The following is a 55,968-nucleotide window of genomic DNA, read 5'->3' on the forward strand; positions in this document are numbered from 1 at the left end:
CTCGCCACCCCCGCTCCTCCTCCTTCTGTCTTTGTTTTAACCTCTCAACCACCCCCGCCTTACCACTCACGACGGCTCAGCCCAGTTCCTTCAGTTCCTGTTCCACCGCCGCCAGTTCCGCCGCGGAACCCTGGACCTTGGGGCCCTTGAACCACTTCCGGGCCGACACCACCCACCAGAGCGCCGCGCCGCCGAGCACCACCAGGAACGCGATCGGCGTGTAGTTGAAGGAATCCACCGTCACCGGAGACGCCGGCGGCAGCATGAACAGCACGAAGATGAACGCGACCCAGACGGACGCGACGATGCCGATCGGCTTCCCCCACCTGCCGAGGTTCCACGGACCCGCTTCGAACGAGTCACCTCGCCGGACCCGGAGGAACACGGGAATTACGTAGGCGACGTAGAGCCCCACGACCGCGATGGAAGTGACCGCGTAGTACGCCGTCGTGCTCCAGAGGTACGGCAGGGCCAGCACCAGGGCGCCACCCGCGGCGAGCCACACGGCGTTGGTCGGCGTCTGGGTGCGCTTGTTGATCCGGTGCCAGATCCCCGAGCCCGGAATTGCGCCGTCGCGGGCGAAGGCGTAGATCATCCGCGAGTTCGCCGTGACGGACGACATCCCGCAGAACAGCTGCGCGCCGATGCAGATCAGCAGCAGGAACTTGCCGGTGGTGGCCCCGGTGGCGTCGATGAAGATCTGGGCGGGCGGCACGCCGGTCGCGGAACCGACCGCCCCGTCGTAGTCCTGGATCGCGAAGGTCAGGCCGATGAGCAGGATCCACCCGGCGACCAAGGAGACGAGGATCGAGGTGACGATTCCGCGCGGTCCGGCCTTGGCGGCGTTCTTCGTCTCTTCCGTCATGTGCGCCGAAGCGTCGTACCCCGTCAGCGTGTACTGCGCGAGCAGGAGACCCAGTGCGAACACGTAGATCGGCGAAGTCCAGCCGGTCTGGTTCACGAACTGCCCGAAGACGAAGCCGGCGTCCTGGTGCTTGGCGGGAACGAAGGTCAGCACCCCCACGATGACCAGCACGCCGACGAGGTGCCACCACACGCTGACGTTGTTGAGGATCGCGACCAGGCGGACGCCGAAGGTGTTCAGCAGGCCGTGCACCACGAGGATGATCGCCAGCAGCAGGATCGTGTGCCCCGGCGTGGCGGCCAAGCCCCATTGCAGGTCCAGGAACGCGTTGAGGAACAGGGCGGCGCCGAAGTCGATGCCCGCCGTGACGGCGATCTGGCCGATCAGGTTGAACCAGCCGGTGAACCACGACCAGGCCGCGCCGTTGCGAGGGGCCAGTTTGGCCGCCCAGTAGTACAGCCCACCAGCGGTCGGGTAGCTGGAGCACACCTCCGCCATGCCGAGGCCGACGAGGATCACGAAGAAGCCGACCAGCACCCAGCCCCAGATCATCGCGGCCGGTCCACCGGTCTTCATCCCCGTGCCGTAGAGCGTGAGGCAGCCGGAGAGGATCGAGATGATCGTGAAGGAGACGGCGAAGTTCGAGAACGCCGACATCGTGCGTTTCAGTTCCTGCGCGTACCCCAGCTGGTGCAGGCGCGCGCTGTCCTCGTCGGCGTGGTCGGGGGTGGTCTGCTGGTCGGAAACGTCCATCGGGCACCTCTTGAAAGGTATGCGGCCAGACCATTGAATTCGCCGAAGGTAGCCCTGGTGCCGGAGGGTGTCAAGCCTTCGTCAAGAACTCGTCCAGCCGCCGCAGCCGGGGCCCGCCACCTCGGTGGTCGTTCGAGATCAGGGTCGCGACGAGCCCGGTCGACGGCTCGTGCGTGCTCCGGAACGCGACGCCGTGGTCGCCGCCCACCAGCCGGACCACGCCGGGCCGGGGCAGCCAGAAGCCGAGGCCGTAACGGCCGGTGTGCGGGCGCAGCATCCGCGCGACCCACTCCGGCGGCACGATCCGGCCGGCCAGGAAGGCGGGCCAGAACCGGCGGAAATCCGGGGCGGAACTGTAGATCCCGCCGTCGCCGTGGCCGACGACCGGGAGGCTGAACACGTTGGTGCGGCCGTCTTCCAGGTAGCCGGTGGCGGTCCGGGGCGGTAGCGCGTCCGAGCGGAGGAACGCCGTGTCGGCCAACCCGGCGGGAGTGCACACGCGGTCGTGGACGAGGTCGGTGAAAGGTATGCCCGCGATCCGTTCGGCGATCAGGCCGAGGACGGCGAAGGCACCGTTGTTGTAGTGGAACCGTTCGCCGGGCGGGAACTGCTGCGGATACCCGTCGAGGGCGGCGAGGTAGTCGGCCGACGTGACGAGGCCGGGCGGCGTCTCGGGCGGGTTTTCGTCGTCGCAGTAGTCGCCGATGCCGGAGGTGTGCGTCAGCAGGTGTTCGACGGTGACCCGGTCGTCGATGAGCGGCAGGTCCTCGCCGAGGATGTCCCGCGCCCTCATCGACAGCTCGAGGCGCCCTTCGGCGACGAGCCCGACGACGACCAGCGCGGTGAACCCCTTGGTGCCGCTGGCGATGGCGAACCGCGTGTCGATCGTGTTCTCGACGCCGTGGGCGACGTGCGCGTACCCGGACGCTTCGGCGAGCAGCGTCTCGTCACCGCGGCTGACCAGCACAACACCGGAAAAGGGCGCTTCCACGGACCCAGCGTCCACGGAAGCGCCCTTCGCGAAAAGCGATTAACGGCCCAGGAAGGCGTGCAGCGACTCCAGCGCGGTGTCCGGCTGGTCGGCGAAGAAGCCGTCGACGCCGGCCTTGAAGAAGGCCGCCTCTTCGGTGAAGACGTCACCGTAGGCGTCCGGCGCGGCCGACGAACGCAGGTTCGCGGGCAGGAACGGGTTCTCGTTCCGGAAGGTGTACGGCTGCACCTTCAGGCCGGCCTTGTGCGCGTCCGCGACGAGCGCGGTCGGCGTGCCCAGGTTGTCGTTCTTGTCCCGCGGGATGACCTGCGCCTTGTCCGGCCCGAGGTACTTCGCGTACTTCGCGACTTCGCGCAGCCCCTGCGGCGTGACGAGGTCCGCGTACGTCCGCTTGTCGCCGTTCGCGACGAAGTCCGCCGGGGCGCCGGTGGCCGACGTCAGCTGCAGCAGCGGCGTCCGGAGCTGCTTGTGCAGCGCGATCAGGTTCGACACCTCGAAGGACTGGATGATCGCGGGCGCGTCCGGCCGGTCGAGGCCGTTGCGCTTGAGGATCGACACCAGCTTCGGCTCGGTCGGGTTGCCGATGGACTGGAAGAACGTCGAGTGCTTGACCTCGGGGTAGGTGCCCAGCGTCCGGTGCAGCTCGCGGCCGAGGCGCCGGGTCAGGTCGAGCACCTCCTGGTAGGAGGCGATCTGGTACCGGCCGTTGTACAGCGTGTTGTGCGGCCGGTTCTGCGGGATCCGCTCGACCGCACGCAGCGTCTTCAGCTCGGCGAGGGTGAGGTCCTGCGTGAACCACCCGGTGGTGGTGACGCCATCGAGCACGACGGTCTTCTTCCGGCCCGCGAACTCGGGGTGCTTCGCGACGTCGGTGGTGCCGCCGATCTCGGGTTCGTGCCGGGCAACGAGCTGGCCGTCCTTGGTGGGCACGAGGTCGACGTCGACCCAGTCGGCCCCCATCCGGAAGGCGAGCTCGTAGGAGGCGAGGGTGTGCTCCGGCCGGTACCCGGGCGCACCGCGGTGTCCGATGATCACGGGGTCATCGTGGCCCCGCCCGTGCGCGGCCGCATCGCCGGACCCGCTCTCGGCAGCGGACGCCGACCCAACGGCAAACCCGGTGACGCTCAGCAACGCCAACCCGGCGAGTGTCAGTACGCCGACACGTTTGCGCTTCATGTGGTGACCTCTTTTCACACAGGGTGTGCCCTGGATGTACCCGCGCCACCCTCGATGTCGCAAGCGTCCGAAGTACGTACCTGGGCGGTCGACGCGGTAAACGGCGCGTGGACTCCTGTTCGTGGGGGGTGCGGGGGTTTGCGTGGATTGTGCTGCTCGCGGGTGTGCGGGTGCGCGGGTTTGTAGGTCCGCCGGTGCGCGGGCCCGCCGGTGCGCGGGGATGCGGGGATGCGGCGCCGGTGGCGGGGCATGGCGATGGAGGCTGGGCGGCGGAGGCCCGGCAGCGACGGCCCGCCCTCCCTGGGGGCTGCCCCCGCTTCCAGCGTATCGGCGGGGTCCGACGAAACCGCCGGATCGCGGAGCCTGCGGCCGCGGTTGTCCACATCAGCGCGAACCTGTGGACAGGCCCCGCGGAGGGCGGGGCGAGGGCCCTCAGCGGAGGCGCGGAGGCGATGGCCCGGCGGCCATGGCGCGGTGGCGATGGCCCGGCAGCGATGGCCCGGCAGCGATGGCCCGGCAGCGATGGCCCGGCAGCGATGGCCCGGCAGCGATGGCCCGGCAGCGACAGCCCGCCCTCCCTGGGGGCTGCCCCCGCTTCCAGCCTATCGCCGAGGCCCGACAAAACCCCGTGCTCCCGGCCCCACCGGCCGAGGTTGTCCACATCAGCGAGAACCTGTGGACACGCCCCCCGGAGGACGGCGCAATGTCCCCCTCGAACCCGGCCGGATACGCTGTGCGGCGTGCGCGTACTGGTAATCGGCTCCGGCGCCCGTGAGCACGCCCTCGTCCTCGCGGCCTCCGGTGATCCCGCCGTCACCGCTCTGGCCTGCGCTCCCGGCAACGCCGGGACCGCCGCCGTCGCCGAGCAGCTCGGTGTCGATGCCGCCGATCCCGAGGCCGTTGCCGGGCTCGCCAAGAGCTGGCAGGCCGACCTCGTCGTCGTCGGGCCGGAGGTGCCGCTCGTCGCCGGGGTTGCCGACGCCGTCCGCAAGGCCGGCATCGCCTGCTTCGGCCCGTCGGCCGCCGCCGCCCGGATCGAAGGGTCGAAAGCCTTCGCGAAGGACGTCATGGCCGCCGCGAACGTGCCGACCGCCCGGTGCGAGGTCGTCGACAACCCCGCTCGCCTCGATGCCGCGCTCGCGCGCTTCGGGCCGACCTGGGTGGTCAAGGACGACGGGCTCGCCGCCGGCAAGGGCGTTGTCGTCACCACCGACTACGACGTCGCGCGCAAGCACGCCATCATGCTGCTCGACGGCGGGCACCCGGTGCTCCTGGAGTCCTTTTTGGACGGTCCGGAGGCCTCGCTCTTCTGCTTCGTCGACGGCAACACCGTCGTGCCGCTGCTGCCCGCGCAGGACTTCAAGCGCGTCGGCGACGGCGACGCGGGCCCGAACACCGGCGGCATGGGTGCGTACGCGCCGCTGCCGTGGGCGCCCGAAAACCTGGTCGACGAGCTGGTCGAGCGGGTCGTCCAGCCGGTCGCCGACGAGCTGGTGAACCGCGGCGCGTCGTTCTCCGGCCTGCTCTACGCCGGGCTCGCGCTGACCTCCGACGGCCCCCAGGTCATCGAGTTCAACTGCCGCTTCGGCGACCCCGAGACGCAGGTCGTGCTGGCGCTGCTGCGCAGCCCGATCGCCGGGCTGATGCACGCCACCGCCACCGGCAAGCTCGCCGAGCACCCGCCGCTGGAGTGGTCCGGCGGGGCCGCGGTCACCGTCGTGATCGCCGCCGACGGCTACCCCGGCAAGCCGCGCACCGGCGACGTCATCACCGGCGCCGAACTCGAAGGCGTGCTGCACGCCGGCACGCGCCGCCGTGACGACGGCGCCGTCGTCTCCTCCGGCGGCCGCGTGCTTTCGGTCGTCGGCACCGGTAAGACCCTGAAGTCCGCGCGCAAGCACGCGTACGAAACCGTCGAAAAGGTCCACCTCGCCGGCTCGCACCACCGCACCGACATCGCCCTGAAGGCGGCGAACGGCGAGGTCGGCGCTCCGACGGCGAAGCAGCGCGCCTGATTTCAACGGATCGGGGGAACCGGCCGGGCCCGCTCTTCGTCCAAACTCAGGCTGCCGCCACACGCGGATTGGTAGCCTCGACGGGAACCGGCCGGTCACTGTCCGTATGACGTCAGGGGAGCGCATGTCAGGACCCTCGTACGACCTCAGCACGGCCGTCCCGGTGGCGCCGGCGGCCGCGGACGTCCTGGTCCACCCGGACAAGCTGCTCGACGTCGCCCGGATCGTCGAAGAGCAGGCCAACGCCCTCGAAGACCAGCTCGTCACCCGGCTGGACCAGCTGCGGATCGACGCCCCTTCGGCGGACGTGATCAGCACCCAGTCGGTCGAGGCGTGGAACTCCCTCATCGCCGACGGCGACCGCTCCTACGCCGGCCAGGTCCGCGAGTACGTCGCGGGCCTCAAGCGCCTGGTCTCGCAGCTGCGAGACGCCGCGAAGGACTACAAGGTCGGCGAAGAGGAGAAGGCGGCGGTGTTCGGTGACCGCGGCAGGCACGGTGCGTAACCACGCGCTGCGGATCACCGGAGGCGTGCTCGCGACGGCGGCGCTCGCCGGCTGCTCGGCGGGCACCGACGGCACCCCGTACCCGGTCGAGACGGCGGCCACCGCGGCGTCGCAGAGCGCGAAGGCCGCCCAGCTGCCGCAGCGCCCGGCCGACCTGCCGCTGCAGGGCGTCGACCTGTGCGAGCTGTTCCCGCAGGTCGAGCTCGACGCGCTGAAGATCAGCAGCGTGCCACGGCAGGCCGACGGCGCGGACGGGCCGGTCTGCGTGTTCGACGCCGACAAGGCGGAACCGTTCCACGGCTACGAGGTCGGCGCGGTCGCCGCGGACCTCGGCCAGTGGATCACCGGGGCCCGGCGCAAGAACAGCATGACCACCGAACCGAAGGCCGTCGGCGGCTACCCGGCGCTGACCAGCTACCGCGCGGCCGCCGACCCGGCCGACTGCACCACCCTCGTCGGCGTCGCCACCGGCAAGACGCTGACCGTCCGGACGTTCCCCATCACCCGCGGCGGGTTCACCCAGCCGCAGCTGTGCGAGATGTCGGCGCACGCCGCCGACGTGGCGCTGCAAACCCTGAAAGCACGCAACTGAGGGAGGGCGCGTGGAATTCTCCGAGCTCGCGGCCGGGATCCAGAACCACCGGTTCGACGGCTGGACCAACACCGCGATCGCCACGCAGATCACGCGGATGGTCAACGGCGACGGCACCGGCAGCATCGGCACCGCCGTCGACGCGCTGAAGGCCGTCGCGACCGCGCTCGCCCACACCGACCAGACGCTGCGCGCGCAGCTGCTGAAGCTCGGCGTCGAATGGCAGAGCCAGGCCGGCGGCGCGGCGAGCCAGGTGCTCACCGAGCAGGCCGGGTTCTCCCAGGACGCCACCACGAAGGTCGCGCACGCCGCGGAAATGGTGTTCGAGCAGGGCGAGGCGTTCAACCGGACCAAGTACAAGCTGCCGGACGCCGAGACGGTCCGGAAGGGCGCCGGCGGCTTCACCCTCACCGACGGCGTGCTGCTGAGCCTGATCGGCTTCGAAACCGACCACGCCCGGCAGGTCGAGGCCGCGAACGACGCCAAGGCGCAGGCGCAGCAGGCGCTGAACGAGTACGCGCAGCAGAGCGGCACGAACCTCCTGTCGACGCAGTCGCTGTCGGACCCGGAGTCGCTGAAGCTGGCCGTCCCCGGTGTCACGCCGGGGGTGCTCGACGTCGCCGGCGCCGCGGTCCAGGTGACGCCGGACGGCGGCGTGAAACCGGCGTCCGACAAGGTCCGCTCGGTGCACGTCGACCCGCCGGTGGTGCAGCCGGTGTCCCACACCGTGCACGCCGACCCGCCGACCCCGGCCTACGGCGTCGCGGCGCAGCAGCAGCCGTCCCGGCCGGTGCAGCAGCAGCCGCGGCAGACCGGCTCGGCGGGCGCCGCGCCCGGCCAGCACACGTCGACGAGCTCGTCGACGACGCCGGCGGGCGTGAAGCCGCCGACGTCGGCGCCCGGCCCCGGCTGGGTCCCGGCCCCGGGCCGCGGCTCGTCGGGCGACCCCGCCGGCCGCTTCACCCCGGGCCCGCTGACCGCGGGGCAGGGCGAAGGCTTCGTCCCGCCGGGCGCGCCCGGCGCGGTGCCGCCCGGCGCGGTGCCGCCCGGCTCGGCTCCGGCGACGGCGCCGATCAAGTCCCTCGGCGGTGGCGGGGGCACGGCCGGCGGCTCGGCCGGCCTCGACACCTCGGCCGGCCGCGGCCCGGACGGGCTGCTGGCGAAGGGCCGCACGGTCGGCGCGATGCCGCAGGCCCCGCTGCCGCCCGGCCAGTACACGGCCGAACGCGGCATCACGGCCAGGCCCGGTGCGACGCCGGGAGAGCTGGGCGCGGGCGCGGCGGCGATCGGCGCGGGCGCGGCCGGCGGCGCGCTGAGCGGCGACAAGGAGCGGCTGCGGCGCGAGAAGAGCGGGCCGAAGGGCCCGGTGCGGCCGTTGCCGGTCGGCGAGCTGCCCGAAGAGGAGGCCGTCGCGCTGCGGAAGTCGGAGCAGATCAGCCCGAAGCAGCGGCCAGGCGAGGCGAAGTTCCTGTCGGAGGCGGCTCCGCAGGAGGACGACGCCGAGCACGTCCGCCGCTTCGGCGTCGACGACCAGGACCTGTTCGCCGACCAGCGGATGGTTTCGCCCGACGTGATCGGCGACCACGGCGGGGATGTGCGCTGACCGTGTCGCTCGTGCTGTCGGCCCTCGAGTTCGACGTGCTCTGGGAGTCCTTCGAACTGCCCCGGCGGCACGTCGCGCTCGACGTGCCGAGCGCCGGAACCACCCGCAGCGAACGGCGTGAGCTGGTGGAGTCGGCGTGGGCGTCGCTGAGCGAGCGGCGCCTGGCCCGCAACGGGCGCCCGTCCGGCGAGCTGGCCGACATGCTGCACCTGCTGGCGCGCCCGGGCTTCGGGATCGACGTCTGGGTGTGGGCGGAACGGGAGATCCGCGGCCGCGCGGTCAGCCTGCGCAGCCAGGCGGTGCTGGCCGTGGTGGACAGCGGCGAGGTCTGGCTGATCCCGGCCACGGAGGACGGCCTGGCGGACGCGGCGGTCTCGGTGGCGGGCGACCTGGGCCCGGGCATCGGCCAGACGGTCAGCCTCCCGTACGACGTCGTGAAGTCGGCCGACGCGGCGGCGAAGGGCGACGCGAAGGCGCTGGTGACGGCGTTGGAGGACCGCGGCGTGCCGTTGTTCCAGGCGCAGGAGCTGTCGGGCATGCTGCTGGGCCAGGAGGCCCGCGGCCAGTTCGGCGCGGAACGGACGTCGCGTGACGGTGTGGTGCACCGGGCGGCCCGGGTGGTGGCGTTCTTCGACACGGACGCGGGCCGGTACCTGTTCCAGGTGGGCCGTGACCGCGACGCCCGCGAGTGGGCGACGGTGACTCCGGCGGACAACGCCCTGCTGGCCACCCGGATCCGCGAGCTGATGGCGGAGGCCTGACCCCGCTGGGGTGGAAGTTGCCGGAGATCCGTACCCGCGTCCCGGGTGAAGTCATAAAGTAAGCGCGGGAACCGTCCTGGTCATGGCGACGTCTGACCGGGCGGAGACAAGTTTCGCGAAGGGGATGACGAACCGTGCCTGTCTACGACCCGGACTCGATGGCCATCGCGGCCGGCCAGGTGGAGAAGCTGAAGGACGAGTTCGAAAAGTCCAAGCACAAGGTCACCGGGCTGGACCACGAGAAGGAAAGCCCCTTCGGCGGGATGGACGAAACGGGCGACGCGCACGGCGCGGTCGGCAAGTTCAAGGACGGCGTGCACAGCCAGTTCGACGCCGCGGGCAAGCACATGGAGGCGCTGGGGTACGCCATGCGCAGGGCCGCCGGCCTGATCGCCGAAACCGACCAGGTCGGGGCGAGCGACCTGAAGCTGCACGTCGACAAGTAAGCAGGGGGCACGAGAGTGGGACTGAACCCGGGCGGCGCGGGCACGCCGGACAATTGGGACGCCTTCCTGAAGAAGGTCGACCAGGTCGAAAAGGTCGACCTGGAAAAGATTTCGGCGGCGGCAACGCAGTTCCGCGAAGCGGGCAAGAACGCCGGCGACCACAATGCGTCCCTGAAGAATTCGACCGACGCGCTCAACGACAGCGTGTGGGTGGGCCCGGCGGCCGACCAGTTCTTCCAGTACGTCCGCCAGGTCCGCGACGCCGGCACCAAGGTGCAGACCCACCTCGAGGACGTCGCCAAGGACCTCGACGACCTGCAGTCGAGCCTGGCGCAGATCAAGAAGACGGTCCAGGACAAGCAACTGGCCGCGGAGAAGGCGGTCAACGAGCGCAACGCGACGGCCGAAACCCAGATCAACAACGCGCTGGCCGCGGCGCAGAAGGCCCACGACGAAGGCAAGCCGGGGCCGAGCCCCAGCGCCGACGAAATCCTGGCCACGGCGAAGACCGACGTCCACAACATCACGGCCGGCTTCGACGGCGACGTGACCGGCCTCCAAACCCAGGCCGACACGGCGATCAAGGCCTCGCAGAAGCTGATGTCCCAGCAGATCGAGGGCGGCTACGACCAGGTCCCGCTGCCGAGCAGCTCCGCGGCGCCGCCCCAGAGCACGGGCGGCATCCACAGCAACGGCGCGTCCCACCACGGCGGAGGCGGCGGTGGTGGCGGCGGCGGAGGCGGGGGCGGTGGTGGCGGCCTCGGGCCCAGCGGTGGCCCGCCTTCCTCACCGCCGCCGGGGAACGTCCAGCAGTGGATCCAGGAAGCCATGAAGGCGCTGCAGGCGGCCGGAATTCCGGTGACGGATGCGGATATCCCGAAGATCTGGGCGATCATCCAGCACGAATCCGGCGGAAATCCGAACGCCATCAACAACTGGGATTCGAACGCCGCCGCGGGGCATCCGTCCAAGGGGCTCATGCAGTGCATCGACTCCACGTTCAACGCGCACAAGCTTCCCGGGCACGACAACATCTACAACCCGGTCGACAACATCATCGCCGGTGTGCGGTACTCCTTCGACCGGTACGGGGGGCTCGACAACGTGCCCGGCATCAAGGCCATGGCCCACGGCGGTGCCTACCGCGGGTACTGAACCCGGAAGGCAACTAGCCTGGCCGCATGGTCGATCTCGGAGCCTTCGCCGGGCCCGCGCTGCGGGCCGGTGTGCCGCCCTTCCACGTCATGGACGTCCTCTCCGCGGCCGGGGCCCGGCAGCGCAGTCACGGCGATCTCGTGTCGCTCGCTGCCGGGCAGCCCTCCGCGCCCGCGCCGGGGCCCGTGCTCGAGGCCGCCCAGGAGGCGCTGCGGAAGAGCACCCTCGGGTACACCGAACAGCTCGGCATCCCCGAACTGCGCGAGGCCGTGGCCGGGCACTACCGGATGCGGTACGACGTCGACGTCCAGGCGCACGACGTCGTCCTGACCACCGGCTCCTCCGGTGGGTTCCTGCTCGCCTTCCTCAGCGCCTTCGACCCCGGCGCCAAGGTCGCCATGGCGCGGCCCGGCTACCCCGCCTACCGCAACCTGCTCGCCGTGCTCGGCTGCGAGGTCGTCGAGTTCGCCACCACCGCCGAGACGAACTTCCAGCCGACCGTCGCCCTCCTCGACGAGCTCGGCCCGATCGACGGCCTCATCGTCGCCAGCCCGAGCAACCCGACCGGGACCGTGCTGCCGCCCGGGGAGCTCGCCGCCATCACCGGCTGGTGCGCTTCGCACGGTGTGCAGCTGATCAGCGACGAGATCTACCACGGCATCTCCTACGGCGCCGAGCTCGACTGCGCGTGGCAGTACGGGCGTGAGCCGATCGTCCTGGGCAGCTTCTCGAAGTACTTCGCGATGACCGGCTGGCGGCTCGGCTGGATGCTCGCCCCGCAGCGGCTGCACCGCGCCATCGACGTCCTGACCGGCAACTTCACCATCTGCCCGCCCGCCGTTTCGCAGTACGCGGCCCTCGCCGCCTTCACGCCCGAGTCGTACGCCGAAGCCGACGCGCACGTCGAGCGGTACCGCGAGAACCGCGATCGTCTCTTCGCCGGCCTGCGGCGCATCGGGCTCGGCAAACTGGCCCCCGCGGACGGCGCCTTCTACGCGTACGCCGACGTCAGCGCGTACACGAACGACAGCCTGAGCTGGTGCCAGCGGCTGCTCGCCGACACCGGGCTCGCCATCACCCCCGGCGTCGACTTCGACCCGGTGGACGGCGGCAAGTTCGTCCGGTTCTCCTTCGCCGGCAGCGCCGAGGACGTCGACGAAGGCGTCCGGCGGCTCGGTGCGTGGCTCGGCCAGGGGGAACCCTGATTTAACCCCGAACGTTGACCGTCCGAGGGGAGTTTCCCGGCGGCAGGTGGCAGTGTGGAGTCATCGGGCCGGTGGGGCCACGGGGAAGAGTCGGAGGAGCCATGTTCTGGAAGATCGTCGGCGGCCTGATCGTCGCCTGGGTGGCGTTCATGGTGCTGGGCGCCGTGATCGGCTTCGTGTTCAAGGCCGTCCTGTGGATCGCCATCATCGGCGGCATCGCCTTCCTGGGCGCCGCCGGCTACAAGGCGATCACCGGTGGCCGCAAGGACCCGCGGCGCATCAACCGCTACTGAGCCACGGCTAGGGAATCCGCGCCACGCCGGCCAGCGCCGTCCAGTTGACCGGCGTCAGCGGCGCCAGGCGCGGGCCGTCCGGCCACCACAGGTGCGGTGCGGTCAGCCCGGGCTCCAGCAGGTCGAGGCCGTCGAAGAACGACGTGATCTCGGCCCGGGTGCGGTAGAGCGTGCCGAGGCCGGTGCGGCCGAAGCGGTCCTGCAGGGAGGCCGCGACGGCCGCCGCTTCGGAGCCGTCGGCGGGGTTGTGGCGGTGCAGCAGGAGCAGGTACGAACCCGGTGCCAGCGCGCCGACGTAGGACTTGACCACCTGCTGCGCCTGCTGGAGGTCGGCGATGTGGTCGACGACCCCGCACAGCACCAGCCCGGTGGGCCGGTCGAAGTCGACGAACCGCGTGACCCCGGCGAGCGTCTCGCCGGGGTTCAGCGGGTCGGTGCCGCAGATGTGCGTGTAGTCGTTGTCGACGAGCAGCGCGCGGCGGTGGGCCTCCACCACCGGGTCGTCGCCGACGTAGACGACGTGGGCTTCCGGGTTGTACTTCTGCGCCACCTGGTGGGTGTTCTCCGCCGTCGGGAAGCCCGAGCCGAGGTCGACGAACTGGTCGACGGCGAGCCGCTCGGTGAGGTAGCGGACGGCGCGGACCAGCCACTGCCGCACTTCCTGCGCCATCGCCGGGGCCTCCGGCGCGATGGCCAGGATCTGCCGCAGCACCGCGCGGTCGGCCTCGTAGTGGTCCTGCCCGCCCAGCAGCGCGTCGGAGACGCGGGCGATGCTCGGCCGTTCGAAGTCGACGCGCGCCGACGGTCGTTCGCTCTCCGCCATGGGCACCTTTACCGGGGGAAGTCGGGGGACGCCCAGCCTAGGTCATCGGGATCACGCCCGGTAGGCGGCCGTGCGGTGCGGGTGAACCCCTCAGTCCAGCCAGGCGCGCGCGGCGTCGGCGCCGTTCCAGACGTGGGCCCGGAGCCCGACCGCCCGCGCACCCTCCACATTGGACTCACGGTCGTCGAAGAACAGGCAGTCGGCCGGTTCGGCGCCGAGTTCGTCGAGCAGCAGGCGGAAGATCTTCGCGTCCGGCTTGACGCAGCGGACGTCGCCCGAGAACAGCGTGACGCGGAAGTGCCGCGCCCAGTCCTGCGCGCGGACCCACTCGCCGAACGCGATCGGCGCGTTGGACAGCAGCGCGAGGTTCGCGCCGGCCTCGGCGAGCGCTTCGAGCAGCGCCAGCGAAGACGGTTCCAGGTGCCCCCAGCCTTCGACGTCGATGCGGGTCAGCTCGGCCGACAGCGTGTCGTCGACCGGCACGCCCGCGGCGTCGCCGACGGCCTGCCAGTACTCCAGCGGCGTGCTGCCGGCGTCGTACGGGATCCGGTACTCCCAGTACGCCTTCAGGAACTCCGGCAGCGGCGCGCCCATCGCCGCGGCCAGGTCCGGCAGCGCCGCGCTCGGCTTGCTGAGCACGTCGCCGTAGTCGAACACGATCCAGTTCACGAGGTCCCCCGCGGGTTTCAGGCGCCGGTCTTGATGCGGCGCAGGGCTTCTTCGACGTCGGTCGCGCTCAGGTCCCGATGGGTGACGAAGCGGACCTTGCCCGCCATCGGCACCGCGCGGATGCCGAGCGAGTCGAGCCACGACAGCGCGGTCGGGATGTCGGGCACCTCGGCGAGCACGATGTTGGTGTCGGGGTCGTTCGTCGGCCAGCCGTGTTCGCGCAGGCCCTCGGCGAGCCGCCCGGCGTTCTCGTGCGACTCGGCCAGCTCCGGGACGCGGTCCAGGGCGACCAGGCAGGCCGCGGCCAGGATGCCGCCCTGCCGGACGCCGCCGCCGAGCATCTGGCGCATCCGGCGGGCGCGTTCGACGAAGGTCCTGCTCCCCGCGACGACCGAGCCGACCGGCGCGCCGAGGCCCTTGCTGAAGCAGGCCGACACGGTGTCGACGCCGACGGTCAGCGCGGCGGGCGGCACCTCGAGCGCGACCGCGGCCTGCCACAGCCGGGCGCCGTCGAGGTGCACGGTCAGGCCGGCTTCCTTCGCGACGGACAGCAGCTGGGCGTGCTCGTCCGGCGGGGTCACCGCGCCGCCGGCCGCGTTGTGGGTGTTCTCGAGGCAGAGCAGTGATGTCCGTAACGTGAAGTACGGCCCGGGTTGTCCGATCGCGGCCGCGAGGGCGTCGGGAGAAGGACGGCCCGGGCCGCCGTCGTGCTCCAGGATGTCCGGCATGCCGCCCGCCAGCCAGGCGGCCGAGCCCAGCTCGTTGGTCAGCACGTGCGCGCCCCGGGTGGCCAGGAACCGGTCGCCGCGCTGCAGGTGCAGGCTCAGCGCGATCAGGTTGGCCATCGTCCCGCTCGGCACCCACAGGGCGGCCGGCATCCCCAGGACGTGCGCGGCCCGCTCCTCCAGGGCGGCGACTGTCGGGTCGTGCTCGAGGACGTTGTCCCCGACCTCGGCGGAGGCCATTGCCGCCCGCATCGTTTCGTCCGGCCGGGTGACGGTGTCGGAGCGGAAGTCCAGTACGGGCGGGCTGAAGGTCACGGACCGATCACATCACACCCACGTCGTGGGGATCAATCAGCCCTTGAGTGGTCGAACCCACTCCGTCCGTGCAACCGTGGACGCCCCTGATTCCGTCTTACCGGCCGGACGACCACAGAGCGGAGCACGACTGCGCGTGGACCAGCGCGACGAGCAGGAGTTCGCGGCGTACTTCGCCGCCAGGCGGGACGCCGTGCGCCGGACCGCGTACATGCTCTGCGGTGACTGGCACCGGGCGGACGACCTCGCGCAGACGGCGTTCGTCGCACTGCACCGGAGGTGGAAGAAGATCAGGGATCGCGCGGCGACCGACGCGTACGTGCGCACGACGCTCGTCCGGGCGTCGATCGACGAATCGCGGCGCCCGTGGCGGCGCGAGTGGCAGACCGAGACGCTGCCGGAGCCGGCCGACGACACGCCCGGCCTCGACGACCTCGTCGCGACCAGGGAAGACCTGCTCGCGGCGTTGAAGGAAGTGCCGCCCAAGCAGCGGGCGGTGCTGGTCATGCGGTTCTTCGAAGGACTCGACGTGACCAGCGCGGCGCAGGCGCTGGGCTGCAGCGAAGGCAACGTGAAGAGCCAGACCGCCCGCGGTCTGGCGAACCTGAGGCAGGTCCTCGAACGGGAGGTGGAGACCAATGGATGAGCAGGAGCTGCGCTCGTTGTTCTCCGCCGCGCCGCCGGACGCGCCGCCGCCGTCGTTCACCCGCGACGACGTCGTCCGCGAATCGCGCCGGCAGACCGTGCGCCGCCGGAACCGGATCACCGCCGGGCTGGGCGCCGTCGTGCTGGTCGTCGCCGGGTTCGGGGTATACGGCGTGGTCTCCGGGGGTACCCCGGGCTCGCTGACCGCCGCGAAGAGCGACTCCGCCGCCCAATCGGACGCCTCCGGGCAACCGGGAGACAACCCGATGCGTCCTCAGGTCGGTGGGGAGTCACCGAACTTCTCGTCCCAGGTACCCCAGCAGGGGGGTCCCGGGGAGGGGAAGACCGGCCAGCTGGCCGAAGGCGCCTCCGGGTGCGAACAGGTGGACGGGGAGCTCGCCACTGCCCTCGCTGGCGAGCTCCCCGGCCACGTCGACACCACCCAGGCCGTCCCGGGCGGCGCCTGTTCGACGGTGTCGAGGTCCGCCGGGTTCCCGGTGCCGGGCGGCGAAGTCGCCGCGGCGGCGTACCCGAAGGGCATCCCGGAGGTCTTCAAGTCCCAGCCCGCCGGCACGGTCACGTCCCGGGTGGGCACCGCGTCCGGCGGGGTGTTGGTGCTGGTCAGCGTGCCTCAGGCCGGTGGTGCGGCGCCGTACGCGGGGCAGCTGGACCAGTTCGCGCACGCTCTCGCGCCCCGCTTCTGAGCCCGGTTACGCCCGGTTGGCAGAATGACCGGCCATGACCGCTGCGACCACCCCCAAGGGGGAACGACGGCGCGCCGCGCTCGTCGAGGCCGCCGCGAAGCTGCTCATCGAGGGCGGGTTCGACGCCGTGCGGCACCGGGCGGTCGCCGAGCGGGCGGGCCTGCCCCTGGCGTCGACGACGTACTACTTCGACTCGCTGGAAGACCTGGTCACGGCGGCCGTCGAGCACCACTCGAACGCCGAGCTGGCCACCGGCCGCCGCCGGCTGGAGGAGCTCGCGACCCGCAACCGCGGGGTGCAGGCGACCGTCGACCTGGTGCTGGACATGCTGCTCGGCCCGGAGAGCGGTGACCCGGCGGCCGACGCCGAAGCGGTCCTCCTGCGGTACGAGCGGCTGGTCGCGACCGGCCGCCGCCCCTACCTGCGGCCGTTGATGCGGACGCTGTCGGCCCAGCTCAACGAGCTGCTGACGGAGATCTTCGCCCGCTCGGGCACGCCGGTCTCCGAGACCGAGCTGGAACGCCTGGTCGCCCTGGTCGACGGCGCGGTCGTCAACGCCCTGATCGCGATCGACCCGGCACCCCGCGCGGCCGCGGCCCGCATGCTCCAAGCCGCCCTCGCCTGACCCCCCCTGCCGCAGCTCGTCGTGAGTGGTAAGGCCGGTTAGAACCCGCCTTACCACTCACGAGCGGGTGCGCTGGGCCTTCTCCAGGTCGTCGCGGGACTTGGTGACCAGGGCGAGCATCGCCTGCTCGGCCGCGGCCGGGTCGCCCGCGACGATCGCGTCGAACACCTTCCGGTGGTTCGGCACCGGGTCCTCCGCGCCCGCCGAGCCGTGCACCAGCTTGTCCCGCTCGGCCAGCCCGATCGCGATGACCCGTTCCATCCGCATCAGGAAGTTGTTGTGGGTGGCGGTCATCAGCCGCCGGTGGAAGGCGAGGTCGGCCTGGACGCTCGCCTCCGGGTCGTCGCCGGCGGCGGCCATGTCGGCCAGCGCATCCCGCAGCCCTTCGACGTCCTCCTCGGTCGCGCGCCCGGCGGCGATCCGGGCGGCGGCGGGTTCGACGACCGCACGCACCTCGGTGAGCTCGTCGAGCAGGGCCGGGTCGTCGGCGGCCGCGGTCTGCCAGCGCATGACGTCGGCGTCGAGCATGTTCCACTTCTCGCGCGGCTGGACGAAGGTGCCCCGCTTCTGCCGCGCGTCGATCATGCCCTTGGCGGCCAGCACCTTCAGCGCCTCGCGCAGCGCGGTCAGGCTGATGTCGAGCTCTTCGCGCAGCGCGGGCAGGTCCAGGACGGTGCCCTCGCCCCACTCGTCGGAGAGGATCCGGCTGGCCAGGGTTTCGACGGTCTGGCCGTGCAACCCGCGTGGCCGGTGTTCGCTCACTGGAGGTCCTCCCAGCTGGCCGGTCGTGACCGCTGCATCCTACGTAGTCAGGGCAGGGAAACCGGCAGCACGAACGTCGGCGACCCCGTCGGGTGGTACCGCAGCTCGGCCTCGCCGGACGCGGTCAGCGTGAACGCCGTGATCGCGTCCTCCGACTGGGCCGCCACGTAGCAGGTGCCGTCCACCAGCGCGAAGTGCCGCGGGTTCGCGCCGCACGGCTGGTCCGCCACCGCCGCCGCGTCGTCCAGCGCGAACTCCGTCACGCAGTCCGGCCCGCGGTTCGACACGTACAGGCGCGCGTCGGCCAGCTCCAGGTGCGCCACCAGGTTCGGGCCGGACGGCGCGGCGAGCGTCGAGGAGGTGGAGGCGACGACGTCGAACGCGCCCGGCGAAGTCTCGCGGACCGTCACCAGCGTCCCCGCCAGCTCGCCGACGACGTACGCCAGGTCGGTGCCGGGACGCCGCACCAGCTGACGCGGTCCCGTGCCCGGCGGCAGCGACGACACGGCCAGCGGCTCGAGGGAACCCGACGCCGTCAGCGTGTAGCTGCGGATCTCGTCCGTGCCCAGGTCGACCGCGCTCACCACGGAACCGTCCGCCGACGGGACCACCATGTGCACGTGGGCCGCTTCCTGGCGGTCGGTCACCGGGCCGCTGCCGCGGTGCTGCACCAGCGCCGTCCGGGACACCGGCTCGCCCGACGCCGACAGCGAGAACACCGCCACGCTGCCGCCGGTGTAGTTGGCGCACAACAGGAACCGGCCGTCCGGTGTCACCGCCAGGTGGCACGGGTGCGCGCCACCCGTCTCCGCCGTGCCCAGCACCGACAGCTTGCCGGACGGCGAGATGGCCACCGCCGTCACGCCGCCGGCCTCGGTTTCGTTCGCCGCGTACAGCACCGGCAACGACGGGTGCCGCGTCAGCCACGACGGCGATTCCAGTGGCAGGGAACCGATTTCGGCGAGCTCGCCCGAGGGCGACCGCTCGAACGCCGTGATCCCGGTGCCATTCCCGGCGTCCCCCGTGTAGCACCCGACGAAGACCAGTTCAGCCATGCGCGCTCCTCACCAGCGTCCCGACCCGGGCGGCGATCTCCGCCGCGGTGCCGCGGGTCAGCGCCGAGCCGATCCCGCAGGCCACCGCGCCCGCCGACAGCCAGCCTGGCACGTCTTCGGGCGCGATGCCGCCGGTGGGTACCAGCGGCGCCTGCGGCAGCGCCGCCCGCACGTCCGCCACCCACGACGGCCCCAGCGCCGACGCCGGGAACACCTTCACCGCGTCCGCGCCTTCTTCCAGCGCGCGCACGATCTCGGTCACCGAACCGGCGCCCGGGAAGGCGGCCGCGCCGTACCGGTGAGCGGTGCGGATCACCGCGCTGTCCACCGACGGCGACACCAGGAACCGCGCACCGGCGCGGATCGCCAGCACCGCGGACGTCTCGTCGAGCACCGTCCCCGCCCCGATCGTCGCGTCCGGGTAGGCGGCGGCGAGCCCGGAAATCGCGTCCAGCGCGCCGGGGTTCGTCAGCGGCAGTTCGATCGAACGCAGCCCGGCTTCCAGGGCCGCGCGGGCCGCTTCGACGGCGGATTCCGCGTCGCGCGTGCGCACGATCCCGACGACGCCTTGGCGCAGGGCGGCCGCGGTGATCTCCCAGCGATACGTCATGGCCGTAGTCTACCTTGTGAAATCGTATTTTAGGATTTATTCTTGCTCTGCTGTTCGAGAAGGGAGTCGGCGATGCCCACAGCGGTGGTGACCGGAGCGGCGTCCGGGATCGGCAAGGCGACCGCCCGCAAGCTCCTCGACGACGGCTACCGCGTGCTCGGCGTGGACGTCGCCGAGCTGCCCGACGGCGTCACGCCGATCCGGGGTTCGGTGGCCGACGAGGCGACCTGGGCCGGGATCGGCGAGGTGGACGCCCTGGTCAGCAACGCCTACGTGCCCAGCACCGGACCCCTGCACGAGATCGATCGCGCCGAGTGGCAGCGGCAGCTCGACGTCAACCTGACCGGAACGTACCTCGCCGTGAAGGCGTGCCTGCCGTCGTTGCGGGAACGGCGGGGCGCGATCGTGCTGGTCTCGTCGGTGCACGCGCACTTCGGGCTGCCGGGCCATCCCGCGTACGCCGCCAGCAAGGGCGCGCTCGTCGCGCTGGCCCGGCAGCTGGCCGTCGAATACGCACCGGACGTGCGCGTCAACTCCGTGCTGCCGGGGCCGGTGCTCACCGAGGCGTGGGCCCGCATCCCGCCCGAGGACCGTGAACGCAGCGCGCGGGCGACGCCGGCGGGCCGGCTCGGCCGCCCCGACGAGGTCGCGGACGTGATCGCTTTCCTGCTGTCGGCCGCCGCGTCGTTCGTGACCGGGGCCGAACTGACCGTCGACGGCGGCTGGTCCGCCGCCAAGGATTCCGCTTAGCTGGGAGACCCGTGAAGATCACCGCCGTCGAAACGTTCCTGGTCGCGCCGCGCTGGCTGTTCCTCAAGGTCAGCACCGACGAAGGGATCAGCGGCTGGGGCGAGCCCGTGGTCGAGGGCCGCGCGGGGACCGTGCGCGCGGCCGTGCACGAGCTCTCGGAGCTGCTGATCGGCCAGGACCCGCTGCGCATCGAGGACCACTGGCAGGTGCTGCGCCGCGGCGGGTTCTACCGCGGCGGCCCGGTCCTCTCCAGCGCGCTCGCCGGGTTCGACCACGCGCTGTGGGACATCGCGGGCAAGGTCCGCGACGCGCCGGTGCACGAGCTGCTCGGCGGCCCGGTCCGCGACCGCGTCCGGGTGTACAGCTGGGTCGGCGGCGACCGGCCGTCCGGCATCCGCGAAGCCGTGTCCGCGCAGGTCGAGGCCGGGTTCACCGCGGTGAAGATGAACGTCGCCGGCCCGCTGGCGGCGATCGCGTCGCCCGCCGAAGCCGACGCCGCGGTGGCCCGCGCGTGGGAAGCGCGGGAGGTCCTCGGCCCGCACCGCAACCTGGCGATCGACTTCCACGGCCGGGTTTCGCCCGCGATGGCACGGCGGCTGGTCAAGCTGCTCGAGGACGTCCAGCCGATGTTCGTCGAGGAGCCGGTGCTGCCGGAGACCCAGGGCGACGCGCTGCGGTCGGTCGTCGAGGCGTCCACCGTGCCGGTCGCGGTCGGCGAGCGGCTGTACTCGCGCTGGGAGTTCAAGCCGGTGCTCGACGCGGGCGTCGCGGTGGTCCAGCCCGATCCCTCGCACGCCGGCGGCATTTCCGAGCTGCGGCGGATCGGCGCGCTCGCCGAGATGTACGGCGCTTCGCTCGCGCCGCACTGCCCCCTTGGGCCGATTTCGCTGGCGGCGTCGCTGCAGATCGCCTTCGCGACCCCCAACTTCCTGATCCAGGAACAAAGTGCGGGCATGCACTACCACGAGGGCCGCGAGCACGCGTACCTCGTGGATCCGTCGGTCTTCGCCTTCCGGGACGGCTACGCGGCCCGCCCCCTGGGCCCCGGCCTCGGCATCCAGGTGGACGAAGACGCGGTGCGCCGCGCGGACGAACTCGGGCACGCCTGGCGTTCCCCGGTGTGGCGCCACGACGACGGTGGCTTCGCCGAGTGGTGAACGCTCCCGGCGGTTCTGGGAACATGACATGTGACCTTCACCGTCAGAAGCCTGACTGCCGCGGTGTTCGCGCTGGTGATCTCCGCCGCCGTGCCCGTGACCGCGTCCGCACAGGACACCCCGTCGCCCGAATGCCCGGCCGATCTGGACTGCCGGTTCGTGCCGGCCGCCTACGACTGGTCGAGCGCCGGCCACACCGACCCCAACAACTACGGCAACTACGACCCCGCGAACCGGCCGGCCGACGGCCAGCAGATCAGGTACATCGTCATCCACGACACCGAAAGCCTGCCCAGCAGCACGGTGAGCCCGTACGACCAGGCCATCGCCACCTTCCAGAACCCGGCGATCCAGTCGAGCGCGCACTACGTGATCCGCTCGTCCGACGGCCAGGTGACGCAGATGGTGCGCACCAAGGACATCGCCTACCACGCCGCCAACTGGACGATGAACGAGCACTCGATCGGCATCGAGCACGAAGGCATCGCGGCGCAGGGCGGCACCTGGTACACCGAGCAGATGTACCGCGCTTCGGCGAACCTGGTGAAGTACCTGGCGGCGAAGTACCACATCCCGCTGGACCGGCAGCACATCCTCGGCCACGAGGACGTTTCCCGCGAGCGCACCAAGAACTTCGGTGCCGCGCACTGGGACCCGGGTCCCTACTGGGACTGGAACCACTACATGGACCTGCTCGGCGCACCGATCCGGCCCACCGGCGGCCCGGCGAGCCAGGCCGTCACGATCAAACCGGACTACGCGACGAACCAGCCGCCGATGACCACCTGCACCGGCACCAGCTGCACGCCGCTGCCGGCGCACGGCGCGAACTTCGTCTACCTGCACACTGCACCGGACGCCACCTCGCCGTTGGTCACCGACCCGGTCGTGCACCCGGACGGCTCGCCCGGCACCACCGCGATCGACGACTGGAGCGACAAGGCGGTCGCCGGGCGCACCTACGTCCTCGCCGGTGAACAGGGCGACTGGACGGCGATCTGGTACGGCGGCCGGCAGGCGTGGTTCGAAAACCCGGGGCACCGGGCGACCGTGCCGGCGCGCGGCCAGCGGGTCACCGCGGCCACGTCGGTGCCGTTGTACGGGCGGGCCTTCCCGGAGCAGTCCGAGTACCCGGCGGACATCCCGTTCGACCCGGTCTGGACCGTCGGCGCCATCCCGTGGACGCTGCCGGCGGGCCAGAGCTACGTCGTCACCGGCGAGTTCCAGGCGGAGAACTACTACGCGCGCTTCGACCCGGCCGGCGTGCCGGACAACCACACGCTGGTCACCGGCGCGACGAAGTACCTCCAGCTCTCCTACAACCACCGGGTCGTCTACGTGAAGGCGTCCGACGTCCAGGTGCAACCCTGCTGACCTGCGCAGGTACTGTGAGGGCGTGACGGACAAGCCCCGCATTCCGAACGTGCTCGCCGCCCGCTACGCCTCGCCGGAGCTGGTCCGGCTCTGGTCGCCCGAGCAGAAGGTCGTGCTCGAGCGGCAGCTCTGGATCGCGGTCCTCGAGGCGCAGCGGGACCTCGGCGTCGAGGTGCCCGACGGTGTCGTCGAGGCGTACCGGCGGGTGCTGGAGCAGGTCGACCTCGACTCGATCGCGGCTCGCGAGCGCGTCACGCGGCACGACGTCAAGGCGCGGATCGAGGAGTTCAGCGACCTCGCCGGGCAGGAGCACATCCACAAGGGCATGACCTCGCGCGACCTCACGGAGAACGTCGAGCAGCTGCAGCTGCTGCGCTCCCTCGAGCTCGTGCGCACCCGCGTCGCCGCCGTGCTGGCCCGGCTGGCCGCCCTCGCCGTCGAGCACACCGACACCGTCATGGCCGGGCGCTCGCACAACGTCGCCGCGCAGGCCACCACCCTCGGCAAGCGGTTCGCCACGGCGGCCGACGAGCTGCTGGTCGCCTTCGAGCGGCTCGACAACCTCATCGAGCGCTACCCGCTGCGCGGCATCAAGGGCCCGGTCGGCACCGCGCAGGACATGCTCGACCTGCTCGGCGACGAGTCCACTTTGGACCAGCTCGAGGACCGCGTGATGGCGCACCTCGGCTTCAACCGGCGGTTCGTCAGCGTCGGCCAGGTGTACCCGCGCTCGCTCGACTTCGACGTGCTGTCCACTGTGGTCCAGCTCGCCGCGGCGCCGTCCAGCCTGGCCAAGACGATCCGGCTGATGGCGGGCCACGAGCTCGTCACCGAAGGCTTCAAGCCCGGCCAGGTGGGCTCGTCCGCCATGCCGCACAAGATGAACACCCGCTCCTGCGAGCGCGTCAACGGCCTCGCCGTCGTGCTGCGCGGCTACCTGTCGATGATCGGCGAGCTGGCCGGCGACCAGTGGAACGAGGGTGACGTCTCCGACTCGGTCGTCCGCCGGGTCGCGTTGCCGGACGCGTTCTTCGCGCTCGACGGCCTGCTGGAGACGTTCCTCACGGTGCTCGCCGAGTTCGGCGCCTTCCCGGCGGTGATCGAGCGTGAGCTCGATCGCTATCTGCCGTTCCTCACCACGACGAAGGTGCTGATGGCGTCGGTGCGCGCGGGCGTCGGGCGTGAGGCGGCCCACGAAGCCATCAAGGAGCACGCGGTCGCCGTCGCGCTCGAAATGCGCGAAGGCCGCGCCGAAAACGACCTGCTCGACCGGTTCGCCGCCGACGCCCGCATCCCGCTCGACCGCGGTGAGCTGGACAAACTCCTCGCGGACCGGATCTCGTTCACCGGGACGGCCGGGCGGCAGGTGGCGCAGGTGGCCGAGCGCGTGACGTCGGTCCTCGAGCGGTTCCCCGAGGCCGCGGGCTACGCGCCGCAGCCGATCCTGTGAGCTGACGCACCCGTCCACGGAGTGGAACAAATCCACTCGAACGGGCGAAATCCCTAATCTCGATCGCTGACCACGGAGCGCTGCGAAGCGCCAGTTCTCACCATGGAAGAAGCGATGAGATCCACGCTGTCCAAGATCGCCGCCGCCCTGACCGCGGGCGCGCTGACGTTGACCCTCGCCGCCTGCGGTGGCTCCGACGCGGGGTCGACCACCCTGCGCGTCGGGACGCTCAGCGACGCCCCGCCGTCGATCTACCTGGAGAACGGCCGCTTCACCGGCTACGACAACGAACTGCTGCGTGACATCGCCAAGCGTGAGGGCTTCGAGGTCGAGTTCGTCGGCACCGAGTTCGCCGGGCTGCTGGCGGGCGTGGCGAACGGCAAGTTCGACATCGGCAGCTCGACGATCTCCAGCACCGAGGCGCGCAAGAAGACGGTCGCCTTCTCCAACGGCTACAACACCGGGTTCACCACGGTCGTGACGGCGAAGGGCGCGAACCTCAAGGACGTCGCCGCGCTGTCCGGCAAGCGCCTCGGCGTGGTCCAGGGCTCGGTGCAGGACGAGTTCGCCGGCGGCAAGGTGGCCGGCGCCCAGGTCGTGCGCTTCCCGGACTACAACGCGGGCTTCGCGCAGCTGAAGAACGGCACTCTCGACGGCTGGGTCGTGCCGCAGGACATCGGGCAGAAGTACCTGGACCAGAACCCGGGTGTGCCGCTCGAACTCGGGTACACGGTGGAGGACAAGGACACCCCGTCGGCGTTCGCCGTCGCCAAGAAGAACCCGGACCTGCTGACCAAGCTGAACGACGGGCTCGCGAAGGCCGTCGCGGACGGCACGGTCGCCCGCATCTACGCGCAGTTCTACAAGAACACGCCGTTGTCGAAGGAACTCCAGCAGGGCGGCCCCGGCCTCCCGGTCAAGAACGCGGGTGCGTGACATGAAGAAGCTGATCGTCACCGTGGTGGCCGCCGCCTTGACGCTGACCGCGTGCGGCGGCGGTTCGGACAGCGCTTCCACGACCCTGCGCGTCGGCACCCTGAGCGACGCGCCGCCGAACATCTTCCTCAAGGACGGCAACTACACCGGCTTCGACAACGAGCTGCTCAAGGCCATCGCGGCCAAGCAGAACCTGAAGCTGGAGTTCGCCGCGACCGACTTCTCTGCGCTGCTCGGGCAGGTCGCGTCCGGCCGCTACGACGTCGCCAGCTCGGCGATCGCGCAGACCGACGAGCGCAAGAAGACCGTCGACTTTTCCGCGGCCTACGACTTCGAGACCATGAGCATCCAGGCCAAGCAGGGGACGCCGGTCACCGACGAGAAGGGCCTGGCGGGCAAACGCGTCGCCGTCATCCAGGCGACCGTCGGCGACCACTGGCTCGGCACGACGGTCCCGACAGCCCAGGCCGTGCGGTTCCCCGACTACGCCGCCGCGCTGACCGCACTCAAGTCCGGCGCGGTCGACGCGTACGTCCTGGACCAGAGCATCGCCGAGAAGAACGTCACCGACAACCCGGACGCCAAGCTGGTCGTCGTGAAGAGCTTCATCACCGACGTGCCGCACGGGTTCGCCGTGAAGAAGGGCAACAGCGAGCTGCTGGGCAAGATCGACGACGGGCTCAAGCAGGTGATCTCCGACGGGACCTGGCTTAAGCTGCACCAGCAGTTCCTGCCGACCGCTCCGGTGCCGGCCGGGTTCCAGGGTTAGGAGAAGCATGAAGAAGACACTGGTCACGGCGATCGCGGCGACGCTGCTCACGGCGTTGACCGCGTGCGGCGGAGGTTCGGATAGCGGCGGTGACAAGACCCTGCGAGTCGGCACGCTCAGCGACTCCAAGCCGAACGCCTACCAGGAAAACGGCACCTTCACCGGCTTCGACAACGAGCTGCTGAAGGCCATCGCGGCGAAGGAGAACCTGAAGCTGGAGTTCGTCGCGACCGACTTCTCGGCGCTGCTGGGCCAGGTCGCGAACGGCACGTTCGACATCGGCAGCTCGGCGATCTCCCAGACCGACGCCCGCAAGAAGACGGTCGACTTCTCCGCGCCGTACAACTACCAGTCCCTCGGCATCGAGGCGAAGGAGACCGCCGGCATCACGGACGAGAATTCCCTGTCCGGCAAGCGGATCGGCGTCGTGCAGGGCACGGTTTCGGACACCTGGCTGGGCACCAACGCCCCGGCCGCGCAGGCCGTCCGGTTCCCGAACGACGCGGCGGCGCTGGCCGCGCTGAAGACCGGCGCGGTCGACGGCGCGGTGTTCGACCAGGCCACCGCCGAGGACTACGCGAAGAACAACCCGGACGCGAAGCTCAAGGTGACCAAGGCGATCACCACGACCATTCCGCACGGGTTCGCGTTCAAGAAGGGCAACACGGACCTGATCGCCAAGATCGACGACGGCCTGAAGAAGGTCATCGCGGACGGCACCTGGGTCAAGGTGCACGACCAGTTCGAGCCCAGCGCGCCGGTGCCCGCCGAGTTCAAGCCGGGGCAGTAATCCGCCCATGGAACAGTTCTTCGACACCTTCCTGAACTGGGAGTACATCTGGCAGGTCTTCCCGGACCTGCTGAAGACCGGCCTGCTCAACACGCTGGTCCTGGCGGTCACGTCCGCGCTGATCGGCACCGTGCTCGGCATGGTGCTGGCGGTGATGGGCCTGTCCACGAAGATCTGGCTGCGCTGGCCGGCGCGGGTGTACACCGACATCTTCCGCGGGCTGCCGGCGATCCTGACCATCCTGGTGATCGGCCAGGGTCTCGGCACGCTCGCGCGGGACGTCGTCGGCACCAACCCGTACCCGCTGGGCATCCTGGCGCTGAGCCTGATCGCGGCCGCCTACATCGGCGAGATCTTCCGGTCCGGCATCCAGAGTGTCGACAAAGGACAGCTTGAGGCCAGCCGCGCGCTGGGGATGAGCTACGGCAAGGCGATGCTGCTGGTGATCATCCCGCAGGGCGTGCGGCGGGTGCTGCCGGCGCTGGTGAACCAGTTCATCGCGCTGATCAAGGACTCCAGCCTGGTGTACTTCCTCGGCCTGCTGTCCGAGCAGCGCGAGCTGTTCCGGATCGGCCAGGACCTGGCGGCCAACACCGGCAACCTGTCGCCGCTGGTCGCGGCCGGGTTCGTCTACCTGGTGATCACCGTGCCGCTGACGCACCTGGTGAACTACATCGACAAGAAGCTCCGGACCGGCCGCAAGGTGCGCGCGGACGAGCCGGGCGAGGGTGATGAGCTGGACCTGGTCGCCAGCGGGAAGGTCAGCTCGTGACGACGACGGCGGTGCGTTCGTCCAGTGTGGAGCTGCGGGACATCCACGTCAGCTTCGGCACGCTGGAAGTCCTGCGCGGGGTCGACCTGCGCGTGGAAAGCGGCCGGACGACCTGCGTGATCGGGCCGTCCGGCTCGGGCAAGTCGACGCTGCTGCGCTGCGTGAACCGCCTGCAGGAGCCGGATTCCGGCGATCTGCTGCTCGACGGCGAGTCGGTGATCCGGTCGGACCCGGACGCCCTGCGCCAGCGCGTCGGCATGGTGTTCCAGCACTTCAACCTGTTCGGCCACCGCAGCGTGCTGGACAACATCGTGCTGCCGCTGCGCAGCGTGAAGAAGCTGGGCAAGGAGGAAGCGGCCGAGATCGCCCGCGCCCGGCTGGCCGAGGTCGGCCTGGCGGACAAGGCGCCGTACCGGCCGAGCGCGTTGTCGGGTGGGCAGCAGCAGCGCGTGGCGATCGCGCGGGCGCTGGCCATGGACCCCGAGGTGATGCTCTTCGACGAGGCCACCAGCGCGCTGGACCCGGAGCTGGTCAAGGGCGTGCTGAACCTGATGGCGGGGCTGGCCGAGCGCGGGCTGACGCTGATCGTGGTGACGCACGAGATGGGGTTCGCCCGCAGCGTCGCCGACGAGGTGGCGTTCATGGACGCCGGCCGGATCGTCGAGCAGGGGCCGCCGGCCCGGATCTTCGACGAGCCGCAGAGCCCGCGCCTGCAGCGGTTCCTCTCGCAGGTGCTCTGAACGGCGGCGCTTCGGCGGCCGCAACCCGGGTAGCCTGCGGAGATGGCGAGAATCGCTCGGCTGACGTACTACCCGATCAAGGCGTGCGCCGGCATCGACGTGCCGTCCGCCGACGTGACCGCCACCGGGCTCGCGGGTGATCGCGTCTTCCAGCTCGTCACGCCGGAGGGCGAGATCCTCACCCAGCGGCCGCACCCGGTGCTGGCCACGGTCCGGCCGCGGATGCTCGGCGGCCGGCTCGCGCTGTCCGCGCCCGGCCGCGACGAGGTCGTCTTCGACATCCGGCGCGACGGCCCCCGTCGCCCGGTGTCGATGCTGACCTGGCACGGCGAAGGCGTCCGCCAGGGCGAGGACGCCGACGAGTGGTTTTCCGACCTGCTCGGCCGGCCGGCCGAACTGATCGGCGTCACCCCCGACCACCACCGCGTCACCGGCGGCGAAACCCCGGGTACGGCCGCCTTCCCCGACGGGCACGCGCTGCTCATCGCCTCCGAGTCCTCTTTGGACACCTTGAACGAACGGATCGCCTCCGGCCAGGGCGATCCCGTCCCGATGGACCGCTTCCGCCCCAACATCGTCATCGCCGGCTGGGCCGAACCCCACCGCGAGGACGAGGCCCGCGAGCTGACCATCGGCACCGCGAAGGCCGGCTACGCCGAGAGGTGCGTCCGCTGCACGGTCCCGATGGTCGACCAGGAAACCGGCGCGAAGGCCGGCCCCGAGCCGATCCGGACCCTCGCGACCTACCGGCGTGACCCGCGCGGCGGCGTCACCTTCGGGATGAAGGCCGCGGTGCTGCGGCCGGGTCAGGTCGCCGTCGGCGACGCGGTGATCGTGCACTCCTGGGCCGGCCCGAGCCCGAGCACCGCGGCCGCCGAACCGCCGTTGACGGCGACGGCGAGCCGTCCCGCCGAGTCGGTGTAGAGCACGCTCGCCCCGGCGGGCACGTCCGCGAACGTCCGCCCGAGCACCGTCGTCACGGCCACCCGCTCGCTGTGCACCGAAACCGCGCCCGACAGGCCCGACAGCTCGAGGTCCGCCGGGGTGGCGGCCAGCTGGACGTTGCCGAAGTGGTCGACCGTCAGCACCTCCGACACGAGCTTCCCGGGGAACGCGGCCACGAACGGCTCCGGCATCGCGACCAGCTCGGCCACCGGCTCGCCGAAGTCGGCCGGCGACACCCCGAGCGCGAGGTGGGCGGCTGCCGGGGCGAAGACGTCACGCCCGTGGAACGTCGCCGACGTCGTCGGCAGCCGCAGCGACGGCTCCGCCAGTTCGTACGCCGCTTCGACCCCGCCCAGCGCCTGCGCGGCCGGCAGCAGGAGGCCGTTGTCCGGCCCGACCAGCAGGCCGCCGCCGGCGGCGACGACCACGCCGAGCCGGGCCGTGCCGACACCCGGGTCGACGACGGCCACGTGCACCGACGGCGGCAGGAACGGCACCGTCTGGGCCAGCGCCATCGCCCCGTGCCGGATGTCCTGGGGTGGCACTTCGTGCGTCACGTCGATCACCCGCACGGCGGGCGCGAGCCGCGCGATCACGCCGTGGCAGGCCGCCACGAAGCCGTCGCGCAGGCCGTAGTCGGTCGTCACCGAGATCCAGTCGTACGCCATGCCAGCATCATCCATGGTGGCACAGGGTGCCCGTTAGGGTTCGGTGCGTGACACCCCTCCCCACGTGCCGGAGGCTCGACTCCGGCAAGGTTCGTGACCTGTACGCCGTGGGCGACGACCGCCTGCTGGTCGTCGCCTCCGACCGCATTTCGGCCTTCGAGCGCGTCTTCCCCACCCACGTCCCGGACAAGGGCCGGGTGCTCACGGCGATGAGCGTGTTCTGGTTCCGCGAGCTGGCCGACATCCTCCCGAACCACCTGGTGGCCTGGGACGGGCCGCTGGTCCCGGCGCCGGTCCGCGGCCGCGCGCTGGTGGTCGAGCGGCTCGACATGCTGCCGGTGGAGGCGGTCGTCCGCGGTTACCTCACCGGCCGCGGGTATGCCGATTACCGCAGGTCGGGCGCGGTGTGCGGGCTGGCGCTGCCGCCCCGCCTCGCCGAGTCGGCGCGGCTGCCCGAGCCGATCTTCACCCCGTCCACCAAGGCGCGGCCCGGGGAGAAGGACGAGAACATCGACTTCGGCACGTGCGTGTCGGTGCTGGGCCGGGCACTCGCGGAGGAGGTCCGGGAGGCGTCCCTGGAGCTGTACCGCCGGGGCGCCGCGCACGCGGCGGAGCAGGGCCTGCTGCTGGCCGACACGAAGTTCGAGTTCGGCATCGGCGCGAACGGCGGCCTGGTGCTCGCGGACGAGCTGCTGACGCCGGATTCGGCGCGCTACTGGCTCGCCGACGGCCACCGGCCCGGCGTCCCGCAGCCGTCGTTCGACAAGCAGCACGTGCGCGACTGGCTGGTCGACCCGGCGTCCGGCTGGGACTGCGTGTCGCCGCTGCCGCCGCTGCCGCCCGAGGTGGTGACGGCCACGCGCGACCGGTACGTCGAGGCGTACCGGCGCATCACCGGGCTTTCGCTGGCAGACTGGGCCCGTGATCCTGCTGATCTGCGGCAGCCTGCGAGCAGGCTCGGGCAATGCGGCGGTGCTGGGGACCGTCGCGACGCTCACCGCGAGCAAGACGTACACCGGCCTCGGCGACCTGCCGCACTTCAACCCCGATGACGACCGCGACCCACTGCATCCGGAGGTCGCTTCGCTGCGGGCGGCGATCAAGGACGCGTCCGCGATCCTGATCTGCACCCCGGAGTACGCCGGCGGGCTGCCCGGCTCGTTCAAGAACCTGCTGGACTGGACGGTCGGCGGCGGCGAGATCTACGGCAAGCCGGTGTCCTGGATCAACGCGTCGTCGATCGCGGCCCCGACCGGCGGCCGGGACGCGCACGACTCGCTGCGCAAGGTCCTGACGTACGCGGGCGCGAAGATCGTCGAAGAGGCGTGCGTGCGGATCCCCGTCTCGCGGGCCGACGTCGCCGACGGCCAGGTCGCCGACCCGGACCTGCGCGGCCGGATCGCGGTGGCCGTCCAGCGGCTGCGCGAGGGCGTCTGAGCCTTCCGGCAACGGTCGCCCGCCCGTTCTGCGCAGTTCACGGCGACGTCAGCCGCGTGCGTCCCAATGGGGTCGTGGACGCTCGCTTGCTGGTTTCGCTGTCGGGAATCACCCCGCGCACGCTGCACCGGTGCGCCGACCTCGCGGCCGAGCTCGACCGCCGCAAGGTGCCGCTCTCGCTGCTGTACGCCGCCCGCACCGGCGAAGGCCCGGTGAGGGAGTGGGTGCGCACCCGCGCCCGCGGCGGCGATTCCGTGCTGCTGCACGGCTACGACCACACTGTCACGCCCACCCACCGCGCGGTCTACCTGGGCAAGAAGGCCGAATTCGCAACGCTGCCGGCGCACGAGGCACGGCTGCGGCTCATCGCGGCGAAGGCGTCGCTGGACGCGGCGGGATTGTCGGTCGACGGCTTCGCACCGCCGCGCTGGATCGCGTCCCAGGGCACGCTGCAGGCGCTGGCCGAGCACGGGTTCCGCCTGTGCGCGGACCTCGGCGCGGTGCGCGACCTGGTGACCGGCGACGTGCGCCGCGCGCGGGTGAGCGAGTTCACGAGCCAGTCGCACCGCACGGAAACGGTGCGCTGCTTCGCGCTGGTACTGGCGGCGGCGCGTTCGGCCCGCCGGGGCGGGTTGGTCCGGCTGGGGGTCGAAGCAGCGGACCTGACCCGCCCCGGCCTCCGCCAGGCCCTGCTCGACGCGGTGGACGTGGCGCTGGAGAACCGCGCGTTCGGCGCGACCTACGGTTCGCTGCGCGCGGTGGCGGCCTAGAACTTCGCCGGTTCGCCCCGGTCGAGCACCTTGACCTCGGTGCCTTCGGGTGCCAGGTTGCCGAAGAGCCCGTAGTGCATGGCGGGGTTGGCGAGCACGGCTTCGTGGATGGGAACGGCCACCCGCGGCGCAACGGCCCGCAGGTAGTCGACGGCCTCCCCGGCCTTCAGCCACGGAGCCCCGGTGGGCAGCCCCAGCACGTCGATCTTCTGCTCGGGCACGAAGAAGGAATCACCGGGGTGGAAGAAGGCCCCGTGGTCGAAGACGTACCCGATGTTCGGGATGACGGGAATGTCGGAGTGGATGACGGCATGCTCCCCACCGACGGCGTTGATCGACGTCTCACCGACGGTGAAGGAGTCGCCCACGTCGGCGACATCGAACTCCAGCCCGAGCTTCCCGACCTCGGGAGCGGACCCGGGATCGACGATCAGCTTGGCCCCGGGGTTGGCTTCGAGCACCTTCGGCAGCCGTTCGACGTCGAGGTGGTCGAAGTGCTGGTGCGTGACCAGCACGGCGGACAGCTCCCGCTCCCCTTCGAAGCCGGTGGAGAAGACGCCGGGGTCGATCAGGATCCGCTCGGAGCCGGTCTCCAGCAACAGGCAGGCGTGTCCGAAATGGACGATACGCATCGATGGTTCTCCTTCACAGGTATCCGAATTCCAGCGTAGTCCCGTTCGGCGCCACCTGGCCAACACGCTCGGTCGCCGACCGGCCTGCCCGGGCCGGCGCCCGAGCTGGAACTCCGGCCACCGGTGACGCTCGGTTTCGGCTTCCGGGAAATGTCCTTGATCTGTCCACCCCGAACGGAGCAACTTCGCCGAATTGTGCAGTGTTGCCTTATTCTGGAGCGTCCGGCACCCGGCGCTGTGAGGAGTGGGCGGCCTGATGCTCAAGAGTTTCCTCGGCTGGCTCCGGGACTACGTGGTCTACACCGGTATTGTGGGTCTGGTCGAAGGCGTGCTGGGGATCCTGGCCTTCGGCGGACTGCTCAGCGCATTGCTCGGGAATACCGCGATAAAGGCGGGCGCAATCGTGGCTGTCCTGCTCGGGGTGATCGGGTTGTACATCCTGCTGATCGCGAACCGGGTGGAATGGCGGTCGCGAACCGAGCTCGACCGCCGGCTGCTCCAGTACTACTGCTCCGTCCTCAAGGAACGGCACGGTCACTCGTGGCGGATCATCAGCTGGGTGGAGTCCGCCGCCGTGCGGGCCAACGGCGACGCGAGCGAGGTGATCACGGTCAAGGCGATCGTCGAATGCGACCTGCTCGACTTCTTCGCCATCCGCACAGGCGCGGGCTGGCACCAGTCCGAAAAGGCGCGCCGAAAGGTCAAGGTCGACGTCAAGTCGCTCGAAGTGGACGGCATCGGCGGCACCCGGCGCGATGCGACGTCCACGTGGCTGAATGACGACCGGCTGGAAATAATCGCCCATTTCGGCAGTCCGGCACGGCGAGGCGACGAGATCGTCATGGTGATCGAAAAAGAATGGCCGGGTAAATGTGCGCCGTTGATGCGAGATCGTCAGCCGGACGAATTCGCCTTGCGGTTCGCGTGCGTCACCGACTACCTCGAGTACGTGGTTCAGCTGCCGGAAGGCAGCGACGTCGCTTGTGACGCGATCGGACTGGTGAAGGGGCAGCACGACTACTCGCTGGCCGTTCGCCGTAACGGGGTCGGGCCGACCGAGGTGTGCCTGGTGGTGAGGAACATCCCGCCGCGGGTTCGGGTCGGGATGCGCCTTGACCTCAAAAAGCCGAGGTAGCCCGTTGGAGCGGTGGGCCCTCGCTGCTGTTGCAGGCGGAACTACGTGTCTCCGCCTTCGCCACCTGAGTGAATCATTACCATCCTCGACTAGACTTCAGGGAAGTCCCGGCCGGTCTCGGCCGAAGACCCGCGACTGTAGCGCCTCGGACGCCTATGCGCCCCCTTTATCGCACAATCTGATGACCCCGTTACGGACGGTGCGCATGTCCACGGCGTCGATAGCAATGAACCACGATTGGCTAGTCCGGTCCTGGAAAATGCGTCAAAGCTTCCCGGCCAGCAACGCGTCGCCGAGTTCAGTCCGCCGGTACAGCACCCGGTACCCCCGCCGCTCCGAAGTCAGCAATCCCGCTCCGCGCAACGCCGTCAAGTGCGCCGAGACCGTCGCCGGTGCCAGTTCGTGCCGCCGGGCCAGTTCGGTCGTTGCCGCCGGGCGGTCGAGCGTGGTCAGGAGCAGGGCGCGCGTGCGGCCGAGGATCTCCGCCAGGGGCTCCGGCGGCGAACTCGCCGGAGTCCACAGCGAAGCCACCCCGCGAGCCGGGTAAAGCAGCGAAATCTGCCACGGCGGCACGGTCACCACCCCGACGTTCGGCCACGCGAACACCGCCGGGATCAGCAGCAGCCCCCGCGAGTCGATCTCCAGCCGCTCGCGCGCCGGGACGTCCACCAGCACCGACGTCCCGGCGAGGCGGACCCGCGGGTGCAGCTCGGCCAGCATCGCCGCGAGCCCACCGGAGCCCAGCTGCCGCGTCCGGTGCGCGATGTCCGCCGCGAGCAGCTCGCGCAGGCGTGGCCACTGCGGGGCCAGCACCGCCTGCCACACCGCCGCCAGCTGGCCGGCGAGCAGGTCGCGCGCGGCCGCCGGGTCGGCTGGCAGCCCGGACAGGTCCGCGTCGACCATGCCCAGCTCCAGCGCGACCTGCTCCGGTGGCGTCGCGCGAACCACCGCCAGCTGCGCTTCGGCGGTGGTCTCGGGACCATCGGGCGGCGGGCTCAGGAACTCGGTGATGTAGTGCCGGGCGCTCAGCACCGCCGTCAGCTCGGGCACGTCGGGGACGCCGGCGAGCCACGGCAGGGGCGCGGGGTGCCGCCGGAGGCCGAGCAGCGTCTGGACCGCGCCCAGGACCTCCTCCAACGGCGAGATGGCGAAGCGGACGCGGTGGCTCCCGGCCGCCGTCAGGGTCAGCTCGATCACGGCTGATTCGCTCTCACCCGAATCAGTGTGCCGCAGAACCGCGCCGGGAGAGCGTGTGGCCATGTCGTTGTTCACCCACCGCGCCTACTGGCGCTGGTCGGCCGGGGTGCAGCTCGCACGGCTCCCGGCGACCATGGCGCCGCTCGCGTTCACCCTGCTCACCACGGCCACGACCGGCTCGTACCGGCTGGGCGGCGTGCTGATGTCGGTCTACGTCGCCGCCGAAATGGTGTGCGCGGTCCCGGTCGGCCGGCTGCTGGACCGCCTCGGCCCGGCCCGCGGCCTGCCGGCGCTGCTGCTCCTGACCGCCGCCGGGTACGTCGTGCTGGCGCTGGCCGCCGACGCGCCCGCGCCGGTGCTCGTCGCGCTCGTCCTGCTGCCGGGGATCTCGGCCGGGGCGTTGTCCGGCGGGTTCCGGACGCTCCTGGCCGACACCGTCGACGACGCGCTGCTGCCGCGCGCGATCTCCGTCGACGCGATGCTGCTCGAGGGCGTGCTCATCGGCGGTCCGGCGCTGGTCGCGGTGCTCGACCTGGCCGGCCCGGTCGTCCCGCTGGCCGCCATGGCCGTCACCTGTGTGGCCGCGGCGGTGCTCGTCCCACGCCGCCCGGGGCTCCACGATCGGGTGGAACCCGCCGCCGACGTCGCGCCCGCGCGGCTCGGCACCTACCTGCCGTGGCTGTGCTGCGCGTTCACCGTCGGGCTGCTGCTGTCGACGATCGAGGTGGCGCCGCTGCCCCTGGTCCAGCGCCTCGGCGCGCCGGAGACGGCCGCGCCGGTGGTGATCGCCGTGCTGAGCGGGGCGAGCATCGCGGGCAGCGCGCTCTACGCGTGGCGCGGCAGGACCGGGGATCCGCGGCTGTTCCTCGGCGGGTTCGTCGCCGGCGGCCTCGTGCTCGCCGCGGACCTCGGCTGGCCGGGGCTGATCGCGTCGATCGCCGTCATCGGTGGCTGCACCGGCCCGCTGGTCGCCGCGACCTCGGTCAACCTGCAGCGCCTGCTGCCGAAGAACCGCAGGTCAGCAGGGTTCTCGCTGAGCTTCACCGTGCAGGCGGCGGGCTTCGGGCTCGGCTCGTTGTCGGTCGGCCTGCTGCCGTTGTGGCTGCCGCCGTTGGCCGGTGTCTTTGCCGCGGCGATCGCCGGTGCAATGCTGGTGCGGAAGCCCGCACGAGCTATTGGCACGGTGTCAGTAACGTCGTAACCTGGGCTGACCCTCGAACCACGGGAGACGCCGATGACTGCCGTCCAGCCGAAGCCGACGTCGGTCGGCGAGACCTTCGACTCGCTCAGCCCGGCGACCGACGAGGTGGTCGGAACGTACCCGATCCACAGCGCGGAAGACGTCAAGGCGGCCGTCGAACGAGCGCGCGTCGCGGCGGCGTGGTGGGCGGGCCTCGGGTTCGCCGGCCGCGCCGAGCGGCTCAGGGGCTGGAAGGGCGTGCTGACGCGGCGGCTGCCGCAGCTGTGCCAGGTGGTCCGCGACGAGACGGGCAAGCCGATCGCGGACGCGCAGCTCGAGAGCGTGCTGGCCATCGAGCACATCGCGTGGGCGGGCAAGCACGCGAAGAAGATCCTCGGCAAGCAGAAGCGGTCGGCCGGCCTGCTGATGTCGAACCAGGCGGCGACGGTCGAGTACCAGCCGCTGGGCGTGGTCGGCGTGATCGGCCCGTGGAACTACCCGGTGTTCACCCCGCTGGGCTCGATCGCGTACGCGCTCGCGGCGGGCAACGCGGTGGTGTTCAAGCCCAGCGAATACACGCCGGGCGTCGGGAAGTGGCTGGTCGACGCCTTCGCCGAGATCGTCCCGGAGCAGCCGGTGCTGCAGCTGATCACCGGCTTCGGCGAGACGGGCGCGGCGCTGGTGACGTCGGGGGTGGACAAGATCGCGTTCACCGGCTCGACGGCGACGGGCAAGCGCATCATGGCGGCGGCGGCCGAGACGCTGACCCCGGTGGTCATCGAGGCGGGCGGCAAGGACCCGGTCCTGGTCGACGCGGACGCGGACCTCGACGCGGCGGCGGACGCGACGGTGTGGGGCGCGTTCTCGAATTCGGGCCAGACGTGCATCGGCGTCGAGCGGGTGTACGTCCACGAGAAGGTGCACGACGAGTTCGTGGCCAAGGTGGTCGAGAAGTCGAAGGACGTCCGCGCGGGCTCGGACGAAGCCGCGCAGTACGGCCCGGTGACGATGCCGTCCCAGCTGGGCGTGATCAAGCGCCACATCCACGACGCACTGGCCCGCGGCGGCAAGGCGGTCCTGGGCGGCGAAGACGCGGTCGGCGACCGGTACGCGCAGCCGACGGTGCTGGTCGACGTCCCGGAGGACTCCGAGGCGGTGACGGAGGAGACGTTCGGCCCGACGGTGACGATCGCCAAGGTCGCTTCCATGGACGAAGCGGTCGAACGGGCGAACAACACGAAGTACGGCTTGGGTTCGACGGTGTTTTCGAAGTCCCGCGGCGTGGAGCTGGCGGAGAAACTGCGCACGGGCATGACGGCGATCAACGCCCCGCTGTCGTTCGCGGGCATCGCGTCCCTGCCGTTCGGCGGCGTGGGGGATTCGGGCTTCGGCCGCATCCACGGCCCGGAGGGCCTGCGCGAGTTCGCCCGCACGAAGGCGATCGCCCGCCAGCGCTTCACGGCCCCGTTGACGCTGACGTCGTTCAACCGCAAGGAATCAACGGACGCCCTGGTGGCCAAGCTGGTGACAATCCTGCACGGCAAGCGTTGAGACGGTCCGGGGCTGTGGACAACTCGCGTCCGCAGCCCCGGAACTGTCGGTGCCCGCGGCTAGACTGGCAATTGGGGGGCCGAGGGCCGCCTACTTCCCCCGGATCAGATCCGCCGCCTTCTCCGCCACCATGATCGTCGGTGCGTTGGTGTTCCCCCGCGGCACCACCGGCATCACGGAAGCATCGACCACCCGCAGCCCCTCCACCCCCTGCACCCGCAGCTCCGCGTCGACCACCGACCCGATCGCGCACGTCCCCACCGGGTGATACAGCGTCTGCGTGTGCTCGCGCACGTGCTCGGCCAGCTCCCCGTCGCTCAAATCGTGCCGCGACGGCAGGAACGGCCGATCCAGGAACCGCCGCAACGGCCCCGACTTCCCGATCTCGATCAGCGCCCGCAACCCCGCGATCATCGTCTCCATGTCACGGGGCTCCGAGTAGTAAGCCGGGTCGATTTCCGGCTTCCACAACGGATTCGCCGACTTCAGCCGCAGCCGTCCGCGGCTCGCCACGTCCACCAGCGTCGCCGCCGAGGTGAACCCCGGGGTCGTCCACTCGCGCATCGCGTTGTCGTAGAACAACGTCGGCGCCACGTGGATCTGCATGTCCGGCGCCGGCAGGCCGTCCGTGGTCGGGTAGAACGCGCCTGCCTCGCCGACGTTCGACGTCAGCGGCCCGCGCTTGGTCAGCTGGTAGCGCATCAATCCACGCGGAGTCGCCGATTCGACCAGGTCCGTCGTGTCGCGCGTCGTCCAGATGATGCCGCACGCCGGGTGGTCGTGCAGGTTTTCGCCGACCCCGGGCAGCGCGGCGACGACGTCGATGCCGTGCTCGCGCAGGTGCTCGGCCGGCCCGACACCGGAAACCATCAGCAGCTGCGGGGAGTTCACCGCGCCACCGCTCAAAAGCACCTCCGCCGAAGCGCGCGCAGTGTGCTCGACCCCGTTGTCCAAATAGGACACGCCCACCGCGCGCGTGCCTTCGAAGACGACGCGGGTCGCCGGCGCGAGGGTCTTCACCGTGAGGTTCGGCCGCGAAAGGGCCGGGCGCAGGTACGCGTCGGCGGTCGACCACCGCCGGCCCTTCTTGCACGTCACCTGGTAGACGCCGGCGCCTTCCTGGCTCTCGCCGTTGAAGTCGTCGGTGCGCTTGAGGCCCCACGCGACGGCCGAGTCGACCCAGGCCTGCGACAGCTCGTGGGTGAACCGGCGGTCCTCGACGTGCAGCGGGCCGTCGGTGCCGTGCAGCGGCCCGCCGAGCCGCTGGTTGCCCTCCGCACGCTTGAAGTACGGCAGGACGTCGTCCCAGCCCCAGCCGGTGGCGCCGTGGGAATCGCGCCAACCGTCGTAGTCGGCGCGGTTGCCGCGGATGTAGATCATCGCGTTGATCGACGAGCAGCCGCCGAGCATCTTCCCGCGCGGCCAGTACGACGTCTTCCCCGTGTGCTTCTGCTCGACGGTCTCGTAGTTCCAGTCCCACTTGGTCTTGAACAGCGACGCGAACGCGGCGGGGATGTGGATCTCGTCCGCGGTGTCCTCCGCGCCCGCTTCGAGCAGCAGGACCTGGGCCGAAGGATCCTCGGTGAGGCGGTTGGCGAGGACGCACCCCGCGCTGCCGGCGCCGACGATGACGTAGTCGTAGGACTCCTGGACGGCCACGGTGCCTCCTGTTGGCGAGATGTCAACGACTCATCATGGCGCAGCCCCGCGCCGTCGGCCAGTCTAGGTTTCCCGGTGGGCCCCGCCAGGGGGTCGAGAGGGTGAACTATGCTCGCGGGGTATCCACGACCTGCGTGAATAAGGAGCAGCCTGCCGTGGCCCGAGTCGTCGTCGACGTCATGCCGAAGCCCGAAATCCTCGACCCGCAGGGACAGGCCGCGCTCGGCGCCGCCGGCCGCCTGGGGTTCACCGGGATCACCGAGATCCGCCAGGGCAAGCACTTCGAGATCGAGGTCGACGACACCGTCGACGACGCGACGCTGGAGAAGATCGCCGAAGGCTTCCTCGCGAACCCGGTCATCGAGCAGTGGACCATCACGCGGGTGGACGCGTGAGCGCGCGCATCGGCGTCATCACCTTCCCGGGCACGCTCGACGACGGCGACGCGGCCCGCGCGGTCCGCTACGCCGGCGGCGAGGCCGTGCCGCTGTGGCACGCCGACGAGGACCTGCGTGACGTCGACGCCGTGGTCGTCCCGGGCGGGTTCTCCTACGGCGACTACCTGCGCGCGGGCGTGATCGCCCGGTTCGCGCCGGTGATGACGCCGGTGATCGAGGCGGCGCGCGCGGGCATGCCGGTGCTCGGCATCTGCAACGGGTTCCAGATCCTGTGCGAAGCCGGCCTGCTGCCGGGCGCGATGATCCGCAACCAGGGGCTGCACTTCATCTGCCGCGACCAGTGGCTGCGGGTGGAGAACACGTCCACCGCGTGGACCACGCGCTACGACGAAGGCGCGGAAATCCTCATCCCGATGAAGAACATCGACGGCTGCTACATGGCCGAGCAGTCCACTTTGGACGAGCTGGAGGGCGAGGGCCGCGTGGTGTTCCGGTACGTCGGCGGCAACCCGAACGGGTCGCGCAACGACATCGCCGGGATCCGCAGCGAGAACGGCCGAGTGGTCGGGTTGATGCCGCACCCGGAGCACGCGATCGACGCGCTGACCGGGCCGTCGGACGACGGGCTGGGCATGTTCTTCAGCGCGGTGGACGCGCTTGTGAAGGCTTGAGGGCGGCCCTCGGCCCCCCGGTATCCATGCTACCGGCGGGGGCCGACAGTTCCGGGGCTGCGGACGTGAGTTGTCCACAGCCCCGGAAGGTCACTGGCCCTGGTCGTTCGAGAGCCACCTCTCCGGCCGCACCCGGTGGTCATCCACCGGGGAGCAACACGTCCGCCGTTCCGGACTAGCTCGCCGCCGCCACCAGCCGGGCGTACGAGCCGCCCGCGGACAGCAGCTCGTCGTGCGCGCCCAGCTCCGTGATGCGGCCGCCCTCGACCACCGCGACCCGGTCGGCCGCCGCGGCCGTGTGCAGGCGGTGGGCGATCGCGATGACCGTCCGCCCCGACAGCACGCTGTTCAGCGACCGCTCCAGGTCCCGCGCCGAGCCCGTGTCCAGCAGCGACGTCGCCTCGTCGAGGACCAGCGTGTGCGGGTCCGCCAGCACCACCCGGGCCAGCGCCAGCTGCTGCGCGATCGCCGCCGGCACCGGGTGCTCGCCCGAGCCCAGCTTCGTGTCGAGCCCGGAGGGCAGCGCCGCCACCCACTCCGACGCACCCGCCGAGTCCAGGGCCGCCAGCAGCTCGTCGTCGGTCCAGTCGCCGCCTTCGCGGCGGGCGGGCAGGGCCAGGTTCTGGCGCAGCGTCCCCGAGAACACGTGGTGCTCCTGGGTCAGCAGCAGGACCTCGCCGCGCAGCACGTCGTCGGCCAGCGCCGAGACGTCCTGGCCGCCGATCCGCACCGAGCCCGACGACGGTGCCGCGATGCCGGCCAGCAGCCGCCCGAGCGTCGACTTGCCCGCGCCCGACGGCCCGACGATCGCCAGCCGCTCGCCGCGCGGAACCCGCAGGTCGATGCCGTGCAGCACCTCGCGGTCCGCGGTGTAGGCGAACCGGACGTCGTGCACGTCGATGTCGCGCCCGCGCGGCACGTCGGTCACCTTCGCCGACCCCTCGGCCGAGACCTCGTGGACGCCCCGGATCCGGCGCGCCGCGGCCGCCGCGACCTGCAGGTCCTCCAGCCAGAACAGCGCCTCGTTGAGCGGCGCCGCCATCGCCTGGACGTAGAGCAGCATCGTGGTGATCTCACCCAGCCCGGCCCAGCCGCGCGTGTACGCGAGCAGCCCGAGCGGCAGCATCACCGCCAGCGGCAGCACGTAGCTGATCTCCAGCGACGGCAGCCACCGCAGCTGCAGCCGCCGCATCCGGCGCTCACCGAGGATGCTCTGGTCCAGCGCGTCGTACGCGGCGCCGATCCGCCGCTCGGCCAGCCCGAGCGCCTCGACCGTGCGCGCGCCTTCGGCCGTCTCGTGGACGCTCGTCGTCAGGTCCGCCCAGCGGTCGAGCATCCACTGCATGACCGCCGGGATCCGCCGCTGGTACCAGACGTTGACCGGCACCAGCAGCGGCAGCGCCACCAGCAGGCCCAGCGCGAGCAGCGGCGACGTCAGCACCATCGCGACGACCGTGAACACCACGGTCACCGCCGCGACCAGGATCTCCGGCGCCGCGAACCGCGCCGCGTGGTCGATCCGGCCGAGGTCGGTGGTCGCCCGGCTGAGCAGGTCGCCCGTCCCGGCCGCCTCGACCGTGCCGAGCGGCAGCTGCAGCGCCGTCCCGACGAACTCCTCGCGCGTCTCGGCCAGCACCAGCTCGGCGAACACCGCGCCGCGCATCCGCGCGATCTTCCGCGCCAGCGCCTGCAGCACGAGGATCCCGACGAACGCCGCCGCCAGCACGTCGACGCGCCCGGTCGTGGTGCCGGCCGCGACGTCGTCGACCAGCGCGCCGAGCAGCTGCGGCCCGGCCAGCCCGATCAGCGTCGCCGCGGCCAGCGAGCCCAGCAGCAGGCCGAACTCGCGTTTGTGCAGTGCCGCCGTCTTGAGCGCCCAGCGGCGGACGTCCTGCCGGGACGCCGTGGGAAGGCGTTTCACACCGTCACCCCTTTCGCGGTGAAGACTTCGTCCGCCACGTGTGTCCACAAGGGACTCTGACTGAACACCACCGTGGTCTTGCCGCGGCGCAGCGCCGCGACGCGCTCGGTGATGCGGGCCTCCGTGTGCGCGTCGACCGCCGACGTCGGCTCGTCGAGCACCAGCACGTCGGCGTCGGCCGCCAGCGCGCGGGCCAGGTTCAGCCGCTGCCGCTGGCCGCCGGACACCTCGCGGCCGCGTTCGCCGATCACCTCGTCGACGCCGTCGGGCAGGGCGTCGACGATGTCGTCGGCGTCGGCCGCGTACAGCGCTTCGGTCGTGCTCACGCCGCCGGCTCGCGCCGGGGCCAGCTGCTCGCGCAGCACGCCCGAGAACCAGATGTCCTGGTTGTGCGCGTAGACGACCCGCCGCCGCAGCTCCGCGAGCGCGACGTGGTCCGCCCGGACCCCGCCGACCAGCACTTCTTCGCCCTCGGCCGGGTCGGCGAACCGGGCCAGCCGATCGGCCACGGCTTCGCCGTCGGCGCCGAAGTCGACGACCGTCAGCCGGCCCGGCGCGACCCGGACCCCGCTCTCGGTGTCCACCAGCTCCAGCGGTCCCTCGGGCAGCGGCACCGGCGTTTCCGGGTCCGCCAGCTTCGGGCGGATGGCCAGCAGCGCGACGACCTTCCGCGACGCGACCAGCCCGGACGTGATCGAGCCGACCGCCTCCGTCGCCGCGGTGACCGGCCAGATCAGGAACGCCGAAACGCCGTAGAACGACACCAGCTGCCCGACGCCGATCTCACCCGCCACGGCCAGCCGCGCGCCCAGCCAGGTGATCACCACGGTGACCAGCCCGGGCAGCGCGATCTCCGCCGCGGCCAGCCACGCCTCGGCCTGGCCGACCTCGATCCCGGACCGCCGCACCCGCTGGCTCGTCTCGCGGAAGCGCGCGAAGAACCGGCGCTCACCGCCGATGCCACGCAGGATCCGCAGGCCGGACACGATGTCGGCGCCGAGCGCGTTGACGTCCCCGCGCTTCTCACGCTGCTTCGCCTTGCGCTTCTGCAGCGGCGCAAGCAGCGGCCCGATACCCAGCACGGCGAGCGGCACACCGACCAGCGCGACCACGCCGAGCAGCGGCGACGTCGAGATCAGCCACACCGCGACCACGACGAACGCCAGCAGCGAGCCGAACGCCCGCCCGGTCATCTCGACGGTGTTCCCGATGTGGTTGATGTCGGTGGTGCTGATCGCGACGAGGTTGCCGGTGGTGGTCTGTTCCCGCAGCGCGGCGCCGACGCGCGTGGTGTGCGCCGACACCGCCCGCTGCGTCGAGCCGGCGCCGTGCAGCCACAGGCCGTAGTTGAGGAAGTGCAGCCAGGTCCCGGACAGCGCCTGCACCACCCCGAGCGCGGCGGCGGCCAGCGCCCAGCGCCAGACGGCAGCGCCGTCGTGGGCACCGACCGCCCCGATGCCCTGGCCGATCACCAGCGGCACGAGCGCACCGGGCAGCGCCCAGACAACACCGATCGCGGCGGCCCCGAGCACGGTGCCGAGCCGAGCCCGGAACACGGCGAGCAGGAAGCGCCTCGCGGTCGGTCGCGCGGGCAGCCGCAGCGGCGGGAAGGGATATGTGGCGGAAAGCACGATTCCCGACGGTAAGCCGACGCCCCGGAGAAGGCGACCGATTTTCCCGGACCACGACCGCACGGGCGCCCATTCGAGCCCACAGGTGCACCCACTCGCGCCCGCCTCGACGCACCCCGGCCGCTCGGGGGACCCCCGGTTTCAACGTTACTCGCGAGCACCGACAATTCCGGGCCCGCGCGCCGCCCGCGCACCCGAGCTGTCCACAGCCGGCCGGGCCGTTCGATGTCGCGTCGCTCACACCGCGCCCGGCCCGTCCGATTTCGACGGCCCACCGTCCGGGGCGCCACCGGGCGGCACGTATCCTGACGGCCGTGGCGAACCCTGACACGGACACCGTGACCAGCACCGTTGACACCACCGAGCGCGCCGGGGCGACCCCGGACCACACCCAGCCCTACCGCGAGCTCGGGCTCGCCGACGACGAGTACGCCCGCATCCGCGAGATCCTCGGCCGCCGGCCCACCGACGCGGAGCTGGCGATGTACTCGGTCATGTGGAGCGAGCACTGCTCCTACAAGTCCTCCAAGAAGCACCTTCGCTACTTCGGGGAGACCGCCACCGACGAGATGAAGGCCAAGATGCTGGCCGGCATCGGCGAAAACGCGGGCGTCGTCGACATCGGCGAGGGCTGGGCGGTCACCTTCAAGGTGGAGAGCCACAACCACCCGTCCTATGTGGAGCCCTACCAGGGCGCGGCGACCGGCGTCGGCGGCATCGTCCGCGACATCATGGCGATGGGCGCGCGGCCCCTCGCGGTCGCCGACGCGCTGCGCTTCGGCCCGGCCGACGCCCCCGACACCAAGCGCGTGCTGCCCGGCGTGGTCGCCGGCGTCGGCGGCTACGGCAACTGCCTCGGCCTGCCGAACATCGGCGGCGAGCTGGTGTTCGACCCGTCCTATTCGGGCAACCCGCTGGTGAACGCCCTCTGCGTCGGCGCGATGCGCGTCGAGGACCTGCACCTGGCGTTCGCGTCCGGCACCGGCAACAAGATCATCCTGTTCGGCGCCCGCACCGGCCTCGACGGCATCGGCGGCGTTTCCGTCCTGGCGAGTGACACCTTTTCGGGTGACGAGTCGGCGTCCGGCCGCAAGAAGCTGCCGAGCGTCCAGGTGGGCGACCCGTTCACCGAGAAGGTGCTCATCGAGTGCTGCCTCGAGCTGTTCGCGCAGAAGCTGGTCGTCGGCATCCAGGACCTCGGCGGCGCCGGCCTGTCCTGCGCGACGTCCGAGCTGGCGGCCGCCGGCGACGGCGGCATGCACATCTATCTCGACCGTGTTCCGTTGCGCGCCAAGGGAATGACGCCCGCCGAGGTGCTCTCCAGCGAGTCGCAGGAGCGCATGTGCGCGGTCGTCTCGCCGGAGAACGTCGAGGCGTTCATGGCGGTCTGCCGCAAGTGGGACGTCATCGCGACCGACATCGGCGAGGTCACCGACGGCGAGCACCTGGTCATCACCTGGCACGACGAGGTCGTCGTCGACGTCCCGGCGCACACGGTGGCCCACCAGGGCCCGGTGTACGACCGGCCGATCGAGCGTCCGTCCACTCAGGACGCACTGGTCGCGGACACCTCCGCGAAGCTGCCGCGACCGTCCACTTCGGACGAACTGCGCGCGGACGTGCTCAAGCTGATTTCGTCACCGAACCAGGCGTCCAAGGAATGGGTGACGTCCCAGTACGACCGTTACGTGCGCGGCAATTCCGTGCTGGCGCAGCCGTCGGACTCAGGGATGATCCGCATCGACGAGTCTTCGGGCCGGGGCGTCTCGGTGGCGACGGACTGCAACAGCAAGTTCGTGTACCTGGACCCGTACCGCGGCGCGCAGCTGGCGCTGGCGGAGGCGTACCGCAACGTGGCCACGGGCGGCGCGACGCCGGTCGCGGTGTCGGACTGCCTGAACTTCGGCGCCCCGACCGACCCGGGCGTGATGTGGCAGTTCGAGCAGGCGGTCCACGGCCTGGCGGACGGCTGCGTCGAGCTGGGCATCCCGGTGACGGGCGGCAACGTGAGCTTCTTCAACCAGACGGGTTCGACGGCGATCCTCCCGACCCCGGTGATCGGCGTGCTCGGCGTGATCGACGACGTGACCCGCCGGATCCCGACGGGCATCGGCGCGGAGGCGGGCGAAACCCTCCTGCTGCTGGGCGAAACCCACGACGAGCTGGACGGTTCGGCGTGGGCCCGCGAGCTGCACGGCCACCTCGGCGGCGTGCCGCCGCGCGTCGACCTGGCTCGCGAAAAGCTGCTGGGCGAGATCCTGGTGGCGGGTTCCCGCGACGGAATGATTTCGGCGGCCCACGACCTCTCGGACGGCGGCCTGATCCAGACCCTGGTCGAGACTGTACTGATTGGACAGTGCGGCGCCCGGGTGTTCCTGGACGCGGACCAGGACCCGTTCGTCCAGCTGTTCTCGGAGTCGGCGGGCCGGGTCCTGGTGGCGGTCCCGCGCACGGAGGAGCTGCGCTTCACGGAGATGTGCACGGCCCGCGGCCTGCCGTGGCGCAAGACGGGCGTGGTGGACCCGGAGTCGGGCACGCTGGAGCTCCAGGGCATCACGGAGTTCACGCTCGACGAGCTGCGCGCAGCCTGGGAGCCGACGCTTCCGGCCCTGTTCGACTGAGGTCCGTTCCGACCTGTCCACAACCAGTCGCGGTTGTGGACAGGTCGGGTGCGCGCGGGCCTTTCCGGCGTTTTTGTCGCACCCTGCCGGTAGACTGGACTTGGGACGCCCCCCAGGGAGGGTGGGGGCCGCCTGAGGTCTCGGGAGTCGCCCGGCAGGCTCAACCCGCCTTGGCGACGATCCGCAGCTCCCCATCGCGAAGTTCCTCGGTCCCCCAAACCTCAGGCAACCGCAGATCCTTCTCCCCCCGCACCAGCGTGTTGTACAGCGAAACCGACTCCGGCAGCACCCCGAACCGCAAATCGGTCTGCCCCAGGAAACAAGCCCGCCGAAGGTCAAGGGACCCCGTCACCTTCACCCCGGCGAAGATCGCGTCGTCGCCGAATCGCGCGTCCTTGAACGTGGTCTCCCCGGCGAACGTACTGTCCGTGAAGTCCGTCAGCTCAGCGAAGTGCGTCCCGCTGAACCATGCGTGGCTCTCGAAAACCGCGCCCCGGCAACGGAAATACCCGATCAGCCGGCCCGAGTCGCTGCCTGCCGCCGTGAAGTACGCCTTTCCGGTGAAGCGGCAGCCGCTCAGGTTGGTGCTGCTGTGCAAGGTTGCGTACCGCAGCAGCATTCCGCCGATCCGGCGGCCGGAGAAATCCAGGTACTCGACGACCGCGCCCGTGAGATCCAGGTCGTAGTCCGCGGCGTCCGGTGCGTCGGCCGGGGGGAGCAGATCCTTGACGAGGCGCTGGGCGGTGAGGCGCACCTGGAGCTCCTGCTCCTGCTCGGGCGTGCCCCGCGCGCCACCGCGTTCCTTGCGGTCGAGCTCGTAGCGCGGGTGCTCGAACGGCCGCCGCAAGTACGAACACAGCACGTCCAGCACCGTCTGCGTGTAGTCCGGGCGGCTCCGCGCCAGACCCGCCAACGCGTGCAGCGCCCCCACCCGCACCTGGTCCGCCGCGTGGCCCAGCAGCTCGACCGCCTTCGCGAACCGCTCGTCGGCTACCCGGGCGCGGTCCTGCTCCGCCCGCTGCGACTCCAGCTCGTGCCGCTGGCGCTCGATGTCCTGGCGGCGCTCCTCCACCCGGCGGCGCCGGTCGTTCAGCCACAGCGCGTACAGCGCCACGATCGCGCCGCCCGCCAGGCCGCCCGTCTTCAGCGCGTCGCTGCGGCTGGTGGCGGGGTCGGTCAGCAGCCAGCCGCCGACCCCGAGCAACAGCGCCACCGATGCGAGGAACGTCCACGCCAGCGGCGATCGCCACAGCTTCACCGGCTCAGGACACCAGCATCGTGCTGACGCAGAAGCCCTTGTCGTCGAAGTTCGTCGCGCTCAGCGTGCCCTTGACCGGCTTGCCCGCGGCCGTTCCGGTGACCTGGCCCTCGACCAGGTACTTGTCGTTCGGCACCTCGCCGAGCTGCAGCTGCAGCGGCGGCTTGAGGAACGTCGAGAGCCACGACTCGAGCAGGTCCTTCGAGTCCGCGCAGCCCAGCGCCACGGCGCCGTTGTTGTCGCCCGCGTTCAGCTTGTCGATGAACCCCTGCAGCACGGCCTTAGCGTCCGAGGCGCCTTCGCTGCCGCCGGGCGTCGTCGGCTTCGAGGCCGTCGGCGTCTTCTTGGGCGTCGACGGCTTGGGGGCCGTCGGCTTCGCGGACGTGCTCGACGCCGGGGGCGCGGCCGTGTCCTCCTTCGACAGGAAGAACCCGGGTGCGACGAACCCGGTGATGCCCACCAGGGCGAGCACGACGACCACGGCCGCGCCGATGGCGATCCACATCCCGGTCTTGCTCTTCTTCGGCGGCGCCGGCGGCCCGCCGAAACCCTGCCCGTAGCCGCCGGCCGCCGGGTCCCAGCCGGACACCTGGCCGGCCGCGTTCGGGTCCCACTGCTGCTGGCCGTACTGCTGCGCGTTCGGGTCCGCCCACGCCTGCTGCTGCTGCGCGTTCGGGTCGGCCCACTGCTGCTGCGCGTACGGGTCACCCCACGTCTGCTGCTGCGGGTTCGCCGGGAAACCGCCCGACGCCGGCGGGTAGCCCGGCTGCGGGTACTGCTGGGTCGGGTACGGCTGGTTCGGGTCCCACCCGCCCTGCTGCGGGTACGGCTGCTGCGGGAAGCCGCCGGACTGCGGCTGCTGGCCGTACGGGTCGGGCTGGCCGGGTTGGCCCGGCTGAGGCGGGTAGGTCATCGGTCCATGCCTTCCGGGCGCTGGGGGTGTTCGTGCGCTTCCGACGTCCGGAGGACGCGTGCGGTTCCCCCGGGCGTGGCTGCAGCATTCTGCAAGCTCGGACGGTACGGCATGAAACCGGCTCCCGGATCGTGACGACGCGAAACTGTCTTCCGGGGGCTCCGGGTGGCGGAGCCCCGGTCGTCACCGCACGATCCGGGAGCCGGGGTCGAGGTGGTCAGCCGTTGGCGAGTGCCTGGAGCCGGTCGTAGGCACCGTTGAAGGTGTCCTGGTCGAGCGGGCTCGACGTGTACTGCCAGACGGTGTAGAAGCCCCAGTTGTAGGGCAGGGTGCCGACCGACGACGAGTACCGCGCGACCCACAGCGGGGCCGTGCTGGAGAAGTCACCGCTGACGCACTGGCCCCACCAGTTCGTCGACGTGTAGATCACCGGGTACCGGCCGGTCTTGGCGTGGTAGGTGTCGTGGAAGTCGAGGATCCACGCCGTCATCGCCGCCTTGCTCAGCCCGTAGCAGGTCGCGCCGTACGGGTTGTACTCCATGTCCAGCGCCCCGGGCAGCGTCCGGCCGTCCTGTGACCAGCCGCCGCCGTGCGCGACGAAGTACGTCGCCTGCGCCGCGCCGCTCGAGGTGTTCGGCGTGGCGAAGTGGTAGGCGCCCCGGATGAAGCCCTGGTTGTAGGAGCCGTTGTACTGCTGCGCGAAGTACGGGTTGGTGTAGTTGGTGCTCTCCGTGGCCTTGGTCCAGACGAACCGCTTGCCCTGGTTCCACCAGCTCGCCCAGTCGACGTTGCCCTGGTAGCTGGCGACGTCCATACCGGCCACGGTGGCCAGCACCTGGTTCGGGACGGCCTGCGCCGGCTGCGGTTGCTGCGCCGCCTGCTTCGACTCCGGTGTCGACTTGTCGCCTTCGACGCGCCGGATCTGCGACCCCAGTTCGTGGTTGTGCACGGCGATGTCCGCGTTGATCGCGGCCACGGGGTCGACTTCGGGGGAGAAGGTCGTCGCCTGGGCCGTGCTGCCGAGCAGGAGCAGCGTGGCCGGGACGACCAGGGCGGCGAACAGCCGCCCTCTTCGGGATGTGGACATGTCGGATCCCTTCACAGATACCCTCGCGGTGGGCGGCTTACTGCAGGTAGCCGCCCGAGCACGATTGTTGGGGACGAAGTGGCGTTTGTCACTCAGTTCCGTGAAATTGGGTATACGTGTGGGTGATTTTCTCCGGAAGTCGATCTTCAATTGGTGACTGGTTAACACCTATTATTCGAAACACTGGGCCGTTCAGCCCAGCGCGAGCGCCAGCAACCGGTCCGCCGAGCCGTTGAACCAGTTCTGGTCGCCGGGCAGCGTGCCGCGGTCGGCGAACTGCCAGATCGCGTGGATGGTCCAGCTCGCGGGCAGCTCGCCGATGAAGGTGTTGTAGCGCGCGATCCACAGCGGGTTGCCGCCGAACCCGGCGTTGTTCGCGGTGCAGCGCTTCCACCAGCTCGTCGACGTGTAGATCGTCGGGAGCCGCCCGGTCGCGGCCAGGTAGGTGTCGGAGAAGTCGTGGATCCACGCGACCATGCCCGCGGCGTCCTTGCCGTAACAGGTCTCGCCGTACGGGTTGTACTCCGCGTCGAGCGCGCCCGGCAGCGTCTTGCCGTCGGCCGACCAGCCGCCGCCGTGGGCCAGGAAGTACCGCGCCTGCGACGCGCCGTCGGAGACGTCCGGCCGCGCGAAGTGGTAGGCGCCGCGGATCAGGCCGACCTGGTAGGAGCCGTTGTACTGCTGCGCGAACTGCGGGTTGACGAAGCCGGTGCCCTCGGTCGCCTTGACGTAGACGAACCTGGCACCCGACCCCGCCGCGCCGGGCCAGTCGACGGGGCCCTGGTGGCCGCTGACGTCGTGGCCGAGCTGCTGGTCGCTGCCGCCGTACAGCACGCCGGGGACCTCGCCGACCCCCTCGACCTTGGCGATCTGCGAACCCGCGTAGTGGTCCTCGGCGCCGGCGTAGCTGTCCGCGGCGGTCGCCGGGACCGCCCCGGCGAGGAGCAGGATTGCGGCGGCGAAGGGCACCAGCGAACGACGTCTCACCCTCTTGCACCCCATCCGTCTCGTCAGACTTCTTCAGCCTCACGATGCACCCGAGCCGCCGGTTCGGCGACTCGGGTGGTCACCCGATGGAGTTAGATCCGCAGGTCAGCGGCGTTCGTCGGCGAGGGCCTTCAGGAGGTGCTCCGCCGGCACGACGGCCGTGATCAGGTCGTGCGGGTTGATCGCGACGGGGTGGCCGCCGAGCAGGCTCACGATGTCGCGGCCGAGCACGGCCCGCGCGTGCGGCCACTCGCTCGGCACCAGCGCCTTGCGCGTGTACGCGGGCACCATGACCCGGCCGTCGGTGTTGTGGAAACCGATGACGGTCCGCTGCACCGGGGACATCGCGTACACGAACAGCGTCGCGTCGAGGACGACCTTCGGCAGGTCCGACGGCGGCCGGTGCTCGGTGCGGACGAGCTGCAGCAGGTGCTCGAGGTCGTTCGCCGGGTCCGGGAACCCGAGCGCCTTGGGCGAGGGCCGGTAGCGGTCGTTCGGGTGGAAGTCGGCGACGACGTCCCCGGCGCCGTTCACCGGGTACGCGCCGACGACCGCCCACGACGGCACCGGGCCGTTCGGGTCGAAGGCCTCGTCGATGACGTAGAGCCAGCTGTCGGGGTTGGCCCGGGCGTTCGCGCGCATCTCCGCGGTGATCTCGGGTGTGCCGTGCTTGCCGGCGCGCCGCGCCTGCTGGCCTTCGCGCCGCGAAGCGCGGTTGTGCTTGCCGTGCCTGCCGGGGCGATCGGCTCCGCTTCCGGTGGGCTGCTGCGAAACCATCCGATCCGCCTCGTCCCGCTGCGCCATCGTCATCCCCACGTTCTCGGGTGTGCCTGCCAAGTCTTGGTGCGCCACTCTACTGTTTGCCCATGGCCTCTTCGCGTTCGGTCGACCCCGGACAGTTACGTGCCGCGGTGCTGGCGATTTCGCCGTGGTTGCACGGCGATGCGCCCGATCCGGCGCGCCCGGAACTGGCCGCGGCGGTCCGCCTGTCCCTGCACGCGCTGGCGGCCGACGCGCCGGGCCGGACGGTCGAGGTGCGGGTGCCGCCGTTCGCCGCGGTGCAGTGCGTGGAGGGCCCGCGCCACACCCGCGGCACCCCGCCGAACGTCATCGAGACCGACCCGCGGACGTGGCTCGAACTGGCGACCGGCCGGCTGGACTGGACCACGGCGGTGGCGGACGGCCGGGTGTCCGCTTCGGGCACCCGGGCCGACCTTTCCCACTGGCTCCCCCTCGTCCGGCTCTGACGGACGGGGAGCGCGGGTCACGGCTTGCGGCCGACTCCGCCCGCGATGGTCCGCTGCGCGACGTTGAGGTCCTTGAGCCGCGGGCCGTCCGGCCACCAGTCGGCGCACAGCGTCACGCCGGGGTCGACCAGTTCGAGGCCGGGGAACAGTTCCTCGATCTCCTTCTGCGTCCGGAACGTGCCCGAGCCCATCGGGCTGTGCAGGAAGAAGTCCTCCATCCGGCGCGCGGTCGCGGAGTCCTCGTTCTCGGGGTCGAAGAAGTGGCTGAGCCCGACGAAGGAGCCGGACGGCAGGGCGTCGACGTACTTCCGCATGATCTCGGCCGGCCGGTCGTGGTCGCCGGTGTAGTGGTGCAGCGTGCCCATCTGCAGCAGGACGAGCGGCTGGGTGAAGTCGATGTGCTCCCGGACGACCTCGTTGTCGAGGATCCGCTGCGGCTCGAAGATGTCCTCGGCGACGAAGTGGGTGTGCTCGTTCTCCTCCAGCAGCGCCCGGCCGTGCGCGAGGACCACCGGGTCGTTGTCGACGTAGACGACCGTGGTCTCCGGGTTGATCCGCTGGACGACCTGGTGGGTGTTCTCCGCCGTCGGCAGGCCGGAGCCGAGGTCGAGGAACTGGGTGATGCCCGTCTGGCTCGCGAGGAAGCGGCAGGCGCGGATGAGGAAGCCGCGGTTCTCGAACGCCAGGTCCTGGGCCTCCGGGGCGGCCTTCTGCACCTTGTGCAGGACCTCCCGGTCGATCTCGTAGTTGTCCTTCCCGAGCAGGAAGGCGTCGTACACGCGCGCGATGCTCGCTCGGGTCGGGTCGACCCCCACGGGAACTCGTTCGGTCCGGGTCGCGGCGTCGGGCATCTTGAACCTCGCAAGTTCTGTGTCGAAAGTCTCGTACCCTACGTAGAGTAGGACTACACACGCATGCGGTAAACCGGGTCACCTCTTTGCGCAGGACGGCCCAACGTGTACTTTCGGTAGTCGGGCTAGAACCCCCTGGTGACGTGAGCGCGGAAGGTCCGGGAATGAACGCGGTGAACGCGTCCGCAGGTGAACAGAACATCGGTCCCACGGCGCGCCGGATGATCCTGGGCTCGCAGCTCCGCCGGCTCCGGGAAGAGGCGGGTGTCACCCGTCAGCAGGCCGGTTACAACATCCGTGGGTCGGAGTCGAAGATCAGCCGGCTCGAGCTGGGCCGGGTCGGCTTCAAGGAACGCGACGTCACCGACCTGCTCACGATGTACGGCGTCGACGACCCGAACGAGCGCCGCACGTTCCTCGACATGGTCAAGCAGTCGAACGAGCCGGGCTGGTGGCGGCGCTTCGGCGACACCATGCCGAACTGGTTCACCGACCTCGTCGGCCTCGAAGAAGCCGCCGCGCGAATCCAGATCTGGGAACCGATCTACGTCTCGGGCCTGCTGCAGATCGAGCCGTACGCGCGGGCGATCTTCAGCCACGGCCGCCCGGAGATGGCCGACGAGCGCGTCGACCAGCTCGTCGCGCTGCGGATGCGGCGGCAGAAGATGTTCAGCAGGCCGGACGCGCCCCGGGTGTGGATGGTGCTCGACGAGTCGGTGCTGTACCGCCCGATCGGCGGCATGAAGGTGCTCAAGCAGCAGATCGAATACCTGCTCGAGATGAGCGCGCTGCCGCACGTGTCGGTCCAGGTGCTGCCGTACTCGCGCAGCGGGCTGTCCGCCGAGCACGCGTTTTCGCTGCTGCGGTTCGGTGAACCGGAACTGCCGAACATCGCGTACGTCGAATACCTGACCGGCGCGCACTACATCGAGAAGCGCGAAGAGATCGAAAAGTACAGCCGCGCGCTCGACATGCTGGCCGTCGACGCGGAGACGCCGGAGCGAAGCCGGTCGATGCTCGCCAAGCGCCGGCAGGAGATCTGAAAACCGCTCTTACCAGGGCTCTTGCGGCCCTCGGCGCCCCGGTAATCGGTGACTATCGGTAGCGATTAGGCCATTCGTGCAGCCGACTATCCCCCTTTAGGTTAACGGCGTCCGCGGGATTCTTTACCGTCAGAGAACTTTGCAAGAAATTCTGCACGTGCATTTACCGCTGCAGGCGAACGTGCTAGCCTCCGATACGCGGGCAAATGCACATGCAGATGCATCGGCCCCAAAGGATCTTCCGCATCGAGAGGTGGGAAACCATGGCTGAGCGTTTCGAAAACGGCATCCCGGCCGACCGGCTGTCCGGTGCCCAGTGGCGCAAGGCGAGCTACAGCGGCGCGGTCGGCAACTGCGTCGAGGTCGCCCCGCTGTCCAACGGCGAGATCGCGATGCGCAATTCGCGCTTCCCGACCGGCCCGGCGCTCGTGTACACGCGCGCGGAAATGGCGGCGTTCCTGGCGGGGGCCAAGGACGGCGAATTCGACGATGTCCTCGGCTGAGGTCGTCGCCCCCGTCTTCGACATCGAAACCGGACTGCAGGAGCTGGTGGCTCGCGGCTACCAGTTCGTGCACCCGGCCGACGAGCGCGGTGAGGTCCTCGCTGTCGTCGGCGTGCGGGTGCACGACGACGTGGTGGACGTGGTGCGGCTCAACGCCGAAGACGACGTCGTGGCGACCAGGATGCCCGGCACCGAAGAGAACATCTTCGAGCCGGAGCGGTGGCTGTGGCGCCGCCGCGGTGAAGGCGCGATGGTGCTGACGGAGATCCTCTCCCTGCCGGACGCGTGCTAGACGTGCCGGCTCGCGGCCCCTGTCCGAAGTGGTCAGAACCACGTCGGGCGGGGCCGGGCCGGGGATCGGACCGTTTACACTGAAATCGGCCTGACCACGTCTTCCCAGGAGCTCCTCGGTGGTTTCCGACCCGCAGCTCGTGTCCGACCAGCCCGAACCGGAACCCCGTGAGGAGTGTGGCGTCTTCGGCGTCTGGGCTCCCGGGGAAGAAGTTGCGAAGCTGACCTACTACGGCCTTTACGCCCTGCAGCACCGGGGCCAAGAGGCCGCCGGCATCTCCGTCTCCGACGGCTCGCAGATCGTGGTCTTCAAGGACCTCGGCCTGGTCAGCCAGGTCTTCGACGAGCAGATCCTGCAGTCGCTGCAGGGCCACATCGCCGTCGGGCACTGCCGGTACTCGACCACCGGCGCGACCATCTGGGAGAACGCGCAGCCGATCTTCCGCACCACCGAGACCGGCAGCGGCCTCTCCTTCGCGCACAACGGCAACCTGGTGAACACCGCCGAGCTGCGCGAACGCACGATCGCCGCCGGCCTCAAGCCGCACGCGGGCCTGACCGGCTCGTCGAGCGACTCCGACCTGATCTGCGGCCTGCTCGCCGCGACCGCCGCCGACAAGGGCATCGAGGCCGCGGCCATGGAGCTGCTGCCCACCCTCAAGGGCGCCTTCTGCCTGGTGTTCTCCGACGAGAACACGCTGTACGCGGCCCGTGACCCGCACGGCGTGCACCCGCTCGTGCTCGGCCGGCTCGAGCGCGGCTGGGTCGTCTCGAGCGAGACGGCGGGCCTGGACATCGTCGGCGCGTCCTTCGTCCGCGAGGTCGAGCCGGGCGAACTGATCGCGATCGACGCCGAGGGCCTGCGCTCCTCCCGGTTCGCGAACCCGGAACCCAAGGGCTGCGTCTTCGAGTACGTCTACCTCGCCCGTCCCGACACCACGATCGCCGGCCGCGGCGTCCACGCGACCCGCGTCGAAATCGGCCGCCGCCTGGCCGCCGAGCAGCCGATCGAGGCCGACCTGGTGATGCCCGTGCCGGAGTCCGGCACGCCGGCCGCGATCGGCTACGCGCAGGGCTCCGGCATCCCCTACGGCACCGGCCTGGTGAAGAACGCCTACGTCGGGCGCACGTTCATCCAGCCGTCGCAGACCATCCGCCAGCTGGGCATCCGGCTCAAGCTGAACCCGCTGCGGGACGTCATCCGCGGCAAGCGCCTGGTCGTGGTGGACGACTCGATCGTCCGCGGCAACACCCAGCGCGCGCTCGTCCGGATGCTGCGGGAGGCCGGCGCGCTCGAGGTGCACGTCCGGATCGCGTCACCGCCCGTGCGCTGGCCGTGCT

The 55,968-nt window shown here is 71.0% G+C and carries 57 protein-coding genes (1 of these 57 only partly in view); 36 read left to right on the forward strand and 21 right to left on the reverse strand.

Going from position 1 to position 55,968, the window contains the following annotated elements:
- Positions 1–76 precede the first annotated feature (76 nt).
- The 3 genes from ABZW17_RS23190 to ABZW17_RS23200 all read right to left on the reverse strand — a co-directional run bounded on the left by ABZW17_RS23190 (position 77) and on the right by ABZW17_RS23200 (position 3,785).
- On the reverse strand, positions 77–1,618 hold the full coding sequence (locus ABZW17_RS23190) for an amino acid permease (RefSeq protein WP_354817683.1): 1,542 nt from the start codon (positions 1,616–1,618) through the stop codon (positions 77–79).
- A gap of 70 nt (positions 1,619–1,688) precedes the next feature.
- Entirely contained in the window at positions 1,689–2,609 is a 921-nt protein-coding gene (locus ABZW17_RS23195; RefSeq protein WP_354817686.1) for a serine hydrolase domain-containing protein, read from the reverse strand.
- Between the two features lie 39 nt (positions 2,610–2,648).
- Entirely contained in the window at positions 2,649–3,785 is a 1,137-nt protein-coding gene (locus ABZW17_RS23200; RefSeq protein ID WP_354817689.1) for a glycerophosphodiester phosphodiesterase, read from the reverse strand.
- 740 nt (positions 3,786–4,525) lie between these two features.
- Here ABZW17_RS23200 and purD point away from each other — a divergent pair.
- From purD to ABZW17_RS23245, 9 genes are all read left to right on the forward strand, one after another.
- Positions 4,526–5,800 carry a phosphoribosylamine--glycine ligase gene (gene purD / locus ABZW17_RS23205; RefSeq protein WP_354817692.1) on the forward strand — a complete coding sequence of 425 codons (1,275 nt, stop codon included), beginning with the start codon at positions 4,526–4,528 and terminating at the stop codon, positions 5,798–5,800.
- A gap of 124 nt (positions 5,801–5,924) precedes the next feature.
- On the forward strand, positions 5,925–6,305 hold the full coding sequence (locus tag ABZW17_RS23210; RefSeq protein ID WP_354817695.1) for a hypothetical protein: 381 nt from the start codon (positions 5,925–5,927) through the stop codon (positions 6,303–6,305).
- Positions 6,306–6,330: 25 nt separating this feature from the next.
- Positions 6,331–6,897: a DUF3558 domain-containing protein gene (locus ABZW17_RS23215; RefSeq protein WP_354818106.1), complete on the forward strand. Its 567-nt coding sequence runs from the start codon at positions 6,331–6,333 to the stop codon at positions 6,895–6,897.
- 10 nt (positions 6,898–6,907) lie between these two features.
- Positions 6,908–8,500 carry a hypothetical protein gene (locus ABZW17_RS23220; protein ID WP_354817698.1) on the forward strand — a complete coding sequence of 531 codons (1,593 nt, stop codon included), beginning with the start codon at positions 6,908–6,910 and terminating at the stop codon, positions 8,498–8,500.
- A gap of 2 nt (positions 8,501–8,502) precedes the next feature.
- Complete coding sequence (locus ABZW17_RS23225; RefSeq protein WP_354817701.1) at positions 8,503–9,261, forward strand: ESX secretion-associated protein EspG; 759 nt, start codon at positions 8,503–8,505, stop codon at positions 9,259–9,261.
- A gap of 134 nt (positions 9,262–9,395) precedes the next feature.
- The gene (locus ABZW17_RS23230) at positions 9,396–9,707 is read left to right on the forward strand and encodes a hypothetical protein (protein WP_354817704.1); all 312 of its coding nucleotides are present in this window, start codon (positions 9,396–9,398) and stop codon (positions 9,705–9,707) included.
- A 15-nt stretch (positions 9,708–9,722) separates the two neighbouring features.
- Positions 9,723–10,862, forward strand: a complete 1,140-nt coding sequence (locus tag ABZW17_RS23235; protein ID WP_354817707.1) for a transglycosylase SLT domain-containing protein — start codon at positions 9,723–9,725, stop codon at positions 10,860–10,862.
- 26 nt (positions 10,863–10,888) lie between these two features.
- Positions 10,889–12,067: a pyridoxal phosphate-dependent aminotransferase gene (locus ABZW17_RS23240; protein ID WP_354817710.1), complete on the forward strand. Its 1,179-nt coding sequence runs from the start codon at positions 10,889–10,891 to the stop codon at positions 12,065–12,067.
- 101 nt (positions 12,068–12,168) lie between these two features.
- Positions 12,169–12,360: a hypothetical protein gene (locus ABZW17_RS23245; protein ID WP_086675979.1), complete on the forward strand. Its 192-nt coding sequence runs from the start codon at positions 12,169–12,171 to the stop codon at positions 12,358–12,360.
- 7 nt (positions 12,361–12,367) lie between these two features.
- Here the strand turns inward: ABZW17_RS23245 and ABZW17_RS23250 are convergent, their stop codons facing one another.
- The 3 genes from ABZW17_RS23250 to ABZW17_RS23260 form a co-directional block, all read right to left on the reverse strand.
- A complete protein-coding gene (locus tag ABZW17_RS23250; protein ID WP_354817713.1) occupies positions 12,368–13,183 on the reverse strand; it encodes an SAM-dependent methyltransferase in 816 nt (271 codons plus the stop codon).
- A 90-nt stretch (positions 13,184–13,273) separates the two neighbouring features.
- Entirely contained in the window at positions 13,274–13,852 is a 579-nt protein-coding gene (locus tag ABZW17_RS23255; protein ID WP_354817716.1) for an HAD family phosphatase, read from the reverse strand.
- Positions 13,853–13,869: 17 nt separating this feature from the next.
- The gene (locus ABZW17_RS23260) at positions 13,870–14,892 is read right to left on the reverse strand and encodes a threonine aldolase family protein (RefSeq protein ID WP_354817719.1); all 1,023 of its coding nucleotides are present in this window, start codon (positions 14,890–14,892) and stop codon (positions 13,870–13,872) included.
- A 136-nt stretch (positions 14,893–15,028) separates the two neighbouring features.
- Between ABZW17_RS23260 and ABZW17_RS23265 the strand changes: the two genes are divergently transcribed.
- From ABZW17_RS23265 to ABZW17_RS23275, 3 genes are read left to right on the forward strand one after another with little or no spacing between them, the layout of a single operon-like run.
- On the forward strand, positions 15,029–15,538 hold the full coding sequence (locus ABZW17_RS23265) for a SigE family RNA polymerase sigma factor (protein WP_354817722.1): 510 nt from the start codon (positions 15,029–15,031) through the stop codon (positions 15,536–15,538).
- Positions 15,531–16,241: a hypothetical protein gene (locus tag ABZW17_RS23270; protein ID WP_354817725.1), complete on the forward strand. Its 711-nt coding sequence runs from the start codon at positions 15,531–15,533 to the stop codon at positions 16,239–16,241. The genes ABZW17_RS23265 and ABZW17_RS23270 overlap by 8 nt, the downstream gene beginning before the upstream one ends.
- Before the next feature lie 34 nt (positions 16,242–16,275).
- Positions 16,276–16,866, forward strand: a complete 591-nt coding sequence (locus tag ABZW17_RS23275; RefSeq protein WP_354817728.1) for a TetR family transcriptional regulator — start codon at positions 16,276–16,278, stop codon at positions 16,864–16,866.
- A 57-nt stretch (positions 16,867–16,923) separates the two neighbouring features.
- Here ABZW17_RS23275 and ABZW17_RS23280 read toward each other — a convergent pair whose 3' ends face one another.
- The 3 genes from ABZW17_RS23280 to ABZW17_RS23290 are packed head-to-tail and all read right to left on the reverse strand — an operon-like array spanning position 16,924 to position 19,293.
- Positions 16,924–17,628 carry a FadR/GntR family transcriptional regulator gene (locus tag ABZW17_RS23280; protein WP_354817731.1) on the reverse strand — a complete coding sequence of 235 codons (705 nt, stop codon included), beginning with the start codon at positions 17,626–17,628 and terminating at the stop codon, positions 16,924–16,926.
- Between the two features lie 47 nt (positions 17,629–17,675).
- On the reverse strand, positions 17,676–18,683 hold the full coding sequence (locus tag ABZW17_RS23285; protein WP_354817734.1) for a beta-propeller fold lactonase family protein: 1,008 nt from the start codon (positions 18,681–18,683) through the stop codon (positions 17,676–17,678).
- Entirely contained in the window at positions 18,676–19,293 is a 618-nt protein-coding gene (locus tag ABZW17_RS23290) for a bifunctional 4-hydroxy-2-oxoglutarate aldolase/2-dehydro-3-deoxy-phosphogluconate aldolase (RefSeq protein ID WP_354817737.1), read from the reverse strand. The genes ABZW17_RS23285 and ABZW17_RS23290 overlap by 8 nt, the downstream gene beginning before the upstream one ends.
- Positions 19,294–19,365: 72 nt before the next feature.
- Between ABZW17_RS23290 and ABZW17_RS23295 the strand changes: the two genes are divergently transcribed.
- The 10 genes from ABZW17_RS23295 to ABZW17_RS23340 all read left to right on the forward strand — a co-directional run bounded on the left by ABZW17_RS23295 (position 19,366) and on the right by ABZW17_RS23340 (position 28,955).
- Positions 19,366–20,043, forward strand: coding sequence for an SDR family oxidoreductase (locus ABZW17_RS23295; protein ID WP_354817740.1), 678 nt, complete (start codon positions 19,366–19,368; stop codon positions 20,041–20,043).
- 11 nt (positions 20,044–20,054) lie between these two features.
- Positions 20,055–21,200: a galactonate dehydratase gene (gene dgoD / locus ABZW17_RS23300; RefSeq protein WP_354817743.1), complete on the forward strand. Its 1,146-nt coding sequence runs from the start codon at positions 20,055–20,057 to the stop codon at positions 21,198–21,200.
- A gap of 30 nt (positions 21,201–21,230) precedes the next feature.
- Positions 21,231–22,574 (forward strand): peptidoglycan recognition family protein, encoded by a 1,344-nt coding sequence (locus ABZW17_RS23305; RefSeq protein WP_354817746.1) that lies wholly within the window; start codon positions 21,231–21,233, stop codon positions 22,572–22,574.
- A 22-nt stretch (positions 22,575–22,596) separates the two neighbouring features.
- Positions 22,597–24,024 carry an adenylosuccinate lyase gene (gene purB / locus ABZW17_RS23310; RefSeq protein WP_354817749.1) on the forward strand — a complete coding sequence of 476 codons (1,428 nt, stop codon included), beginning with the start codon at positions 22,597–22,599 and terminating at the stop codon, positions 24,022–24,024.
- Between the two features lie 114 nt (positions 24,025–24,138).
- The gene (locus ABZW17_RS23315; protein ID WP_354817752.1) at positions 24,139–24,960 is read left to right on the forward strand and encodes a transporter substrate-binding domain-containing protein; all 822 of its coding nucleotides are present in this window, start codon (positions 24,139–24,141) and stop codon (positions 24,958–24,960) included.
- 1 nt (position 24,961) lies between these two features.
- A complete protein-coding gene (locus ABZW17_RS23320) occupies positions 24,962–25,729 on the forward strand; it encodes an ABC transporter substrate-binding protein (RefSeq protein WP_354817755.1) in 768 nt (255 codons plus the stop codon).
- 7 nt (positions 25,730–25,736) lie between these two features.
- Positions 25,737–26,519 (forward strand): ABC transporter substrate-binding protein, encoded by a 783-nt coding sequence (locus ABZW17_RS23325; RefSeq protein WP_354817758.1) that lies wholly within the window; start codon positions 25,737–25,739, stop codon positions 26,517–26,519.
- 7 nt (positions 26,520–26,526) lie between these two features.
- On the forward strand, positions 26,527–27,291 hold the full coding sequence (locus ABZW17_RS23330; RefSeq protein ID WP_354817761.1) for an amino acid ABC transporter permease: 765 nt from the start codon (positions 26,527–26,529) through the stop codon (positions 27,289–27,291).
- The gene (locus tag ABZW17_RS23335; protein WP_354817764.1) at positions 27,288–28,031 is read left to right on the forward strand and encodes an amino acid ABC transporter ATP-binding protein; all 744 of its coding nucleotides are present in this window, start codon (positions 27,288–27,290) and stop codon (positions 28,029–28,031) included. Before ABZW17_RS23330 ends, ABZW17_RS23335 begins: the two co-directional genes overlap by 4 nt.
- Before the next feature lie 42 nt (positions 28,032–28,073).
- Complete coding sequence (locus ABZW17_RS23340) at positions 28,074–28,955, forward strand: MOSC N-terminal beta barrel domain-containing protein (RefSeq protein WP_354817767.1); 882 nt, start codon at positions 28,074–28,076, stop codon at positions 28,953–28,955.
- Here ABZW17_RS23340 and ABZW17_RS23345 read toward each other — a convergent pair.
- Positions 28,838–29,644, reverse strand: coding sequence for an SAM-dependent chlorinase/fluorinase (locus ABZW17_RS23345; protein ID WP_354817770.1), 807 nt, complete (start codon positions 29,642–29,644; stop codon positions 28,838–28,840). The two genes, ABZW17_RS23340 and ABZW17_RS23345, sit on opposite strands and share 118 nt — an antisense overlap.
- A 47-nt stretch (positions 29,645–29,691) precedes the next feature.
- Between ABZW17_RS23345 and ABZW17_RS23350 the strand changes: the two genes are divergently transcribed.
- The 3 genes from ABZW17_RS23350 to ABZW17_RS23360 all read left to right on the forward strand — a co-directional run bounded on the left by ABZW17_RS23350 (position 29,692) and on the right by ABZW17_RS23360 (position 31,851).
- Positions 29,692–30,696, forward strand: coding sequence for a phosphoribosylaminoimidazolesuccinocarboxamide synthase (locus ABZW17_RS23350; RefSeq protein WP_354817773.1), 1,005 nt, complete (start codon positions 29,692–29,694; stop codon positions 30,694–30,696).
- Positions 30,617–31,081, forward strand: a complete 465-nt coding sequence (locus tag ABZW17_RS23355; RefSeq protein WP_354817776.1) for an NADPH-dependent FMN reductase — start codon at positions 30,617–30,619, stop codon at positions 31,079–31,081. The genes ABZW17_RS23350 and ABZW17_RS23355 overlap by 80 nt, the downstream gene beginning before the upstream one ends.
- 74 nt (positions 31,082–31,155) lie before the next feature.
- Positions 31,156–31,851, forward strand: a complete 696-nt coding sequence (locus ABZW17_RS23360; protein WP_354817779.1) for a DUF2334 domain-containing protein — start codon at positions 31,156–31,158, stop codon at positions 31,849–31,851.
- Here the strand turns inward: ABZW17_RS23360 and ABZW17_RS23365 are convergent.
- Positions 31,848–32,483 carry an MBL fold metallo-hydrolase gene (locus ABZW17_RS23365; RefSeq protein ID WP_354817782.1) on the reverse strand — a complete coding sequence of 212 codons (636 nt, stop codon included), beginning with the start codon at positions 32,481–32,483 and terminating at the stop codon, positions 31,848–31,850. The two genes, ABZW17_RS23360 and ABZW17_RS23365, sit on opposite strands and share 4 nt — an antisense overlap.
- Positions 32,484–32,739: 256 nt before the next feature.
- On the opposite strand from ABZW17_RS23365, the gene ABZW17_RS23370 reads away from it, so the two are divergent.
- On the forward strand, positions 32,740–33,618 hold the full coding sequence (locus ABZW17_RS23370; protein ID WP_354817785.1) for a hypothetical protein: 879 nt from the start codon (positions 32,740–32,742) through the stop codon (positions 33,616–33,618).
- Between the two features lie 264 nt (positions 33,619–33,882).
- Here ABZW17_RS23370 and ABZW17_RS23375 read toward each other — a convergent pair whose 3' ends face one another.
- The gene (locus ABZW17_RS23375; RefSeq protein WP_354817788.1) at positions 33,883–34,815 is read right to left on the reverse strand and encodes a DUF5937 family protein; all 933 of its coding nucleotides are present in this window, start codon (positions 34,813–34,815) and stop codon (positions 33,883–33,885) included.
- 61 nt (positions 34,816–34,876) lie between these two features.
- On the opposite strand from ABZW17_RS23375, the gene ABZW17_RS23380 reads away from it, so the two are divergent.
- Together ABZW17_RS23380 and ABZW17_RS23385 are read left to right on the forward strand one after the other, a co-directional pair.
- On the forward strand, positions 34,877–36,016 hold the full coding sequence (locus ABZW17_RS23380) for an MFS transporter (protein ID WP_354817791.1): 1,140 nt from the start codon (positions 34,877–34,879) through the stop codon (positions 36,014–36,016).
- Positions 36,017–36,049: 33 nt separating this feature from the next.
- Positions 36,050–37,546, forward strand: coding sequence for an aldehyde dehydrogenase family protein (locus tag ABZW17_RS23385; protein ID WP_354817794.1), 1,497 nt, complete (start codon positions 36,050–36,052; stop codon positions 37,544–37,546).
- A gap of 90 nt (positions 37,547–37,636) precedes the next feature.
- On the opposite strand, the gene ABZW17_RS23390 is transcribed toward ABZW17_RS23385, so the two are convergent.
- Positions 37,637–39,205: a GMC family oxidoreductase N-terminal domain-containing protein gene (locus ABZW17_RS23390; protein ID WP_354817797.1), complete on the reverse strand. Its 1,569-nt coding sequence runs from the start codon at positions 39,203–39,205 to the stop codon at positions 37,637–37,639.
- Positions 39,206–39,360: 155 nt separating this feature from the next.
- Here ABZW17_RS23390 and purS point away from each other — a divergent pair, with 155 nt between their 5' ends.
- The gene (purS, locus tag ABZW17_RS23395) at positions 39,361–39,600 is read left to right on the forward strand and encodes a phosphoribosylformylglycinamidine synthase subunit PurS (RefSeq protein WP_013230759.1); all 240 of its coding nucleotides are present in this window, start codon (positions 39,361–39,363) and stop codon (positions 39,598–39,600) included.
- Positions 39,597–40,274: a phosphoribosylformylglycinamidine synthase subunit PurQ gene (gene purQ / locus ABZW17_RS23400; RefSeq protein ID WP_354817800.1), complete on the forward strand. Its 678-nt coding sequence runs from the start codon at positions 39,597–39,599 to the stop codon at positions 40,272–40,274. Before purS ends, purQ begins: the two co-directional genes overlap by 4 nt.
- 175 nt (positions 40,275–40,449) lie before the next feature.
- Here purQ and ABZW17_RS23405 read toward each other — a convergent pair whose 3' ends face one another.
- Positions 40,450–42,195, reverse strand: a complete 1,746-nt coding sequence (locus ABZW17_RS23405) for an ABC transporter ATP-binding protein (protein WP_354817803.1) — start codon at positions 42,193–42,195, stop codon at positions 40,450–40,452.
- Positions 42,192–43,826 (reverse strand): ABC transporter ATP-binding protein, encoded by a 1,635-nt coding sequence (locus ABZW17_RS23410; RefSeq protein WP_354817806.1) that lies wholly within the window; start codon positions 43,824–43,826, stop codon positions 42,192–42,194. Before ABZW17_RS23410 ends, ABZW17_RS23405 begins: the two co-directional genes overlap by 4 nt.
- 338 nt (positions 43,827–44,164) lie before the next feature.
- Between ABZW17_RS23410 and purL the strand changes: the two genes are divergently transcribed.
- A complete protein-coding gene (gene purL, locus ABZW17_RS23415) occupies positions 44,165–46,447 on the forward strand; it encodes a phosphoribosylformylglycinamidine synthase subunit PurL (protein ID WP_354818109.1) in 2,283 nt (760 codons plus the stop codon).
- Between the two features lie 160 nt (positions 46,448–46,607).
- On the opposite strand, the gene ABZW17_RS23420 is transcribed toward purL, so the two are convergent.
- The 5 genes from ABZW17_RS23420 to ABZW17_RS23440 form a co-directional block, all read right to left on the reverse strand.
- Entirely contained in the window at positions 46,608–47,705 is a 1,098-nt protein-coding gene (locus tag ABZW17_RS23420) for a pentapeptide repeat-containing protein (protein WP_354817809.1), read from the reverse strand.
- Between the two features lie 4 nt (positions 47,706–47,709).
- Entirely contained in the window at positions 47,710–48,618 is a 909-nt protein-coding gene (locus ABZW17_RS23425; protein WP_354817812.1) for a hypothetical protein, read from the reverse strand.
- Between the two features lie 217 nt (positions 48,619–48,835).
- The gene (locus ABZW17_RS23430) at positions 48,836–49,705 is read right to left on the reverse strand and encodes a lysozyme (RefSeq protein WP_354817815.1); all 870 of its coding nucleotides are present in this window, start codon (positions 49,703–49,705) and stop codon (positions 48,836–48,838) included.
- Positions 49,706–49,897: 192 nt separating this feature from the next.
- Positions 49,898–50,707 (reverse strand): lysozyme, encoded by an 810-nt coding sequence (locus ABZW17_RS23435; protein WP_354817818.1) that lies wholly within the window; start codon positions 50,705–50,707, stop codon positions 49,898–49,900.
- A gap of 90 nt (positions 50,708–50,797) precedes the next feature.
- Positions 50,798–51,502 (reverse strand): type VII secretion system-associated protein, encoded by a 705-nt coding sequence (locus tag ABZW17_RS23440; protein WP_354818112.1) that lies wholly within the window; start codon positions 51,500–51,502, stop codon positions 50,798–50,800.
- Between the two features lie 56 nt (positions 51,503–51,558).
- Here ABZW17_RS23440 and ABZW17_RS23445 point away from each other — a divergent pair, with 56 nt between their 5' ends.
- On the forward strand, positions 51,559–51,939 hold the full coding sequence (locus ABZW17_RS23445) for a sterol carrier family protein (protein ID WP_354817821.1): 381 nt from the start codon (positions 51,559–51,561) through the stop codon (positions 51,937–51,939).
- A gap of 17 nt (positions 51,940–51,956) precedes the next feature.
- Here ABZW17_RS23445 and ABZW17_RS23450 read toward each other — a convergent pair whose 3' ends face one another.
- Positions 51,957–52,754, reverse strand: a complete 798-nt coding sequence (locus ABZW17_RS23450) for an SAM-dependent methyltransferase (RefSeq protein WP_354817823.1) — start codon at positions 52,752–52,754, stop codon at positions 51,957–51,959.
- A 200-nt stretch (positions 52,755–52,954) separates the two neighbouring features.
- Here ABZW17_RS23450 and ABZW17_RS23455 point away from each other — a divergent pair, with 200 nt between their 5' ends.
- From ABZW17_RS23455 to purF, 4 genes are all read left to right on the forward strand, one after another.
- Complete coding sequence (locus ABZW17_RS23455; protein ID WP_354817826.1) at positions 52,955–53,833, forward strand: helix-turn-helix transcriptional regulator; 879 nt, start codon at positions 52,955–52,957, stop codon at positions 53,831–53,833.
- 263 nt (positions 53,834–54,096) lie between these two features.
- Positions 54,097–54,336, forward strand: coding sequence for a DUF397 domain-containing protein (locus tag ABZW17_RS23460; protein ID WP_020642237.1), 240 nt, complete (start codon positions 54,097–54,099; stop codon positions 54,334–54,336).
- Entirely contained in the window at positions 54,323–54,628 is a 306-nt protein-coding gene (locus ABZW17_RS23465) for a hypothetical protein (protein WP_354817829.1), read from the forward strand. Before ABZW17_RS23460 ends, ABZW17_RS23465 begins: the two co-directional genes overlap by 14 nt.
- A 118-nt stretch (positions 54,629–54,746) precedes the next feature.
- Positions 54,747–55,968 carry the 5' portion of an amidophosphoribosyltransferase gene (gene purF, locus ABZW17_RS23470; RefSeq protein ID WP_354817832.1) on the forward strand. 305 nt of this gene lie beyond the right edge of the window, so only the first 1,222 of its 1,527 coding nucleotides appear in the window; it begins with the start codon at positions 54,747–54,749; the stop codon falls past the right edge of the window.

Source organism: Amycolatopsis sp. NPDC004625 (assembly GCF_040609695.1).
GTDB lineage: Bacteria > Actinomycetota > Actinomycetes > Mycobacteriales > Pseudonocardiaceae > Amycolatopsis.

Excerpts from the sequence above, each read along its gene's own strand:
- ABZW17_RS23250 (WP_354817713.1), bottom strand. The coding sequence starts at position 13,183 with ATGGCGGAGAGCGAACGACCGTCGGCGCGCGTCGACTTCGAACGGCCG.
- ABZW17_RS23445 (WP_354817821.1), top strand. The coding sequence starts at position 51,559 with ATGGCCTCTTCGCGTTCGGTCGACCCCGGACAGTTACGTGCCGCGGTG.
- ABZW17_RS23455 (WP_354817826.1), top strand. The coding sequence starts at position 52,955 with ATGAACGCGGTGAACGCGTCCGCAGGTGAACAGAACATCGGTCCCACG.
- ABZW17_RS23345 (WP_354817770.1), bottom strand. The coding sequence starts at position 29,644 with ATGGCGTACGACTGGATCTCGGTGACGACCGACTACGGCCTGCGCGAC.
- ABZW17_RS23460 (WP_020642237.1), top strand. The coding sequence starts at position 54,097 with ATGGCTGAGCGTTTCGAAAACGGCATCCCGGCCGACCGGCTGTCCGGT.
- ABZW17_RS23430 (WP_354817815.1), bottom strand. The coding sequence starts at position 49,705 with ATGTCCACATCCCGAAGAGGGCGGCTGTTCGCCGCCCTGGTCGTCCCG.
- ABZW17_RS23320 (WP_354817755.1), top strand. The coding sequence starts at position 24,962 with ATGAAGAAGCTGATCGTCACCGTGGTGGCCGCCGCCTTGACGCTGACC.
- ABZW17_RS23315 (WP_354817752.1), top strand. The coding sequence starts at position 24,139 with ATGAGATCCACGCTGTCCAAGATCGCCGCCGCCCTGACCGCGGGCGCG.
- ABZW17_RS23190 (WP_354817683.1), bottom strand. The coding sequence starts at position 1,618 with ATGGACGTTTCCGACCAGCAGACCACCCCCGACCACGCCGACGAGGAC.
- ABZW17_RS23210 (WP_354817695.1), top strand. The coding sequence starts at position 5,925 with ATGTCAGGACCCTCGTACGACCTCAGCACGGCCGTCCCGGTGGCGCCG.
- ABZW17_RS23325 (WP_354817758.1), top strand. The coding sequence starts at position 25,737 with ATGAAGAAGACACTGGTCACGGCGATCGCGGCGACGCTGCTCACGGCG.
- ABZW17_RS23245 (WP_086675979.1), top strand. The coding sequence starts at position 12,169 with ATGTTCTGGAAGATCGTCGGCGGCCTGATCGTCGCCTGGGTGGCGTTC.
- ABZW17_RS23290 (WP_354817737.1), bottom strand. The coding sequence starts at position 19,293 with ATGACGTATCGCTGGGAGATCACCGCGGCCGCCCTGCGCCAAGGCGTC.
- ABZW17_RS23330 (WP_354817761.1), top strand. The coding sequence starts at position 26,527 with ATGGAACAGTTCTTCGACACCTTCCTGAACTGGGAGTACATCTGGCAG.
- ABZW17_RS23385 (WP_354817794.1), top strand. The coding sequence starts at position 36,050 with ATGACTGCCGTCCAGCCGAAGCCGACGTCGGTCGGCGAGACCTTCGAC.
- ABZW17_RS23370 (WP_354817785.1), top strand. The coding sequence starts at position 32,740 with ATGCTCAAGAGTTTCCTCGGCTGGCTCCGGGACTACGTGGTCTACACC.
- ABZW17_RS23340 (WP_354817767.1), top strand. The coding sequence starts at position 28,074 with ATGGCGAGAATCGCTCGGCTGACGTACTACCCGATCAAGGCGTGCGCC.
- ABZW17_RS23285 (WP_354817734.1), bottom strand. The coding sequence starts at position 18,683 with ATGGCTGAACTGGTCTTCGTCGGGTGCTACACGGGGGACGCCGGGAAT.
- ABZW17_RS23270 (WP_354817725.1), top strand. The coding sequence starts at position 15,531 with ATGGATGAGCAGGAGCTGCGCTCGTTGTTCTCCGCCGCGCCGCCGGAC.
- ABZW17_RS23380 (WP_354817791.1), top strand. The coding sequence starts at position 34,877 with ATGTCGTTGTTCACCCACCGCGCCTACTGGCGCTGGTCGGCCGGGGTG.
- ABZW17_RS23200 (WP_354817689.1), bottom strand. The coding sequence starts at position 3,785 with ATGAAGCGCAAACGTGTCGGCGTACTGACACTCGCCGGGTTGGCGTTG.
- ABZW17_RS23435 (WP_354817818.1), bottom strand. The coding sequence starts at position 50,707 with ATGGGGTGCAAGAGGGTGAGACGTCGTTCGCTGGTGCCCTTCGCCGCC.
- ABZW17_RS23440 (WP_354818112.1), bottom strand. The coding sequence starts at position 51,502 with ATGACGATGGCGCAGCGGGACGAGGCGGATCGGATGGTTTCGCAGCAG.
- ABZW17_RS23275 (WP_354817728.1), top strand. The coding sequence starts at position 16,276 with ATGACCGCTGCGACCACCCCCAAGGGGGAACGACGGCGCGCCGCGCTC.
- ABZW17_RS23240 (WP_354817710.1), top strand. The coding sequence starts at position 10,889 with ATGGTCGATCTCGGAGCCTTCGCCGGGCCCGCGCTGCGGGCCGGTGTG.
- ABZW17_RS23465 (WP_354817829.1), top strand. The coding sequence starts at position 54,323 with ATGTCCTCGGCTGAGGTCGTCGCCCCCGTCTTCGACATCGAAACCGGA.
- ABZW17_RS23295 (WP_354817740.1), top strand. The coding sequence starts at position 19,366 with ATGCCCACAGCGGTGGTGACCGGAGCGGCGTCCGGGATCGGCAAGGCG.
- ABZW17_RS23425 (WP_354817812.1), bottom strand. The coding sequence starts at position 48,618 with ATGACCTACCCGCCTCAGCCGGGCCAACCCGGCCAGCCCGACCCGTAC.
- ABZW17_RS23365 (WP_354817782.1), bottom strand. The coding sequence starts at position 32,483 with ATGCGTATCGTCCATTTCGGACACGCCTGCCTGTTGCTGGAGACCGGC.